The following is a 56,210-nucleotide window of genomic DNA, read 5'->3' as shown; positions in this document are numbered from 1 at the left end:
ACGCTGCTCGATCTGGTGGCACTGGCGACGGTGGCCGATGTGGCCCCGCTCACGGGCTGCAACCGGGCGCTGGTACGTCAGGGTCTGAAAATCATGGCGCGGCGCGAGCGGCCCGGCCTCGTGGCGCTGTCGGATGTGGCGCGGCTCGACCGCGCGCCCGCCGCCTATCATCTGGGATTCGTGCTTGGCCCGCGGATCAATGCGGGCGGACGGATCGGCGCGGCCGATCTGGGCGCGCGCCTGCTGTCGACAACAGACCCGCATGAGGCGCAATCCATCGCGGACCGGCTCGACCAGCTCAACACCGAGCGCCGAGAGGTCGAGAACGCCGTACGCGAGGCCGCGCTGAGCCAGGCCGAGGAGCGCGGGCTGAACGCGCCGCTGGTCTGGGCCGCGGGTGCGGGCTGGCATCCCGGCGTCGTGGGCATCGTGGCCGCGCGGCTGAAAGAGGCGACGAACCGCCCCTCGGTCGTGATTGGCGTGGATGACGGGATCGGCAAGGGGTCCGCGCGCTCGGTCGCGGGTGTCGATATCGGGGCCGCGATCCAGCGCGTCGCCGCTGAGGGACTGCTGCTGAAGGGCGGCGGGCACAAGATGGCCGCGGGCCTCACTGTCGAGGAAGACAAGCTGGAGCCCGCGATGGCGCGCCTGTCGGAGCTTCTGGCCAAACAGGGCGCGGGCGAAATCGGACCGCGCGACCTGCGCCTCGACGGGATGCTGATGCCGGGCGCGGCGACGCCGCAGCTGATCGAAGATCTGGACCGTGCAGGCCCCTTTGGTCAGGGCGCCCCCGCCCCGCGTTTCGCCTTCGCCGATATGGAAGTCGTGGGCACGCGCCGGATCGGGGAAAGCCACCTTCGTTTCAATTTCGGCGACGGTATGGGCGGTCGGATCGAGGCAATCTGCTTCGGCGCATTCGACGGCCCGCTCGGCCCCGCGCTGAGCCAGCCGGGCGCGCAGCGCTTCCACCTCGCCGGGCGGCTGGAGATCAACACATGGGGTGGGCGCAACAAGGTGCAGCTGCGCCTTGAAGACGCCGCAGAAGCGTAACCGCCACCCCGCCGTCGTACGCAGAAAAGGACTGTAATTCCAAGGCTTCCAGCCTGCCGTAACGGAGGGGCAAAAACTTTCCGAAAATCCGCAATTACCCTCTTGCGAGTCACGGTTCTCTGGCCTAAACACCGCTCCACCTTAGGCAGGTATGCCCGGAAGGTTCAGAGTGGTCCGTTCGTCTATCGGTTAGGACGCCAGGTTTTCAACCTGGAAAGAGGGGTTCGATTCCCCTACGGACTGCCACTTCCGAGCCCTGACTGAGCGTTGTGCGGTCCGTTCGTCTATCGGTTAGGACGCCAGGTTTTCAACCTGGAAAGAGGGGTTCGATTCCCCTACGGACTGCCACTACTCCCCTGATTTCAAAGCGATTTCATCACGCACCGTCTGGTCGCGTCTGTTTGCGTTTGCCGCCTCGTACGGTTCTGCGCGCGCCGATCCCGCATGAAAAAAGCGGCCCGTTTCGGGGCCGCTTTCTCGTTTCCCATTCCGAGGCCTCACGCGCCGTAGGGCACCCAGATGTTCTTCACCTGCGTCGCGCGGTCGAGGAACAGGCGCCCCTGCCCCGCACGGGCTCCCCAGTCGCGTGCGTCATCGGCTTCGACCCAGGTCTGCTTGAGGTTTCCGGCGCTCTGCGCCTCGACCATCCGGCAGCCCTCGGCATTGCCGAAATACCACATCGCATCGATCCCATCATGGGCGGCCAGCGTCTTCGCCAGCTCGTCGCGCGGGCCGGTGACGATGTTGACCACGCCACCCGGCACGTCGGACGTGTCGAGCACCTGATAGAGGTCGGTCGCGGCCAGCGGATGCGCCTGGCTCGGGACCAGCACCACGCGGTTGCCCATCGCAATCGCGGGCAGCACCAGCGAGATCGCCCCCAGAAGCGGCTGCGCAGTGGGGGCCACCAGCCCCATCACCCCGATCGGCTCGTTCATTGCGAGCGTCACGAATTCCGACTTCGTCGCATGGACCGCGCCGTCGAACTTGTCGGCTTGGGCGGCATACCAGAAGCAGCGCGCGACCGCCGTCTCGACCTCGGCCTCGGCGGCTTTGCGCGAGGCGCCGAAGCTTTCCAGACGGGCCGCGAATTCCGCGCCGCGCGCCGAGAGGTTCTCGCCGATGTAATAGAGCACCTGCGCCCGGTTATGGCCCGTGGCCTTGCCCCAGCCCTTGGCCTTATGCGCGGCCTCGACCGCGTTGCGGATGTCCTTGCGGTTGCCGAGCCCTGCGAGCCCCACGACCGCTTTGCCGCCCTTCACCTGATAGCTGTAGCCGCTATCGGGCCGCGCCTGCTTGCCGCCGACATAGAGCTTCGCGGTGCGGTCGATCTCGCCGCCCTTGATCGTGTCTGCGGGGCCGGTCTCCAGCTCGGCGGGGGTCGTTCCCTTACCTTTGCCGGTCGCCGCCGCGGGGTTGCGCAGATAGGCACGCATGCCTTCGCGCCCGCCCTCGCGGCCGAAGCCGCTCTCGCGATAGCCGCCGAAGCCCGCGCCCGCGTCGAAGATGTTCGTAGAGTTGATCCAGACGATCCCGGCCTTCACCTGCCCCGCGATGTCGAGGCACAGGTTCACGTTCTCCGACCAGATGCTGGCCGCCAGCCCGTAGCGCGTGTTGTTGGCCAGCGCGACCGCATCGGACGGCGTGCGGAAAGTGGTGAGCGTGACCACGGGGCCGAAGATTTCCTCGGTCGCGAGAACGCTTGCGGGTTCGACATCCGTCACCAGCGTCGGCGGGAAGTAGCAGCCCTGCGGGGCGGAGCCTTGGGTCAGTGTCGCGCCCTCGCTTGCGCCCTTCTCTACCAGTTCGCGAATACGCGCGAGCTGCGAGGGATGCACGATCGCGCCGATATCGGTGCTCTTGTCCATCGGATCGCCGGTGCGCAGGGTCTTCATCCGGGCGCGCAGCAGCGTCTCGAACCGCTCGGCCACCGCCTCGGCCACGAGGATGCGCGAGCCTGCGCAGCAGACCTGCCCCTGATTGAACCAGATCGCATCCACCACGCCTTCGACGGCGGCGTCCAGATCGGCATCCTCGAAGACGACGAAGGGGGATTTGCCGCCCAGTTCCAGCGTCAGCGCCTTGCCCGAGCCGGCGGTGCGTTCGCGCAGGATGCGGCCCACATCGGTCGAGCCGGTGAAGGCCAGCTTGTCGATCCCCTCATGGCCGACGATCGCGGCTCCGGTTTCGCCGTCGCCGGTGACGATGTTGATCACGCCTTTCGGGATGCCGCATTCCTGTGCGATCTCGGCAAAGGCCAGCGCGGTCAGCGGCGTATATTCGGCGGGCTTCAGCACCACCGTGTTACCTGCGGCCAGTGCCGGCGCGACCTTCCACGACAGCATCAGAAGCGGGAAGTTCCACGGGATGATCTGGCCGCAAACGCCCTGCGCGGTGTGACCCGGCAGCTCGTCCTCCAAGATCTCGGCCCAGCCCGCATGGTGGTAGAAGTGGCGCGCGACCAGCGGGATGTCGATGTCGCGGCTCTCGCGGATCGGCTTGCCGCTGTCGAGAGACTCCAGCACCGCCAGAAGGCGCGAATGCTGCTGGATGTGGCGCGCCAAAGCGTAGAGGTGCTTCGCGCGTTGATGGCCCGACAGCTTCGCCCAACCGCTTTGCGCGTTGCGCGCGGCGGAAACAGCGGCATCCACGTCCGACGCCGTGCCTTGCGTAACGCGCGCCAGCACGGTGTCGCTCGCCGGGTCGCGGACCTCGAACAGATCGCCCGGCTTGGTCATCGCGCCGTCGATGAAATGGCCGAAGCCGCCCTCATGCTTGGCGAGCCACTTGCGCGCCTGGCTGTCGTCTTCGGGGGCCACGCCATACTCCATGGTTTCGAGGATGTTCTGAATGCTCATTTTGTCTCTCCTCAGGCCAGCGCGTGACGGCTGCTATCGGCGTAACGGCCGGTGACGTAATGCTCCAGCTGGCGCTCGATATCGCCCAGCATCGAGCTTGCGCCGAAGCGGAACAGGTCGGGGTTGAGCCAGTCGCGGCCCAGCTCTTCTTTCATCAGGATCTGCCAGGCCAGCGCCTCTTTCGCCTGCTTCATCCCGCCTGCGGGCTTGAAGCCGATGCGGTGGCCGGTCGCCATCCCGTAATCGCGCAGCGCACGCAGCATGGTCAGGCTGACGGGCAGCGTCGCGTTGACGCTTTCCTTGCCGGTCGAGGTCTTGATGAAATCGGCCCCCGCCTGCATCGCCACCATCGAGGCCGAATAGACGTTGTTCAGCGTCTCCAGCTCGCCAGTGGCCAGGATCGCCTTCATATGGGCGTCGCCGCAGGCTTCGCGCATCGCCGCGATCTCGTCATGCAGGCCCTGCCAGTTCCGGGTCAGCGCCAGTTCGCGGTTGATCACGATATCGATCTCGGCCGCGCCCTGCGCCACCGCCCAGCGGATTTCCTCGAGCCGCAGATGCAGCGGCATCAGACCCGCCGGGAAGCCCGTCGCGACCGAGGCCACGGGGATATTCGACCCTTCCAACGCCTTGACCGCATGGGGCACCATCGTCGGGTAGACGCAGACCGCGCCCACCGTCAGCTCGCCCGCGCTCAGGCCCAGCCCCGCCTCGATATGCGAGGCCAAGGGCTTGCGCGCCTTCGCGCAGAGCCGTTTCACCCGGCCCTCGGTATCGTCGCCCGCAAGCGTCGTCAGATCGACGCAGCGCACCGCGTTGACCAGCCACGCTGCCTGATGCGCCTTCTTCACGCTGCGCCGGGTCGTCAGCGTCGCGCAGCGGCGCTCGGCGGCGGCGCGGTTGACGCGGTGGCCTTCGAACATGCCCACATCGAGCGCCATGCCGGGGTTGCGCGCATGCTCCCCTGCGACCGCAGCAGTGGGCACCAAGGCCCCTTCCGCGCGCGTCTCGGTCTTCATTTCGGTCTTCATTGCGTGTCTCCTAAATCGGGACTCGTCACAGCCTCGCCGCCACGTCCGGAATAATTCCCGGGCGTGCGCGATCGGGACAAGATCAGCATAAGTCAGCCGAGCCCATGCTCGGAAAGAAAGTCGTCGAATTCGGCGGGCGTCGCGTAGCTTGTTTGCGTGCCGCGACGGGTGATCGACAATGCGGCATAGCGCGCGGCGCGGGTCAGGGCCGCGGTGGGCTCCATCCCTTGGCCGAGGAAATGCGCGAAACTGCCGATGAAAGCGTCGCCCGCGCCGGTGGTATCCACCGGACTGACGGAGACCGGGGCGATCTCTTCGACGGTGTCCGCGGTGATCCGGCGCGCGCCGCGCCCCCCGAGCGTCACGACGACATTGTGGATGCCGCGTTCGATCAGGCTGCGCGCAGCCGCGATCACCTCGTCATCGGTGCCGGTGGGCAGACCCGAAAGCATCGCCAGCTCGCTCTCGTTCGGGCAGAACCAGTCGAGCCCGTCGAGCCGCGCGATATCCAGATCGGGATGCGCAGGCGCGGGGTTGAGGATCGTCGTCACGCCTTCGCGCGCCCCGAAGGCCACGGTGTGATAGACAGTCTCCAGATCGACCTCGAGCTGCATCAGGATCGCGGAGGCTGCGCGCAACGTCTCGGCCGCCGCATCGACATCCGAAGGGGCCAGCGCCGCATTCGCGCCTTTCACGATCAGGATCGCGTTTTCGCCATCGCGTTCGACGAAGATCGGCGCCACGCCCGAGGCGGAGCCTTCGACGGTGCGCACATGGGTCGTGTCGATCCCGTTTTTCTCCAGATTGGCGCGGACCTGCGGGCCGAACCCGTCATCGCCCACGCAGGTGACCATCGCCACATCCGAGCCCAGACGCGCGGCGGCCACCGCCTGGTTCGCGCCTTTGCCCCCGAACCCCATCGCGAAATCGGGGGCCTCCAAGGTTTCGCCGCGTCCCGGCATCCGGTCGATATATGTCACCAGATCCATCATGTTCGAGCCGACGACGGCAATCTTCTCAGGCATTCTCTTTCTCCGTCAGTTCGGAAATTTTCGCGCCGAGCGCGGTGGTCTCGGCCTTGTCAGTATAGCCGAAGCGCGTCGCGAAATGCGCGGTCTCTCCGGCTGCGAGGCTGCGGACATTCCCCTTCGCCTTCTCCGCCGTGTAGCCCTCGGGCTCGCAGGTGGACGGCAGCGCGAAGGCCGCGACCGAGGCATCCTCGCCGTTCAGGATCCAGCGCGCGAGGTGGTCGAATTGATCGGGCCGCCAGCTCATCGAGAAACCGTCGCCCGCGGGCCGCTCCAGAAGCGCGTGGCTCTCGCCCGACGCATCGGCTGCGGGGCGCTCGATATAGAGAACCTGCTCGGGGTTCCATTTCTCGGGCGCGTCCAGCATGGCGCTGTCTTCGGGCGCTTCGGCCAGCCGTTCGATGAAATCGGTATAGGCTCTCGTCGGCTGGACATGGGCGGGCACGTCGCGGCGGACGCGGGTGCGGTCGGGCGTGAAGGGGGCCGCCTGATGGATGCGCCCGTCTTCGACGAAGGCGAAGTTCACATGGCACATATACATCAGGTCCATCGGCAAAGCGGAGCGGTTCTCGACCGTCATCGCCATCTCGATCAGCGTGTTCTCCCGCACCGTGAGCGAGGGCATCGCGCGGTAATGCGGGCCGAAGCCGCGGATATAATCGACGTGACCGCCAAGGCGCAGGAACGCGCCCTGCCCGTCTTCGCCGATCTCCAGATGGGCCGCATCCATCGTGGCGCAGGCCATCTCACCATGCAGCGGATGGTCATCCTGCGGACCGGGGCAGCCATTGCGGAGCAAGCCGCTGTGATAGGCGAGGCAGCCATAGGTTTCGACGATCACCTGCGCGGGGCGCGGCTCGGCAAAAGCGCTATCCATCGTCAGGCGCACGCCGTCGAACACCGCATCCCAGAGCATCTGGCCCATGTAAGGCAGCATCTCGACCCGGCCGCGCGGGGTGTCCACGCCGATCATCTCGATGCCAAGCGCGGTGCGCCAGCCGGTGACGGTGAACCTGTCGGTCTTGGCGAGCACGCTCGGGGCCAGCCCGAACCGCTCACGCGGGAGAGGAATGATCACGCTCATCTTACGCTCCTTTCCGGCGGCGCCAGGAATTGAGGGCGATGACCCCGATCAGGAAGGCGCCCCAGACGAAATCGATCAGGTGGTTCGAGACCCGCATCATCTGGAAGCCCGAGGACAACAGCGTCAGCGAGATCAGTGCAAGGGCCACGCCCAGCACATTGCCGCGACCGCCTGCCGGGTTGGTCCCCCCCAGCACCGCGATCAGCACCGCCTGCAGCAGGTAAGACGCGCCGTAATCCGACTTCGCCGCGTTGGTCCGCGCCGACAGCAGGATACCCGCCATCGCGGCCAGCATCCCCGTCAGCATGTAGGAATAGAGGATCATCTGGCCGCGCTTCACCCCCGCATAGACCGCCGCTTTCGGGTTGGTCCCGATCAGCTTGAGCCGCAGCCCGAAGGAGGTCCGCGCGAGCAGCAGCGACAGTGCGATGCAGACCAGCACGAAGATCACCAGCGGCACCGGGATGCCCACCAGTTTGCCGTTGCCGATCGCGTTCCACCCCGGCGGGAAGCCGACGATCGCAGGCCCTCCCGTCAGCACGAGGCACATCCCGATGAAGACCTGGCCGGTACCCAGCGTCGCAAGGATCGGCGTAATCTTCAGCACCGAAATCAGGAAGCCGTTCAGCAGCCCCGCCAGCAGCCCCACGATCAGGGCCGCGCTCACGCCCAGCGTCACCGGGCCGAGGCCCAATGCTCCCGAGCCGCCATCGCCCGCCATCGCGCCGAACAGCGTGCCCGCAGTGATGCCCGCAAGGTTCGCGACGCCCACGATCGAGAGGTCGATCCCCCCGGTCAGCATCGCGATCATCATCGCGATCGACAGGATACCGAGCTCCGGCATGAAGAAGGCCATCGACTCGAAGTTGTAAGACGACAGGAACATCGAAGGCCGCAGCGCCGTCATCGCGATCAGCACCAGCACACAGGATACGGCCAGCATGACATTGGTCTGTGCCGCCTCGCCCTTGAGCCAGCCGCGCAGGCCGGGCCGGGAGGTGGCGTTGGTCTTGGTCTCGCTCATCATCATCTCCCCTGCCTCACACCAAAGCCCGGCGGTCGCGCAGCGCCGTCACGGTCACAGCCGCAACCAGCATCGCGCCCACGACGACCCGCTGCCATGTCGTATCGATCCCCATCAGGATCAGCGAATTCTGGATCATCACGAGGATGAACACGCCCAGCACGGTGCCCAGCACCGTGCCGCGCCCGCCGAAGATCGACGCGCCGCCCAGCACGACAGCCGCGATCACGTCGAGCTCCAGCCCCACGAAGTCGCGCGGATTGGCGAGCCAGATCATCGAGCTGTGCAACAGCCCCGCAAAGCCCGCCAGAGCACCTGCCGTGACATAGACGAAGATCATCGTCTTGCCGGTCGAGAAGCCCACGCGTTTCGCCGCTTCCGGGTCCGCGCCATAGGCATAGACCGACCGCCCGATCATCGTGTGCTTCAGCACCAGATGCAGCGCGACGGCGAGGCCCAGATAGATCACGATCATCGCGGTCAGCCCGTAGGTCGAGCCGTTCGCACGCTCGAGCACGAAGAGATCGGTCTTGCCGAAATTCACCAATGCCTCGGGCATCTTGTTGATGTTCACGTTCGAGGTGCCGACGAGGCCAAGGACCAGCCCGCGCACCACGGACGCGGTGCCGAGTGTCACGATCAGAGGGATCATCTTGAACTTGTGGATGATGCCCGCATTCATCAGGCCCAGAAGCCCGCCGATTATGATCGCCGAGGCGAAGGGCAGCACCAGCCCGTTATAGTCGAGCGCCACCATCGAGCGGACCACGAGATACATCCCCGCGACCGCGAAGGCGGTGAAAGACACGTCGATCCCGCCCGAGATCATCACCAGCAGCACGCCCAAGGCCATGATGCCGATGACGACGTTTTCCTTGAGCAGGCTGAACAGGTTGGACATTTGCCAGAAGGCCGGGTTCACCAACCCGATGAAGATCATCGCGACCGCAAGGATCGCCAGAATGATCGCGTCGGAGCTGCGCAGGAATCTCATGCGGGCTCTCCTTGTTTTTCATTGGACAGCGCCGCGTCGAGCGCCTCTTCGGTCAGCGCGTCGCCCGCGAGTTCTCCGGTGATGCGGCCCTCGGTCATGCACAGCACGCGGTTGCAGTTCGCGGCCAGCTCCGGCAAGTCGTCCGAGATCATCAGAACCGCCAGATCGTTGTTGCGGGTCAGGTCCTGAATGATGCCGTGGATCTGCTCTTTCGAGCCGACATCGACGCCCACGGTCGGGCCGTTCAGGATCAGCACCCGCGCATCGGTCATCAGCCAGCGCCCGATCATCACGCGCTGCGCGTTCCCGCCCGACAGCGTGCCCACCGGCACGTCGATCCCCGGCGCGGAAATCGCCATCTCGCCGAACATCTTGTGGGTCTCCTCCCCCGCCTTCTCGGCATCGAGCCACAGATGCGGCGCGAAGCGGCTCAGCGAGGAGACGATGGCGTTGTCGCGGATCGAGCGGGTCAGGAAGAGCCCCTCCGACAGGCGATCCTCGGGCACATAGGCGATGCCCGCCGCGATCGCTTCGGGGACGTTCTTCGGCATCACGGGTTTGCCGTCGACCAGCATCTCGCCGGACATATCGCTGCGCAGACCGAAGATCGCCTGCGCGATGGCCTTGCGGCCTGCGCCGATCAGGCCGGACATGCCGACGATCTCGCCCGGCATCAGCGTCAGGTTGATGTCCTGCGCCTTGTCGCCGACGGTCACGTTGCGCAGCTCCAGCCGCGGTTCACGCCCGCTGACATCGGGGGCTTGGAAATGCCCCTGATGCAGGTCGCGCCCGGTCATCGCCCGGGTGATCGAGCGTTCGTCATAGTCCGAGATCGGGCCCTCGGTGACCTTCTTGCCATTGCGGAAGACGGTGAGACGCTCGGAGATTTCCAGCATCTCGCGCATCTTGTGGCTGACGAACAGCGTGGCGATGCCGTCGGCCTGCAAATCCCGCACGATGCGGAAGAGGCGCTCGACTTCGCGCCCCGTGAGCGTCGTCGTGGGTTCGTCCATGATGATCAGCCGGGCGTCGGCGAGCATCGCACGCGCAATCGCCACGATCTGGCGGCCTGCGGCGGGCAGCGTCTCAACGGTCGCATCGAGATCGAGCGTCACATCGAGCCGCGCCAGCACGTCACGCGCCATCTTGCGCGCCCGGGTCCAGTCGATCCGGGTCTTGCCTTCGCGCAGGAAAGTATTGAGCGCGAGGTTCTCGACCACGGTCAGCGTCGGGAACAGCGAGAAATCCTGGTAGATGACCTGCACGCCATGGGCGATCGAGGTCGCGGGGTCGAGCTTGCCGACCGGTTTGCCGTCGATCAGGATCTCGCCCTCGTCGGGCTGATAGACGCCCGAGACGATCTTGATGAGAGTGGATTTGCCCGAGCCGTTTTCGCCGGCGAGGCAGTGGATGCGGGCAGCGTCGAGCGTCAGCGACACGTCATCGAGCGCGCGCACGCCGCCGAAGCGCTTTGAGATGTTGCGCAGCTCGATCAGGGGAGCGGTGGCCATGGGGGTCTCCTCGCAGGCAGGTCGGCAACGGGTGGCGCGACCGCGCGCGCCACCCGAGCTTGAGAACCGTCAGGGATCAGAAGTCGTATTGATCCATGTTGTCCTTGGTCACGCCGACCCAGCCGGCCCCGTAGAGCACTTTCGCGTCCGCGCTATCGGCTTCCTTGAGATCGGTATAGCCTTCGAGACCGAGGTTGGTGCCCGCCTTGATGTCGGCATGGTCCTTGCCCGCATCACGCGCTTTCAGCTCGGCCAGTGCGATCATGTTCATCGCGTAGCCTGCAACCGCCGGGTCCCAGAACTGGATGTAGCTGATATCGCCCTGCGAGATGTACTGCCCCGCGACCGACGGAAGACCGGTGCCCGCGAAGTGCAGCTTGCCCTGCAGACCGCCTTCCGCGATCAGACGACCAGCGCCCGCCGAGGTCGGCATCGGACCACCCACGACACCGGAGATGTCGGGATGCGCGGTCAGCGCCTCTTTCAGCTTGTTGTAGTCGGTGTTGGCGTCGTCATAGGTCTCGAGACGATCGGTCGCGAGCGACATGTCCGGATAGGCTTCCTTCTGACGCTCGATTGCGCCGTCGATCCACTCGTTTTGCGACTTCGAGGTCAGCGAGCCGACGGTGGCGACGTATTTGCCCTTCTCGCCCATCTGCTTGGCGAGGTGATCCATCAGCTCCGCGCCATATGCTTTGTTGTCGAAGGCTTCGATGTCGTAATCGACATTCTTGATGTTCGAGGCTTCGTGGCTGACCACGACGATGCCGCGATCGCGGGCCTTCTTGAGCACCGGCTCGACCGCTTCCACCGAGAACGGCACGACGGCGATGGCGTCCACGCCCTGCGCGATCAGGTTCTCGATCAGCTGCACCTGCGCTGCCGCATCCGCCTGCGAGGGGCCGACCATCCAGGTGTCGCTGCCGGTATCGTCGCCGAACTGCTTCACGCCGTCACGCATCCGGTCGAACCACGCGATGCCGTCCACCTTCACAACGGTCGCGATGTGATAGGTCTTGTCGGAGCTGAGCATTTCCTTGTCGACATTGCTCGTGTCGACAACCTGCTGCGCCAGTGCCGGAGTGGCCATGGCGACCGCGAATGCAGCGGCCGGAATGAATCCGAGCTTCATGATAATTCTCCCTTCAAGCGGACCTCCTCGTCCGCGTTTCCCGGTTAAGGCGCATGCCGAAACCGGCCCTCCAAGTAATGTTACGATCGCAACATAACTCGGGACCATCTAGGGGATGAAGGGAAGTGTCAACTACATCTTAAGCTGCGCTGCAGCGAGAAGTCCGGCCTCGGTGACGACGCCGGAAACCTCGTCGAGAGACGCGAAAACGACGGGCTTGCGCTGGCCAATCTTGCTGGCATCCATGACAACAAAACACTGTTTTGAAAGCTCTATCGCCGCACGTTTCAAGGGGACTTCATAGTCGTGCGAACAGCTGAGCGCCCCGTCGGAATCGAGCCCGCCCGCGGACAGGAACGCCACATCAATGTTCAAAGGCGCCAATCGGTCGTGCGGATTTCCGGCATGACAGGAGCGCGTACTCGACTTGATTTCACCGCCCAGAAACTCGACCGGGACGCTGCTGCGCCCCTGCAAGATCTCCGCCGTGGTCAGACAATGGGTGATGATTCGCCGCGCTTTGCCCTGCGCCAGAAGCCGCGCGAGATGGGGCAGCGTGGTGCCGGTATCTAGGAACACGACAGCGCCCTCAGGCACCAGATCCAGCGCATGACCCGCCGCCGCGCGCTTGGCGTCGATCGCGCGGTTCATCTGCGCGTCGAAGTCGTAATGCTCGGTCGTACGTGTGGTGACGATATAGCCGCCCCGGCAGGCAAACCCCGCTTCGGGCTGCGCCGCATCGCGCCGCAGGGTCATCTCGGTCACGCCCATCTGCTCGGACAGGTCGCGCAAACGCAGGGCGGGCGAGACATCGAGCAAGGCAGTTATCTGGTCGATCCGCTCTTGTTGGCGGCTGGGTCTGGTCACGATTTGGCTTTCAAGATTTGGGTTTCGAAACGCATTCTATAATCCGCAGAGTGTCCGAAACCGGACCTGCGAAAGCAAGCACTGCGTTCCAAACCGCACTGCGCCGCAGCGTCACACCTTGTCAGCGAACCCCGTCACTCGGCCGCCTTGGCCATGCTCTCGCGCACGGATCGCGCTGTCGATTGAAGCGTCAGGAACGCCTCGAACCGCGCCGCGTGCAAACGCTCCACCGCGCCGCCTGCGGGCGCAAACCGGGACGCGACCTGCGACATCGCGCCCATCGCGCCTTGCAGATCGTCAAACCCCTCCGCCGCGACCGCGCCAAGCATCGCAGCCCCCAGCAGCACCGGTTCCTCGCAGCGCGTGACCACGGCGTCGCGCCCCGTTGCATCCGCGATGATCTGGCGGGTGACGGGATGCGCCCCTGCCCCGCCCGAGATCGAAATCTCCGAGATCGGCGCGCCATGTTCGGCCTGCACCTCGATGATCTGGCGCAGCCCGTAGGCCAGCCCGCACACCCCCGCAACGTAGAGCGCCACGAGCGTGTCCAGCCCGGTCTCCATCCCCTGCCCCACGATCACCGCGCGCGCGTCCGGATCGGCAAAGGGCGCGCGGTTGCCGAGGAATTCCGGCACCACGTGCAGCGCCTCGGCAAGTGTTGCCACCTCCGAGGGCGAACCCGCCGCCTCGAGCGCGAGATCGGCGAGGAATTCCGGCACGGATTTGCCCGCGGCCTCTGCCCGGTCACGCGCCTCGACAGCGGCCGGATGCAGTTGCACGAGCTGCGCGATCGCCGCCCCGGCGCCCGACTGCCCACCCTCATTGAGCCACATCCCCGGGAGCATCGCCGAGAAATACGGCCCCCAAACGCCCGGCACGAAGGCAGGCTCGCGCGTCGAGGTCATGGTGCAGGACGAAGTGCCGAACACATAGCCCAGACATTGCGCCGGATCGCCCGACCCGCCCTGCGCCGCGACGGTGCCGATCCCACCGGCATGGGCGTCGATCAGACCGGCGGCGACCGGCGTTCCGGGCGTCAGGCCCATCTGCGCGGCGGCGTCCCCGGTCAGCCCTGCCCCGAGCGGCGTGCCCGGATCGACGATGCGCGCGCCGATCCGCGCGAAACCGTCCTCGGCCAGATCGCCAAGGCCGATCGCGTGGAAATAGTCCGGATCCCAGCGGCCCTCATGGGCGAGATAGGTCCATTTGCAGGTGACCGTGCAGGCGGAGCGCTCCAGCGCGCCGCTCGCCTTCCATGTCAGGAAATCGGCAAGGTCGAAGAACTGCACGGCCTGCGCGTAGATCTCGGGGCGCTCCTCGCGCAGCCACATCAGTTTCGGCGTCTGCATCTCCGGCGATATCCGGCCGCCCACATAGCGCAGCACGTCGTGATCGCCCGCATTGATCCGCGCCGCCTGATCGCGGGCGCGGTGATCCATCCAGACGATGACGTCGCGCTCGGGTGCATCAGGATCGCCCACGGGCAAACCGCCCTCCGGACCGATCACGGCGAGCGAACAGGTCGCGTCGAACCCGATCCCCGCGACATCGCGCGGGTCTGCCCCCGAGGCCGCCAACGCCCCTTTCACCGCATCGCAGACCGCCTGCCAGATCTGGGCGCTCGACTGCTCGACATGGCCATGATCGTCCTGCCACATCTCCAACGGGTGCTTGCCGACGCCGAGAAGCGTGCCCTCCCGATCGAAAATCCCGGCGCGCGCCGAACCGGTTCCGACATCGACACCGACGAATAACTTGCTCACGTTGATCCTCCCCAGACGCGCATCTTGCCCAATCCTTAACGACATCGGGCGCGAACTGCCAACCCGGGGGCGCGGCAGACGATTCTCGGCATGGGGGCCAGTCCGCCGCTGAAACCCGGCTACCGGGGCCGAAAGCCGTTCCGCTGCGAATAAAAACGCGGTTGTGCCCTTCAGCACCGCAACAGACCGCGCGTCCAACCTGCCCTCCGGAACGGGACGCAAATCTCGCGAACCACGCCGATACCGGAACATTTTCCTTCCGCGCAATAGGAACAGCGACCCGCATAAGCTTGCCATCACGAAAATCCTGAACAATTTGGGACAAAATCCCTAACCAGCGAGGTTACCCATGACCCGTCTCGCACGTATTTCCGCAGCCGTCGCAACCGGCGCTGCTCTTTTCGCCGCCAGTGCCGCGATGGCCAGCGATCTCGGCCCGCTCGTCACCCCGAGCGAGCTGAACGCCGAGATCGACACCGTCGATCCGGTGCTGCTCGACATTCGCACCGGCAGCTACGAAAAAGGCCATATCGATGGGGCCGTCTATGCGCCCTATTCGCTGTTCCGTGGCCCGGACAACAATCCCGGCCAAGTTCCGCCGATCGCGAAACTGCAGGCGTCCTTCGAGCAGATCGGGCTCGAGCCCGACCGCCCCATCGTGATCATCGCGCAGGGCGATACCGATACTGACTTCGGCGCTGCCGCGCGCGTCTACTGGACGCTGAAAAGCACTGGCTTCACCGATCTGTCGATCCTGAACGGTGGCACGACCGCCTGGGCCAATGCGGGCCTGCCGATGTCGGACGTGACCGAGAACCTGATGCCCACCGATCTCGATCTGACGTGGAATGACCGCTGGACGGCGGAGACGCCCGCCGTGAGCGATGTCGTCAACGGCAAGGGCAAGGCTGTGCTCGTCGATGCGCGTCCGCCCGCCTTCTTCGAGGGCAAGAAAGCGCACTCCGCCGCTTCGCGTCCCGGCACCCTGCCCGGCGCGGAGAACCTGCCCTACACCAAGTTCTTCCGCTCGGGCGCGACGGTCATCGACGCGAAAACCGATGCGGCCGCTCTGAAAGAGCAGCTGGGCATCAAGGACGGCGAAGAGGTCGTGTCCTTCTGCAATACCGGGCACTGGGCCGCGACCGACTGGTTCGCCATGTCCGAACTCGCAGGCATCGAGAACGTGAAGCTCTATCCCGGGTCGATGGTGGAATACTCCCAGACCGACGGTGAGATGGCGAACACGCCCGGCCTGTTGCGCAACCTGCTGAACCAGCTCACCGGAGGCTGATGATGAATACTGCCATTCTTGAACGGCAGGCAGCGTCGGGCGGAATCGCCCGGCGCAGTGCTTTGATCCTCGCGGCCCTTGCAGCAGTCGCAGCTCTCGCGCTGTTCGGCGGCGCGCGCTACGGCTTCATGCTGGCGATCGGGCTGGGCTTCGGCATCGCGCTGGAAGGGCTGCGCTTCGGCTTTGCGGGCCCGTGGCGCGCGATGATCGTGCGGCGTGAGCCTGCGGGCATTCTCGCGCAGCTTCTGGCCATCGCACTGGTGTCCATCGTCGCGATCCCGGCGATCTCGAGCCATCCGGGCGAGCTCACCGGCGCGCAGGCCCCGATCGGCTTTGCCATGGTCGGCGGCGCGTTCGTCTTCGGCGCGGCGATGCAGGTGGTGATGGGCTGCGGCTCGGGCACGCTTGTGAACGCAGGCTCGGGCAACCCGATCGGGCTGCTCGCGCTCCCGTTCTTCGCAATCGGCAGCTTCTTCGGCGCCTATGGGCTGATCTGGTGGACCAATCTCGGCGCGCTGCCGATCCTGACCCTGCGCGGCACGAGCGGACTTGCCGTGACGCTGGTCCTGCTGGCACTGGTCGCAGCCACCGTTTTCTTCCTCGGCAAGCGCGGATCGCGGAGCCTGCCGCGGCGCTACGTCATTGCGGCCCTCGTCCTCGCAGCCCTCGCCATCGCGAACCTACTGGTCGCGGGGCAGCCTTGGGGCGTGGTCTACGGGCTGGGCCTCTGGGTCGCCAAGGGCGTGAACGGAATGGGCTTCGACCTGACGCAATCGGCCTTCTACGCGGCCCCCGGCTCGATCACCCGCGTGAAGGAGAGCCTGCTGACCGACTACACCTCGCTCACCGATATCGGCCTGATCGCGGGCGCGTTCGGCGTCGCCGCATGGCGTCAGGGCGGCCTGTCGCAGAAATTGCCGAGCTATCCGGCCCGCGCCTGGGCCGCGACAATCATCGCAGGCTTCCTGCTGGGCTATTCCTCGCGACTGGCCTTCGGCTGCAACGTCGGCGCCTTCTTCTCGGGCATCTCGACGGGCAGCCTGCATGGCTGGGTCTGGTTCGCCGCCGCCTTCGCGGGCGCCTATCTGGGCATCTGGCTACGGCCCCGCCTTGGACTGGAGGCACGCGCATGACCCGGAAAGCGACTGCCTTCACCGCCCTCGCGGGGCTGCTTCTTCTGATCGGCGCCGATCTGATCGGGGCGCCGCTCAATCCTTACCAAGCCCCTCCGGCCTTTGCCTTCGGATCCGGTCAGGTCGCAAGCGGCGGGTTCTGCGGAGCCTTGCCGAACTGATCTCCCAAAATCCTTGCGATCTGGGACACCGGCCCGCTTCCCTCGGGCCGGTGTTCTCTTGCCCGGCCTTGGAACCTCGCGCGCGGACCGCTAGAGATCGCCAGACGCGCGGTCCGCGCGCAGGGAGCCCCATCATGACCAGACATCCGATGTTCGGGATATTCCTCGCGCTGTTCGGCGCGCTGGCAATCTCGCCCGACACGCTGCTGATGCGCTGGTCGGAGATGAGCGGCGCGCAGATGGTGATGTGGCGCGGCTTGCTGATGGGCGGCGCGATGTGGCTGACCTCCATCACCCTGCGCAGACGCCACCTGAAGCGGGACCTGCAGGCGCTCGCCAGCGGCGCGGGTCTCGTGCTGGTCGCCTGTCACTTCTCGAACATGACGCTGTTTGCCGTGGGGATCGCCGCCGCCCCGGTGTCGATCGTGCTGTTCAGCGTCTCGACCGTGCCGGTCTTCGCAGCGCTGCTGTCCCGGCTGCTCCTGCGTGAGAGCACCCATTGGTCGACATGGCTCGCCATCGCCGCTGTTCTCAGCGGGATCGGGCTGGCCGTCTTCGGCCCTGCCCCGGCGAGCGTGGGCGGCAATCCGATCTACGGCGCGCTTGCGGGGCTCGGGGTCGCGTTGAGCCTGTCGACGACCTTCGTCACGATCCGGCGCAATCCGCATTTGCCGATCCTGCTCGCCGTCGGCTCCGGGGCCGGGCTGGCCGGACTTTCAGCACTGCTCTGGACGGGAGGCGCAGCCGTGACGGGCGGTCAGATCTGGGCAATCGCGATGGCGGGCGGCGTGGTGCTGCCGATCTCGTTCATGTCGCTGTCGTTTGCCTCGCGCTACACCTCGGCCTCGAATGTCAGCCTGCTGATGCTGCTCGAGACGATCCTCGGGCCGATCTGGGTCTGGTGGGGAACGGGTGAGGCTCCGAGCCGCGCGATGCTGATCGGCGGGGCAATCGTGATCGGGAGCTTGGCGCTCTATCTCTGGCACGCCGGCCATCGGCAGAGCGTTCTCCGGCGCAGCCAATCCGCCGCGCCGGAGCATCTCTAGAAACGCTTACTTCCGGGCAGCCGACTTGGCGGCCGGTTTCGCGGGCTTCGCGGATTTGGCGGTTTTCTCCGCGTCGGACGGCATCTCGATATTGATCTCGAGGCTCGAGATATCGTCGTTGCGCTCCATCCGGATATCGACGCCATCCTCTTCGATCTGCATGTATTTGCGGATCACCGCGAGGATGTCGCGTTGCAGATCGGGAAGGTAGTCGGCCTGCGCCGACCCGCTTCCGCGTTCATGCGCGAGCAGGATCTGCAAACGGTCCTTGGCCGTTTGCGCCGATTTCGCGCGGCGGGGTTTGAGCGAGAAACCGAACAGGCTCATGCGGACCGCCCGAAGAGACGACCGATGAAGCCGGGACGCTTCTCGCCCGGAATACGCATCGGAATGTCCTCGCCCAGCAGCCGCGAGACCGCGTCGTCATAGGCAGCCGAAGCGCTGGACGGCTCGTCGAGCACGACCGGCATACCGGTGTTCGACGCGCGCAGAACGGCGGTGCTTTCGGGCACGATACCGATCAGCGGGACCGCCAGAAGCTCCAGCACGTCCTCGACCGTCATCATCTCGCCCTTGTCGATGCGCGACTGGTCGTGACGGGTCAGCAGCACCTGCGCCTTGACCGGCTCGCCATCGCTTTCGGCCCGACGGGTCTTCGAGGACAGAAGACCGAGCACCCGGTCGCTGTCGCGCACCGAGGACACTTCGGGGTTGGTCACGACGACCGCCTCATCGGCGAAGAACATCGCCAGCTGTGCGCCGCGCTCGATCCCGGCGGGGCTGTCGCAGATGATGTAGTCGAATTCCTGACGCAGCTCGTCGAGCACCTTCTCGACGCCCTCTTGCGTCAGTGCATCCTTATCGCGGGTCTGCGAAGTCGGAAGGATCGAGAGCGTCTCGACCCGCTTGTCCTTGATCAGCGCCTGCTTGAGCCGCGCATCGCCCTGAATGACGTTGATGAAGTCGAACACCACGCGGCGCTCGCAGCCCATGATCATGTCGAGGTTGCGCAGGCCCACGTCGAAATCGATCACGACGGTCTTATGGCCGCGCTTGGCGAGACCGGCAGAGATTGCGGCGGCGGACGTGGTCTTGCCCACGCCCCCCTTGCCCGAGGTGATCACGATCACCTTGCCGAGCGGCGAATCGTCCTTGAGTTGCGTCATTCGAACGCCTCCACACAGAGTTTGTCATCGTCGAGGAAAACCTGCACGGGCTTGCGACGAAGCTCCGCGGGGATGGTTTCGCTCGTTTTGTAAAGGCCCGCGATCGCGAGCAATTCGGCGTCGAGCTGGCGGCAGAAGATACGCGCGCTCTCATCGCCATGTGCGCCGGCCATCGCCCGTCCACGCAGCGTGCCGTAGACGTGGATGTTGCCCGCCGCGACCAATTCCGCGCCCGAGGCGACCGATCCGACCACCGTGAGATCGCCATGTTCGGCCACGATCATCTGGCCCGAACGCACCGGCGTCTGCACGACCTTGTTGCGCGGAACAGGCGGGGCCGCCCGCTTCGCCGCGGGCTGCGGCTTTTGCGGCTTTTGCGGCTTCGGCTCGGGCATCGCGGTCTCGCGACCGACCTTGATCGGGATAATTCCGTAGCCTTTTACGGCGTTTAGCTGCGCCTCGGTGGCGTTTTGCGCCCCGAAGATCTGCAGGTCGCGCGCGAAAAGGTTGTCGATCATGTCGCGCACATCGGCCGGTTTCGAGAACTCCGGCACCTGCGCGAAATCGAGCACCATCGGCGCTCCGGCCAACAGATGCGGCGTCTTCGCGAGCTGCGCATCCAGCGCGGCATAGAACACGTCATCAGGCGCGTCTGTCTCGAGCCGTAGCGCGATGGCGGTCAGGAACAGACCGCGGAACTGGAAAGGTTGAACCGAGACCGGCGCAGGCTTCTGCCCGGTCGGAGATAGGGTATCTGACACGAGGGTAGCTCGCTTCTGCTCAGGAGTCGGGGTGCATCGTGCACCCACGTTGTTTTTCTTTGTTGTGTCGGATCACGCACTGCAAACGCCAGCACAAAATCGCGATGGCCTCTCTACTCGGCTAAATCCTGCCGTCAACCGGAAGTAGACGAAGTTTTCGTGTTCAGGCGCAGAGGCAGGCCGGGATCGCGGATTGACCTAGCGTCGTCAGCCGGTATCGCCGCGCCGGATCACTCGAGCATCGCCGTCGCGAGCTGGCTGTCGAGAAGCTCCTCGGGCAGCAGGATGTAGATGTCTTCCGGCGGGGTCGTCAGCGAATAGATCATCACGCCGGGATCGACGCCCATGTCGATCAAATATTCCATGGTCCGCCCCTGCCCGCGCTGGATTTCCTCGACCGCGAAATAGGCGGGCATGTAGAGGTTCTCGTCGTAATAGTGCTGGTGCATGCCGACATATCCGTCGGGCGACACACGACGCTCCTGACCGGCTGCGAGGACATATGGACAGGCCGACATGCAGGCCATGCCGGGCAGGATAACGGTGTTCATCTCGGCCTCGCGCAGCACGCGGCCAATCGCCAGCGCCTCGGTCACCTCCCCGCCGGGGCTGCTGAGTGCGATCGTCGCCGGGGCCTCCTCGGGCGCGTCGCCTTCGGTGAGCCCCGCGAGATAGGTTTCCAGCCGATCCGCATCGCCCGGCGCGATGGCGCCGTTCAGCAGCAGCACCGAGCCAATACCCTCGACCTCTTCGCGCTCGAAGGTCAGCCGGTCGGGATAGTTCGACGGCAATTCGATCCCCGGCGGCAGCGCAGGCGCATCGCGGCGTGGCGTCGGGCGTGCGGGATCGAAGCGGCGGCGCTGATCGCCCGGCGCGACCGGCTCGGTCATCTCCGGCACGGCGAAGGGCGGCTGCGGGCGATAGCGCCCCAGCCAGTCGCCCGCGATCATCACCACGGCGATGCCGACCTGCACCAGCAGGACGACGCGCAGCCATCGGCGCACGTCGAACCGGTCAAAGCGCGGAAGCGACAGGCGCATCGCTCAGCTCTCCGCAGGGCGCGGCGGCGGATCCGCAGGCGCAGGCGGATCGACCTTCTCGGACACCCGCTTGAGCATCTCGGCATCCGCGCCGCCCATCGTCTGCTCGACATCGCGCATCGCGTTCAGCGCAGCTTTCAGGTCTGCCAGCGTCAGCGTCTCCTCGATCGGCAGCCCGTCGCGGCCAGATCGGATCGCGGCCTGCGTCACCGCCAGCACGAAGACCAGCACGGCGGGCAGCAGGTCGATCGCGATCGCCCCGGCCCAGGAAGGCACGAAACTGCCCGCATAGCGGATCACCGCCTCGGCGCTGGTGATCGGGTTATAGGCGGTCTGGATCGGCGGATCGCGGGCCAGAACTTCGTCGGCTGCGCGCTCGAGCGTGCGCCCCCGCTGATCGAGCGCTTCCAGCACCGAGTCGATGGTCGAGCTTTGCGCATCGCGGACATTCGTCGTGCGCCCGTCTAGTTCAGGCAGCACCACGGACGCCGGCAAATCCTGCGCCGCTCGCGCCACCAGCGGCGCGACAGACAGCTGATCAAGCCGCGCGATCACACCCGCCAGTCGCACGCTTTGCTCGGCGAATTCGACCGAGCGTTTCTCCACCGGACCGGGCGCCACGATCAGCGCGCGCATCCGCCCGAGAATCTGGTTGCCGGTCTCGAAGGAGTCGTCGATTAGTGGCTGCTGCGCGCGGATCTGCTCTTCGAGATTGGCCAGTTCCTCGGTCTTCTGGGTCAACACGCGGAACACCGCGCCCCGCCCTGCAGTGCCCGACAGCTGGCCCGATTGCTCCTGATCCGCCAGCGCCTCGAAGGCGGCACGCGCACGTTCGACCTCGCGGCCCAGCGCCTGCGCCGAGAGCGCAATGTCATGGGCCTGCTCCAGCGCGGACTGGTAGTCGCGCACCGTGGTGTCCAGATGCTGCTCCACCGCCGCAGAGCCCGCCAGCGCCGCCGCATTGAGCCAGCTCGACATGGCGACGATGGCGAGCGAGCCGACGATGGTCGACACCGTCAGCCCGACAAAGCCGCTGGCCGTGCGCATCGCGGGCAGAAGCCGCAGCATGTAGCTCCAGAAGACGAAAATCCCGACCGAGACGGCGATGGAATAGGCCAGCGCCGCGAAGAAGCTCATCGCGCCGTTATCCTCGAGGATCGAGGACACGCCGAGATAGGTATAGATCCCCGAGGCGATCGCCAGCACGCCCAGCGCCGCAGGTGTGATCGTGTCGAGCCAGGCCAGATGGCCCTCCAACTCCTTCGCGGTGCGCAGGCCCTTGGTCTCGGCCGCGCTCAGTCTTTTGGTGGGTTCGGTCATCTGGGGCTCGCCCTTCTCGAAATTGGGATCGGGAATTGATCACAATTGGGGCACGGCGCGGTGAATTTTAAGGGTTTGGAAAGAATAGTTTACTTCAGCCTGCGCCTGCGCGCGCCCGCTTGCGGCGGTTTCGCGCGTGATCTGCGCCCGAATTGGTGAGGCCACCCGGGGGACTCCGGGTGGCCTCGTCTTGACGAACCGGCCACAACCGGCGCCCCACTTACATCGCCGGCAGGATCGTCAAGTCACGGATGTCGCCGCCGGCCCCTTCGACCATGCCCTTGCCCATCGCCTCGCCACTCTCGAGGTCGACGGTGTAGAGCATGTTCCCGGTGGCGAGCCACGCCGTGTTTTTCATGTCTTCGGTGGTCTGGATGTCGAACGCATAGCCCTCGCCCGGCATGTCGATGCCGAACTTGCCGATGGCGGCGAGCGTGCCGTCATTGGGCGAGGTCTGCTGGATCAGCGCGACGATGGTGGAATCCACGTCATACATCGCGGTGCTGTCGGGCATCCCGTAGCTGTTGGCATAGGCAGCGGCAGCGATCGCCGGGGCCTCGCCCGCATGCATGTCCTTTTCCTCATAAGCGAGGCTGCCATCGACGGTCACTTCGCCGGTTTCTACGTTCACGCGGTGATTGGTGGTGCCCGACATGAAGCGCAGCTTGTCGGCCTTCGGGTTGAAGTCGACGATCACCGGCCCGTCCACGGGCAACATCTTGTCCATCTGCGAGACTTTCGTCGCGGCACCGCTTTCCATGTCGATCGTGTAGAGCGCCTGATCGGCATCCACCGCGACCAACGTCTTGTTCGACGGGCGCAGATCGATCCCGTGCAGCTTCGCGGTGCCGGTGACATCCATCGTGCCGGTGACTTCGAGCGTGTCGGTATCGAACATCACGAGCGTCTTGTCGCCCACGAGGCCGATGGCCGAGGCCGCCAAGGCGCCGCTTGCGCCCATTGCGGTGACGAGAGCGGTCGAGAGGGTCAGTTTCAGCATGGTAATTCCTTTCGTTTCCCTGTTCGCGGCAAGCGCCTTTCGCGCCGTCCATGCCCCCTAGACCCGGCCAGATGCGGATCGGATGCAGGAAATCGAAATTTTTTCTGCGAAACCGTGCGATGTCCCAGCGACAGCAGGCGAGACACCGGCCCCGCAACAACGGGGCCGGTGTGAGAAATCAGACGTAAGCGCCTGCCGAATAGGTCAGATCATAGCTGTGGCTGTAGATCTCGAAGACGATGCCGAACGGGTCTTCGACATAGACCATGCGGTAGGGCTTGGTACCGGGGAAGTATTCCCGGATCGGCATCCGCTGCCGCCCGCCGGCGTCGACGATGCGCTGGGTCAGCCCTTCTACATCCGGGTCCTGCACGGCGAAATGGAAGGTGCCGTGGCGCTTGTGTTCGAGCTTGTCCTCGGGCGCGTAATTACCGGGGAACTCGAAGATTTCGATACCGATCCCATCCGCGGTCGACAGATGCGCGATCCGCAGCGAGCCCCAACCGGGCCCGAAGACATCGGTGCACATCACGCCAATGGCGCTGTCGTCCTCGACGGCCTCGGAGGGCTCCATCACGACGTAGAACCCGAGAACCTCGGAATAGAACGTCACGGCCGCCTCGAGGTCGGGGACCGACAGGCCGATATGGGAGAAGGTGCGCGGGGTAGTTGCCATCTCAAGGCTCCTTTCAGGTTGCGATGACAGCGATATGGATTGTCATACCCCTCATGTGAAATTATCATATTTCATATAAACAATAACGATCTGTTATCCCTTATGCTGAACGCAACTTGGCTCGAAACCTTCACCGCGCTATGCGAGGCCGGGCATTTCACCCGCGCCGCCGAGCGGTTGCACATGACCCAGCCGGGCGTGAGCCAGCACCTCAAGAAGCTGGAGGCCCAAGTCGGACAGAAGCTGATCACGTGGCAGGGCAAGAGCTTCACGCCGACCCCGGCGGGCGAGGCGGTTTTCGCGCTCGGCCTGTCGCGGCGGGCCGAAGAGAAACGCCTGCGCGACGCGATCGAGACCGATGACCGGGATGCGGGGCCGGTGTATATCGCCTGCTCAGGCAGTTTCGCGATGCTGCTCTACCCGATCCTGCTGGAGTGGATGCAAAGCGCGCCCGCGCTGAGCGTCCATCTGCAGGCCGCACCACAGGCGGATATTCTGGCGGGACTGCTGGAGGGGCGGTTCGACCTCGGTGTGCTCGGCACGGACCCGGATCACGCACGCCTTGAAGCCCAGCATATAGGGCGGGAGGAGCTGTGCCTCCTGCTGCCTGCCGGGGCCGCGCCGCCCGCCACCTTTGCCGATCTCGACGCGCACGGCTTCATCGCCCATCCCGACGGCTTCGCCTATGCCGACGACCTGCTGAAGCTGAACTTCCCCGAGGACTATCCCGGCGCCGACCGGCTGCGCCTGCGCGGTTCGGTCAACCAGATCGGCCAGATCCCCGCCCCGGTTGCCCGGGGGATCGGCTACACTCTCCTGCCGCGCAGTGGGGTCGAGGCCTTTGCAGACAAGGCGCAGCTCTCTGTCGTCCCTCTACCGAAGCGTCGCTGGCACGAACTGTGGCTGGCCTCCCGGCGCGGTCGCAGCGCCCCGGCGCGGGTGCTCCATACGCAAGAGATGATCGCCGAAGCCGCGCGGCAACTGCGCTGAGCGCCACGCTTTTCGACCGAAATCCGAGATTATTTTCATCCAATCGACTGTTTCGCGGGTCTAGAGCTTGGAAATGGGAGAAAATCGTGAAGAACTTGGTCCGGGAGCGACCGCCGCGCGGCAGGCGGAACATGGGAGCGTTTATGACGAAAGCGGAAAGCTGCCCCGTTGCGCAGGCGCTGCACGATTGCGCCGAGGGCGATGCGGGCGCGCTTGAGCGGCTGGTGGCGCTGGAAGGCGGGCGCATGCTGGGCGTGGCCAAGCGCATTCTGGGCCGCACCGATCTGGCCGAAGAGGCCTTGCAGGAGGCGCTGGTGCGCATCTGGCGCAAGGCCGGGCAATTCAGTGGCAATCCCGGCTCGGCCAAGGGCTGGGTCTATACCGTCCTGCGCAGTCGCTGCCTGAACATTCTGCGCGACGGCAAACGGCTGAGCCTGCTCTCGCCCGAGGAATTGGGGGCGTTGCAGGATGCGCGCGAACAGAGCGTGCCCGAAGAAGGCTGGCAGATGCTCGCAGGCTCCAGCCGCCTGCGCGACTGCCTCGAGGCGCTCGACCCGGCCAGCCGCCATTCGATCCTGCTCGCCCATGTCGGCGGGTTCAGCCATGGCGAGATCGCCGCGCGCCAGTCGGTGCCGCTGGGCACGGCGAAAAGCTGGATCCGGCGCGGATTGGCCAGCCTGAGGGAGTGCCTGTCATGAGCCTGAACCGGACCGATCTCAACGCCATCGCAGATGATTACGTCCTTGGTCTTCTGAGCGAAACTGAGGCCGAGTTGCTCGAGGAACTGCTGGCGCGCGACCCTGCGCTGGAGGCCCGCGTGGCGGCGCTGCGCGACGGGTTGCTCCCGCTCGATCTCTCCGCGCCCAAGGCCGACCTGCCGGATGATTTCATGGATCGCCTGCGCGAACGCATCGCGGCGGAACCTGCACGCGAAGACGCGGCCCCACGGGGGGTGACGATCACGCCGGTCACACCGCAAGCCGACAACCTGCCGCAAGCCCCGCGCGCGAAGTGGCGCTGGTTGATCGCGGCGGGGATCATCGGCCTCGCGGTGGGTCTGGGCACCGGCACGTTGCGCCCGACGCCAGAGCCGCGCGTGGTCGCCGTTCTCATGAACGCATCCGGCGAGCCGCAGGCCGTGATCGAGGATTACGGCAATCGCGACGCCAAGATCCGCTTCGTGGCGGATGTGACGCTGCCTTCGGGCAAAACGATCCAAGCCTGGACCCTCCCTTCGCCAGAGACGGGCCCGGTGTCGCTCGGCACGCTCGACAGGGTGGCGCCTGCGGTGTTGACCGGCCCTTCCCTGCCCGAACCTGCGCCGCAGCAGCTCTACGAGATCACGCTGGAACCCGCGGGCGGCTCGCCCACAGGACGCCCGACCGGCCCGATCCTTGGCAAAGGCTTCGCCCATATCCAGAGCTGATCCGGCCCTGCCCGTGCGGGAGGGTCTCCCGCACGGGCTTGACCTTGCCTATATTCGGCTGAAATGAACAGGGCGCGGCGCACGCGCCCCATTCGCCCGACCCAGACAGGCCCGAGAGAGGACCCCCCTGATGAAATTTCGCTTCCCGATTGTCATCATCGACGAGGATTTTCGCTCCGAGAATACCTCCGGTCTCGGCATCCGGGCACTCGCGCAAGCCATCGAGGCCGACGGGTTCGAAGTGCTCGGCGTCACCAGCTACGGCGACCTGTCGCAATTCGCCCAACAGCAAAGCCGCGCCTCGGCCTTCGTGCTGGCGATCGACGACGAGGAATTCTCCTCCGGCCCCGAACTGGACCCGGCCGTCGAAAAGCTGCGCGCCTTCATCGAGGAAGTGCGCTGGAAAAACGCCGATGTGCCGATCTTCCTGCATGGCGAGACCAAGACCTCGCGCCACCTGCCCAACGATATCCTGCGCGAGTTGCACGGCTTCATCCACATGTTCGAGGATACGCCGGAATTCGTCGCCAAGCACATCATCCGCGAGGCGAAGAGCTATCTCGAGAGCATCCAGCCGCCCTTCTTCAAGCAGTTGCTCGACTATGCCGAGGACGGCTCCTACTCGTGGCACTGCCCGGGCCATTCGGGCGGCGTCGCCTTCCTGAAATCGCCGATCGGCCAGATGTATCACCAGTTCTACGGTGAAAACATGCTGCGCGCCGATGTCTGCAACGCGGTGGAGGAGCTGGGCCAGCTGCTCGATCATAACGGCGCGATCGGCGCCTCCGAGCGCAATGCCGCGCGGATCTTCAATTCCGATCACTGCTTCTTCGTGACCAACGGCACCTCGACCTCGAACAAGATGGTCTGGCACCACACGGTCGCGCCGGGCGACGTGGTTGTGGTCGACCGAAACTGTCACAAGTCGATCCTGCACGCGATCATCATGACTGGCGCGATCCCGGTCTTCCTGAAGCCCACGCGCAACCATTGGGGCATCATCGGCCCGATCCAGCGCTCGGAATTCGAGCCCGAGGCGATCCGCGCCAAGATGAAGGCGAACCCGCTACTGGCCGATTACGACACCGACAATGTCCAGCCCCGGATCATGACGCTGACGCAGTCGACCTATGACGGGGTTCTCTACAATACCGAGGTGATCAAGTCGCTTCTGGACGGCTGGGTCGACAACCTGCATTTCGACGAGGCGTGGATCCCCCATGCCGCCTTCCATCCGTTCTACGGCCAGTATCACGCGATGGGCCGCAAGCGCGAGCGCACGACCAAGTCGATCACCTATGCGACGCAATCGGTGCACAAGCTGCTCGCCGGGATTTCGCAGGCGAGCCATGTGCTCGTGCAGGACAGCAAGGAAGAGAAGCTCGACCGGCATCTCTTCAACGAGAGCTACCTGATGCACACCTCGACCAGCCCGCAATATTCGATCATCGCAAGCTGCGACGTGGCGGCGGCGATGATGGAACCGCCGGGCGGCACCGCGCTGGTAGAGGAAAGCATCGTCGAAGCGCTCGATTTCCGCCGCGCGATGGTGAAGGTCGAAGAGGAATATGGCCCCGAGGATTGGTGGTTCCAGGTCTGGGGCCCGACCGATTTCCGCGCCGATGGCGACGGGATGGCCGCGACCCGCGACTGGGTTCTCAAGAAGACCGATGCCGAGGGCGTCGAAACCACCGGCTCGGATAGCTGGCACGGCTTTGGCGACATGGCGCCGGGCTTCAACATGCTCGACCCGATCAAGGCCACGATCATCACCCCCGGCCTCGATATCGAGGGGCGTTTCGACGACAGCGGCATCCCCGCCTCGATCGTGTCGAAATACCTCGCCGAGCATGGCGTCGTGGTCGAGAAGACCGGGCTTTACAGCTTCTTCATCCTGTTCACGATCGGCATCACCAAGGGCCGCTGGAACACGCTGCTGGCGGCGCTGCAGCAGTTCAAGGACCATTACGACAAGAACCAGCCGCTGTGGCGCGTGATGCCGGAATTCTCGGCGAAGTTCCCGCGCTACGAGCGCATGGGGCTGAAGGATCTCAGCCAGCACGTCCATTCGCTTTACGCGAAATACGACGTCGCGCGGCTCTCGACCGAGATCTACCTGACCGACCATCACCCCGAGATGACCCCGTCGGAGGCCTTCTCGCATATCGCGCGGCGCAAGACCGAGCGCGTCTCCATCGACGAGCTGGAGGGCCGGATCACGACGAGCCTCGTGACCCCCTACCCGCCGGGCATTCCGCTGCTGATCCCGGGTGAGGTCTTCAACGCGAAGATCGTGGATTACCTGCGCTTCAACCGGGAATTCGCCCGCGAATGCCCCGGCTTCGAGACCGATATCCACGGGCTCGTGACGGAGACGGGCGAGGACGGCCAGACGTATTACTTCGCGGATTGCGTGGCGCGCTAAGGCGGACCCGATCAAGCTTCGAGGCTCAATGTCAGGGCGCGGCTCGGTTTATCCCGACCGCGCCCTAACTCATTCCTCAGACGGATCGGTTTCGGGAGAAAAGCAGCATGAGCGACAGGCCCAAAGGCACGATGATGGCCGTGGTCACGACCGGAACGGGCGGCTACGAGCGGCTCGACTATCGCGAGGTCGCGATGCCCGAACCGGAGCCCGGCAAGGTGCTGCTGCAGGTGCTCGCGGCAGGCATCAACAACACCGACATCAACACGCGGCTGGGCTGGTATTCTTCTGACGTCAAATCCGGCACGCAGGAGTCGCGCGAAGACGCCGAGCATGCCGATGGCAGCTGGAGCGGGGCCACGCCCTTCCCGCTCATCCAGGGCACCGATTGCTGCGGTCGGGTCGTCGCGGTGGGCGACGATGGCGACGAGGCCCTGATCGGCACCCGCGTTCTGGTACGCTCCTGCATGCGCGAGCGCGATTTCTCCTCGATGGACACGGTCTGGCTCGGCTCCAATTTCGACGGGGCCTTCGCGCAATATGTGAAAGTGCCCGCAGGCGAGGTCTTCGCCATCGACAGCGACTGGAGCGACGCCGAACTCGCCACCCTGCCCTGCGCCTATGGCACGGCGGAGAACATGATCCACCGCGCGGGCGTCACCGCGGGCGAGCGCGTGCTGGTTCCGGGCGCTTCGGGCGGCGTGGGCTCGGCGTTGATCCAGTTGCTCAAACGGCGCGGCGCGGAAGTCGTTGCCATTACCAGCGCCGCCAAGCGCGAGATCGTGCTGGAGATCGGCGCGGATCAGGTGCTCTGCCGCGAGGACGATCCCGTGGCGGCGATCGGCGAGAACAGCGTCGACGTGGTGATCGACAACGTCGCCGGGCCGGGTTTCGGCACGATGCTGAAGCTGCTCCGGCGCGGCGGGCGCTATGCCTCGTCGGGCGCGATTGCCGGGCCGGTCGTGGAGCTGGACATGCGCGACATGTATCTCAAGGACATCACGCTGATCGGCTGCACCGCATGGGACGCGCCGATCTTCGGCAACCTGATCTCCTATGTCGAGAAGGGCGAAATCCGCCCGTTGCTCGCCGCCACCTACCCGCTCGATCAGATCGCCGAGGCGCAGAAGGTATTTCAGGAAAAACGCCACGCCGGGAAAATCGTGCTGATCCCGGCGCGTTGACCTGCGCGGCTTACGCCGAAGGCATAGGACTACGCGGTTCGGTCTCGCGCACCAGCCGAGACCGAACCGAAATCATCGATCAGACCGCAGGTTTGCGGTGCAGCGTGCCCTGCTCATAGGCATAGGCGCATTGGATCAAGGCGTGCTCGCTCCACTGCTGGCCGAGGAAGATCAGCTCGAACGGCGCGCCGGAGGCGTAGTAGCCCGCGGGCACGGTGACGCCCGGAATGCCCGCGATGTTCAGCTCCCCGACGGTGGTCTCGAGGATCGCGTCACCCGAATGGAGGCCCGGCAATTCGCAGAGCATCTGCGGGTAAACGAGCGCGTCGAGTTGATGGCGCGCGAAGACTTCCTCCATCAGCAGCAGATAGGTCCGCTTCAGGGCCGTGAACGCGGGCAGCGCGGGCGGCGTAGTCGGGGATTTCACCGCCTCGACGAAATCGGGCAGCTCGTTGAGGAAGCCGAGGATCGCGCCCTTCGCGAGCACGTTTTCCTCCTTCGTGGCCTCGACGAACTCCTCCCAGGTCTTGATCGCCGCATTCGGGCCCAGCCGCTCGAGATATTTCGTCATGTCATAGGGGATGGATTCCAGCCCGCGCCCGTCGAAGAAGGGCGTGCCCGGCGTGATCTCGCGATAGCTTGCGAAATCGGTGCCCGCGAAGGGGTCGTCGACCAGAACCGCGCCGAGGTCTTCAAGCTCGCTCTTCGCGCGATCGTAAAGATCCGACGCCTCGTGGGAGAGTTCGTTCTTCCGCCAGCCCGGCCCGTAAAGCCCGAGCCGCTTGCCCTTCAGGCTGTCCTTCGACAGGCCCGAGGCGTAGCCGCCTTCGGGGATCTTGTCGACGCAAGCCAGCGTCTTGGGGTCTTCGGTGGTGAACCCCGCCAGGACATCGAGGCCGAGGGCGGCATCAGTCACAGTGCGCGCGATCGGCCCGACCACGTCGCGATTGCCCGAGAGCGGCACGACACCGGCATTCGGCACCAGCCCGATGGTCGGCTTGATACCCACCAGCCCCTGCGCCGAGGCCGGGTTCTGGATCGAGCCGCCGGTTTCCTCGGCGAGCCCCATGACGCACATATGGGTGGCGACCGCCGCTGCCGTGCCTGCGCTCGACCCGCCCGGGGCGCGGTCCTCGATCGCGGGGTTGATCGTGGGACCGGCCCAGCTGTCATTGGCATGCGTTCCGGTCCAGCTGAGGATCGGCACGTTGGTCTTGCCGAGGATGACCGCATCGGCCGCACGCATCCGGGCCACCACGGGGCTATCGCGTTCGGGCATCAGATCGACGCCGCCCGTCCCGGAATAGAGCAGCCGCCAGCCCGCCGTGGTGGGGATGCCCGCCATGTCCATCGGATCCTTCACGACGATCGGCACCCCGGCCAGCGGCCCGAGCGCCTCGCCCGCAGCGCGCCGCCGGTCGATGTCGCGGGCGGTCTCGAGGGCTGCGTCATTCTCGAAGATGATCGCGTTGTATTTGCCGTTCAGCGCCTTGACCTGAGCGATGCAGGCTTCGGTCAGCGCCTCTGCGGTGAACGCCCCCGAGGCCAGCCCCTCCTGAACGGCGGCGACGGTGAGCGTTCCGAGATCGGGCAGATCGGGTTTCGTTTGAGCGGACATGAGAGACTCCTTTTCCGTTTGGCGGGCATGGTGCCGCCATCGCCCGAGCCGGAGCCGGGCGGGGTGGATCGAAAGTGACGAAGCTCGACCCGTGACGCGAACCGATGAGGCTGCAGAGACGGTCGAAGCCGGGAAGAAAAAGGTCGCCCCCACCCAAGAAGCTGCCCTCCAAGGCAGAGGCGACAGGTTAAAGACCGCGCAACAAGGGATAGGGGCGCGGCCCTAAGCTCATTCGGCGATGCCGACGATCGACTTCAGGACCGAGGCCCCGACCGTGTATTTCGGGTCGACCATGTTGCCGAGACGCACGCGCCCGCATTGGGTCAGCAGCATGTAGGCGTCGATCTCGTCGAAGCCGAAATCGGCGGCCATCCAGCGGATCAGCTCGCGGTAAGCGCCGCGCGCGGCGTCTTCCATCGGACGTGCCGAGCCGACCGTCATGTAGAACTCTTCGTTCTCCAGACGCGGCGTGCTGATCGTCCAGTTCTTGATCAGGTCGATGCGCACGGTGGTGACGGTCGGGTGCTCGACCGCGACGCCGCAAAGCTCGCCGTCGCCCTGGGCTGCGTGGCAATCCCCGAGGAACAGATAGCCGCCCTCGGTCTGCACCGGCAGATAGACGACCGCGCCCGGCGCGACATCGGGAAGGTCCATGTTGCCGCCGTAATAATCCGGCACCAGCGAGGAGATCGCCTCGGCAATCGGCGCCGTGCCGATCGTGCCGATGAAGGGCTCGTAAGGCAGGCTGATCTTGTCGTTCCACTTCGTGCCTTCCTCGACGGTGATGTCGAGCTTGCGCACCACCTCGGGCAGCGGCGCGGTCAAGAGCGCAGTCTCGAAGGTGGGAACCAGACCGCCGAATTCGGGCATGATCACCGTGGTGCCCCGCGGCTGCGGCCCGCGCGGCACGATGCTCTCGATATAGACCGCGATCGTGTCGCCCTTCTCGGCGCCGTTCACGTAGATCGGGCCGTTTTGCGGGTTCAGGAAGGGAAAGTTCAGGATCTCGGTCGGCTTGTCGGTCTCCGACTTGATCGCGCCTTCGAACGCGTCATGGGTCTCGGCGCTGACGACGGTGCCCGGATCGACGGTCAGGACCGGCTCGATCCCGGCGGTGTAGATGTAGGGATAGCTTCCCTGCTCTTCCTCGGTGATCGTGCGTTTTTCGAGGGTCTGACCTTTCGCCACGCCCTTGCGCGCCATGATGGATTCTTCAAACCAGCTCATAAGTTGCTCCTTTTACTTGCAAATTCCATGATTGTTCCGGGGAGATCAGACCGACAGGTATCGTCGGATCGTGTCGCGGTCCTGCAGCATCTCGCGGTCGAGCTCGGCGACGATCCGGCCCTTGTCCATGACGTAGCAGCGCTGCGCCATCGCCCGGATCATGTCGACATTCTGCTCCACGAAGACGACGGTCACGCCGGTCTTGCGGTTCAACTCGACCATGATGCGCGCGATGTCCTGCACGATGTTCGGCTGGATCCCCTCGGAGGGCTCGTCGAGCAGGATCATTGACGGATCGCCCATCAGCACGCGCCCGATGGCGAGCTGCTGCTGCTGACCGCCCGACATCGTGCCCGCGCGCTGATCGGCGCGCTCCTTGAGGATCGGGAAATAGCGGAAGATCTCGTCGACCTTGCCGGGGGTGGACTTGCCCGCGATGCTTTCGCCGACGAGCAGGTTTTCGAGCACGGTCATGCGCGGGAAGACATCGCGGCCCTGCGGCACATAGCCGATGCCCTTGCGCGCCCGTTTATGCGCGGAGAGCAGATCGATCGACGCGCCGTCGAGGTTGATCGACCCCTTGTCGGTCGACAACAGCCCGATCAGCGTTTTCATCAGGGTCGATTTGCCGACCCCGTTGCGCCCAATCACGGCGACGATCTCGCCCTCGCGGACCTGAAAATCGACGCCCTGCAGCACCGGCTTGCCGCCGTAGCCCGCATTGAGTTCGATCACGTCGAGAAGGACTTCCTTACGCATCGACTTCTCCCAGATAAATGGCGGCGACACGTTCATCGGCGGTGATCTCGTCGATGGTGCCCTGCGCGAAAATCTTGCCGAAATGGAGCACGGTGACCTGGTGGGCGATCTGGCGCACGAAGGCCATGTCGTGCTCCACCGCCAGCAGGGTCATGCCCTCGCGGTTCAGTTCCTGAAGCATCTCGCCGGTGGCGAAAGTCTCGTCGGGCGTCATCCCGGCGGTCGGCTCGTCCAGCAGCAGCAGACGCGGTTTCAGCGCCACCGCCATGCCGATCTCCAGCCACTGCTTCTGACCGTGGCTGAGATTGCCCGCGAGCTGCTTGCGGTCCTGCGAGAGTTTCAGGAACTCCAGCAGCCGGTCGATCTCCTCTTGCAGGATCTCGGGCGCGACATGGTGCTGAAGCGCGATCGTCAGGTTCTGCTGAACGCTCAGTTCCTTGAAGATGCCGGGCACCTGAAACTTCACGCTGATCCCCTTGCGGATGCGCTCGAACGGCTTCGCGCGGGTGATCTCCTCGCCGTCATAGAGGATCGCGCCGCTATCGGGCAGATGCTCGCCCAGGATCAGCTTGAAGAAGGTGCTCTTGCCCGCCCCGTTGGGACCAATCAGGCAGTGCATCTCGCCAGGCTGAAGCGCGAAATCGACATTGCCCGTGACGTGGAGCCCGCCGAAATGCTTGTTGAGCTGGCGTGTTTCGAGAATGGCCATCACCGCTCTCCTTCCAGTTTGGATTTCCGGCGCATGAAGGGCGAGATCAGCGCGATGACGATGCCACGCGGGGCGATCAGCACGGTGATCACCAGCAGCGTTCCCATCACGATCAGCGCATATTGGCTGCCGTAGATCGTGAGCGACTGGAACACCATCAGCACCGCGAGCGTGCCGATGATCGTGGTCGTGAGGTCCGTGCGTCCGCCGACCGCGACCCAGACGATGGGCAGCGAGGCCGCCGTCATCCCCATCGAGGCGGGCGTGATGTAGTTGCCCCAAGAGGTGTAGAGCACTCCCGACAGCCCGGCGAGCGCGGAGCCGATGACGAAGGTCGCCAGCTGATACTTGCGCACGTCATAACCCAGCATCTCGGCGCGCATCGGGTTCTCGCGGATCGCCACGATGACATTGCCGAAGCGCGAATTCACGAGGATGCGCAGGCCCAGATAGCAGACCAGCAGCAGCGCCAGCGTGACGTAATAGAGGGTCACGTCCGGATAGAGCACGATATTGCCGCCCGGCCACGGGATCGTCAGCGAGGGCATCGCGCCCATGCCGTTGAAGCCGTTCAGACGCGCCTTGCCGATCGCCCATTCGGGCCCCGCCGTCTGCGCCATGAAGCGCTCGAGCACCAGCGTCACCGACAGCGTCACGATGCCGAGGAACACGCCGCTGATGCGCCCGAAGAACAGGAAGTAGCCAAGGATCGCCGCGAAGAGCGCGCTCAGGCCAACCGCCAGCACCAGCGAGAGCAGCGTCAGGCCGTAGGCGTCGCCGAGGTTGATCGTCAGGACCCCGTAGGCGTAGCCCGCGACCCCGAAGAAGGCGGTCTGGCCGAAGCTGAGCGCCCCGCCATAGCCCCAGATCAGGCTCAGCCCCATCGCCATGAAGAGCCAGTTGAAGAAGTAGACGTTATTGCCGACGTCGTAGCTGTCCGCAAAGGCCGGATAGGCGCAGGCGGCGAGCAGGACGACAGTGAAGCCCGACCAGAATTTCGGTCCCTTGCCGAGGGTTTGCGGCCCCTCGATGAGCTTCAGAATGGAAGTGAAACGGGATGCGCTGCTCACGTCAGGCCCTTTCTTTCAGGATCTTGCCGCTGATGCCGCGCGGCAGGATGCGGATCACGATGATGACGGCGATGAGCATGCCGATCTGACCGGCAAGCTGGCCCTGCCAGGAGGTCAGCGATGCTTTGATGAAGCCAAGCACGACCGCGGCAGGCGCCGTCCCGAGGAAGATGTCTGCGCCGCCCACGACGACGGTCACGAAAGCCTCGACCATGAAGGCGGCCCCCATCGTCGGCACGAGCGTCATCGTCGGCGCGTAAAGCCCACCGGCAAGCCCCGCGAGCGCCGCGCCCAGACCGAAGGTCAGGCTGTAGATCAGGTTGGTGTTGACCCCGAGCGCCTCGGCCACATGCGGCACCTGGATCGTGGCGCGGGCAAGGATGCCGAAGCGCGTCTTGGTGAACATCAGCCACAAGGCGGCCAGCGTCGCGAGCGCCATCACCACGAGCACGATGCGATAGATCGAATAGGAATAGTCGCCGACGGTGAAGCTGCCGAAGGGCGTGCCGCTGCCGGCCATCGTCGTGCCCAGCACGATCAGCGTGCCTTGGGTGACGATCATCGAGATCCCCCAAGTGGCCACGATCGTATCGAGGGGACGTTTGTAGAGCGGGCGGATCACCACGACCTCGACGATCATCCCGGCGATACCGGCGGCCAGAGAACCCAGCGCGATCGCGATCGGAAGGGGCACGCCCATATGGGTGGCGCTCGTCGAGACATAGGCGCCGCAGAGGATGAACTCGCCATGCGCGAGGTTGATCACGCCCATCATGCCGAAGATCACCGCGAGGCCGCAGGCGCTGAGCACGAGGAAGGCGAACGCGTCTCCGAACTGATAGAAGAAGCTGAAGAGAGAGTAGAGGAACTCCATAGACCGTCCCTTTCTTGGTGGCCGTCGTTCAGGGAAATCCGGGCAAGAAAATCCGGGAGGGGACGGATGCGGAGCCAAGGGGCCCCGCATCCGCGATGCGTCGGATTACTCCGTCGGCAGGTGCGACGGGGTGTACTGGTCGCTCGGATCGTTCTGGGTCAGATCGCAGCCGACATCGCCCAGCCAGTAGGGCTTGATGTCATCCCATTTCTTCGGGAACTCGATCGAGTGATCTTCGAGCACATGGGCCAGATAGATCGTGTGCGAGGTGTGCTGGCTTTTCGGATCGATGCACATCTCGCCCTCGGGCGCGTCGTAGCACAGGTTGCCATCGGCGAGCGTGGCGCGGACGTCTTCCAGAGCGGTGGAGCCGCCGGCTTTCTCGACCATCTCCTTGTAGAGATAGACCGCCGCGTAGGAGTTCTCGGCTTCCTGGTTGATGTAGGGCTCATCGGGGAACATCGCGTGGAACTTCTCGACGAAGGCCTTGCTTTCCGGCGTGTCGATTTCCTCGACATAGTTCACCGTCGCATACATGTCCTTCAGGCTTGGGGGCGTGAAGCGCTTATGCTCGTAGCCCTGACCCACGTTCACGGACGACGCCATCGGCAGGTCGACATTCGCCGAACCGGCCTGCTCGTAATAGGACGACTGCGCCGTGCCCACCAGCAGCGTCACCACGAAGTCGGGCTTGGCGGCCTGAATGTTCTGGATGGTCTGCGAGAACTGCGACACGCCGAGCGGGATGAACTCTTCGCCCACCATCTCGCCGCCATTGTCCTTGACGATGTTGCGCACCCATTCGGCCGAGATCTGACCGAAGTTGTAGTCGGCGGCGATGGTGTAGACGTTCTTGCCGTACTTCTCCATCATGTAGGGGATCAGCGTGGAGAACTGCTGCTCCGGCACCGCGCCGGTGACGATCATGTTCGCGTCGCAGACGCCGCCTTCATACTGGTTGTTGTAGAAGGCCAGCCCGTCGAACTGGTTGACGATCGGGCGATAGGCTTCACGCGAGGCCGAGGAGAAGCCCGCGAAGACCACGTCCACCTTGTCGCGCTGCAGCACGCGGCGCATGAATTCCTGATAGCGCGTGTTGTCCGACTGGGTGTCGTAGGTCACCAGCTCGATCGGACGACCGGCGATGCCGCCCGCGTCGTTGATTTCCTTGGTGGCCAGCTGGATGCCATGCACCTTGCCGATGGTCGCGAGGGCGAAGTCCCCCGACTGGTCTTCGAGCACACCGATTTTGATCGGCTCGGCGTCCTGAGCCATCACGGGCCCTGCAAAAGACAATAGGGTAGCGAGCACCGAAGCGGTGCTGATCAGTTTCCTGGTCATTTTCAACTCCTTGTTGAGGTTTTTCCGGGTGCCTTGCTGGGCTAGCGCGCCTGACACCTCTTTTTCGTTTCACCGCGATCGAGATCGCTGTCCGGGTTTGCCAGCATCAGGGACTCGCAGTGGTCCTCGACGCTGACGCGCGCGCGCATGCTCTCCTTTCTCAGAAGGTCATATGCGGCATCTTCGTTAAGCCCGCGCTGGCGCATGAGCGCAGCGACAGCCTTGATGACGTAAATCCGTTTGCGGCGGCGTTCGCCCATATCGTCGAGGCTCGCCTTGAGGCCGTCGATTTGCTCGAACGCGTTCACGCCCAGATAGAGAGCGGAATAGACGGCGCCGCTATGGATCGGTTTTTGCAGGAAGGACGCGGCCCCGAGCTGGAGCATCGCCTTGAGACGGCTCGGCGCTTCCGTGCCTACCAGCCCCACCGTCGGACACGGCGCATGCTGGGGCGACAGATTGTAACTCTCGGGCCAGGCCTGCGGCAGGTTCAGGTCGCCGTCGATGATGACGAGGTCGGCCTCCGGGCTCAGGTCTTCGGGCAGTTCGAAAACCTGGCGCGGCGAGACGGGACGGGTATCCGGCTCCAGCCCCAGCCGACGCAATGTCGTTTCGAGAATGCCCAGCGAGCGGCCCTCGGTGGTAAAGATGACGGCCCTGCGGCCGCGGAAGTTTTGCGCGATCCGGGGTGTCTTCATTGAACCACCCTCACGTTCCTGCGCCGCTCCGCCGGCTCGAAGGTCGTCGTTGAGGACACGAGATACGGGTCGGCCGCGATGGGTTCGGGCGCTTCGAGCAGGATGTCGAACTCGAAATCCGCGCGCGACAGCCCGATGCGGGGCGTGAGCGCGGCATGGTAGGTTTCAGGGTCGATCGTGACCCGGCCTTGCGGCGCATCGAAAACCTGACCTGCAGCCGCTTCGAGAACCGCCCCCACCGACGCGGTGCCCGCATCGGCGATGGATTTCGCGAGCATATGAATGGCGACATAAGCGGCTTCGGCTTCGGCGGAAACGACAGGTCCCTCGGGGAAGGCTTTGCCATAGGCCTCGACGAAGCGCTTGTTGCGCTCACCCGCGAGGGACGAGAAATAGACGCTGGAACTGATCTGTCCATCCGCCCCGACCGGGCCGATCGCGCGAAGCTCGGGCTCCGAGAGGTTACAGCTCGCGATCGGGAAGCGTGTGGTCTGCTCGATGCCGCGCGCCTCGCAGGTCTCCCGGAAGGCGCGGAAGAACGCGTAAGAGGACTCGCCGATCAGCGCGTTGAACACGAAGTCAGGCTTGGTCTCGAGGATCTCCTCGATGATGGCGGCCATATCGGTCTCGCCGACCGGCAGATACCGCTCCGCCACCACTTCGCCGCGGCGCCGCTGAAGTTCCTCGCGCATCACCCGGTTGCTTTCCCAGCCCCAGATATAGTTCGAGCCGATGCAATAGGCGCGACGACCGAAGCGGGCACAGAGGAAATCGATGAGCGGCGACATGTGATGGTTCGGCGCCGCACCGGTGTAGATGACGTTGGTCGAGCTCTCGAAGCCTTCGTAATGGGTCGGATACCACAGCAGCCCGTCATGCTTCTCGAAGAGCGGGATCACTTCCTTGCGGCTCGACGAGGTGTAGCAGCCGCAGATATGGCGGATGCCGCGATCGAACATGCTCTGAACCGCCGGCGCGTATTTATGCAGATCACTCTCGGGGTCGATATGGACGGGATGGAACGTGACCGCCGCGCTCGGATCCGCATTGATCTCGTCGCAGGCAAGCTGCGCGCCGTTGAGCTGCGTATGCGCGACTCTACCGTATGCGCCGGTGGTCGAGAAAAGCAGGCCGATCTGTAGGTCGAGACGAGTCATTTTCGATCTTCCAACGACAAAAACCCCCAGAAGCAGAAACTGCTTTGGAGGCGGAATTGCCGACATATCTGAGGGTTCAACGCGCCATGACGAGCACATTTGCTCGGCGCTTACCTCAAGCTAGGGAATCGATCACGAAGGTGTCAATAGACATGTTACTTCGCCGTGGCCGCCCCCCTCTCATGCCCACATATGCACGTTATTGAAGCTGTTCCGAAAGCAGACTGCCCGCAAATTGAGCGCAACCCGGATGCAAAAGGGGCTCGCCTTCCCTGAAGCTGTGATGTCCGGAGAATGAGCCGTCCCCCTTAGGGCGGAGGCTTTGCCGACGTGCGACGGGATCGCTCTTGGGCATGGAAGCGATGCGCTGGCGGAGGAGGTGGGATTCGAACCCACGGTAGGCTTTCACCTACGTCGGTTTTCAAGACCGGTGCATTAAACCACTCTGCCACTCCTCCGACCGGCTTCGCTTAGACCGCTTCACGCGATTCTGAAAGTCTTGCGCGCCGTTTTCCGCGCGTGGGCGTTGGGGCAGCTTTTCACGGGCTCTGCAAATCGCTAGGATCGCGCGTAACGCATGGCGCAAGCGGTGCAGACGCGCAGGCAAGAGGCGGGCAAACCGCGCGAAAAGGGGCACAGGATGACTGAGCAGGATAAGATGACGCGCAAGCGGGTGACGGGCTTTGCCCTGATGCTGGGCGCGGGGATCGCGCTGGCAGGCTGTCAGGAAAGCGGTGGCTCCCCGTTCGGGATGTTCAAGAAGAAGCCAGCGGACGAGACCGCAAGCCCCGGCGACGCCGAAACCGTCACCGAAAACGGCCAGAAGATGATCGAGCGCGACGTCGAAGCGCCGCAGGTCTTCTCGGTCGACGAAAAGGGCCTCTGGGACGGGCGTCCCTCGCTGGGCGGCGTCTGGGTCGCGCATCCGAACGTGAAAGACCCCGAGCGGGTGATCATCCGCAACCCGTCGAACGGCAAATTCGTGATCGGGGCGCTGTTCAAGCGCGAGACCGACAATCCCGGGCCGAAACTGCAGGTCAGCTCGGATGCGGCCGATGCGCTGGGGCTGCTGGCGGGCGCGCCGACCGAGCTCTCCGTCGTGGCGCTGCGCCGCGAGACGGTTCCGGTCAAGGAAGACAAGCCCGCGCCGCTCGTCGACAAGCCGGTGATCGCGGCCCCTGAAGAGGTGGAGCAGAAGTCGCTCGACGAGGTGACATCGACCGCGGCGGCCGGCATCGCCAAGGCCCAAGGCACGCCGAAGCCCGCAGCGAAACCAGTCAAGCCCGCAATCGGTGCGGCCCCTGCCCCGGCGCCCGCCCCCGCAGCCCCGTTAGCTGCAGCAACTCCGCAGCCGAGCACGCCGAAAATGAGCACCGGCGCAGGCTATATCCAGATCGGCATCTTCTCCGTCGAGGCGAATGCGAAACGCGCCCAGAGCCAGATGGCCAAGGCGGGCGTCATCGCCGAGATCAAGAAGGAACAGAGCCACTCCAAGACCTTCTGGCGCGTGATCGCGGGCCCTGCGCCCACGAAATCCGACCTCGACGCGCTCAAGACCAAAATTCACGGACTGGGCTATCCTGACGCCTACCCCGTCTCGAAATAGGACTACGCAGAAGATATGACCTTCATTCGCCTGATCGCCGCCACGCTTGCAGCCTGCCTGTTCGCCCTGCCCGCCGCCGCCTTCGACACCAAGGCCCATGCGGCTTGGGTCTATGACCTCTCGACCAAGACCGTCCTGATGGCGAAGAACGCGGATATCCCGCTGCCTCCGGCGTCCATGTCGAAGCTGATGACGCTCGATCTGCTATTCGAGGCGCTGGAAGACGGCCGGGTCACGATGGACACGACCTTCCCGGTCTCGGAGCACGCGCAGTCGATGGGCGGCTCGACGATGTTCCTCAATACGACCGACCGCCCCACCGTGCGCGATCTGATCCAGGGCATCATCATCAACTCGGGCAACGACGCCTGCGTCGTGGTGGCCGAGGGGCTGGCGGGCTCGGAGTCCTCCTTCGCCGACCTGATGACCGAGCGCGCGCATGAGCTGGGCATGAAGAACTCGATGTTCGCCAACTCGAACGGCTGGCCCGACCCCGGCCAGCGCATGTCGGTCCATGATCTCGGCATCGTCGCGAGCCGGATCATCACCCATTTCCCGCAATATTATCACTTCTTCAGCGAGACCCACTTCAACTACAAGGATCGCGCCCCGGCCAATGCCGAGAACCGCAATCCTCTGCTCGACATTCGCGCCGCCGACTGGAAGGCCGATGGCATGAAGACCGGCCACACGCAGGAAGCGGGCTACGGCCTCGTGGGCTCCGCCGTGATGGGCGAGCGCCGCATCGTCTTCGTGCTGGCAGGCATGCCTTCCGAGCAGTCGCGCCGGTCGGAAGGCGAAGCGGTCGCGAACTGGGCCTTCCGTCAGTTCGTGATGAAGGACGTGGCGAAGGCAGGCACCCAGCTTGCCGAGGCGCCGGTCTGGCTGGGCGGCAAATCCACCGTCGGCCTTGCCCCGAAAACCGATCTGTCGCTGCTGGTCCCCGCAGGCGCGAAGGACAAGGTGACCGCCGAGGCCGTGTTCAAAGGCCCGCTGCAAGCTCCGATCAAGCAAGGTCAGGAAGTCGGCAAGCTGGTGATCACCGTGCCGGGCCTCGACAATGCCAACGAAGTGCCGCTCGTCGCCACCGAGGACGTCAAGAAAGGTGGCTTTGTCGTGCGCGTGAAAGCGGCGCTGGCGCGGCTGTCGGGCAAGGCGTTCGAGGCCGCGATGGAACGAGTGAACAGCTAAGCGCGCATGTTCATCAGCTTCGAGGGGATCGACGGATCGGGTAAATCCACACAGGCGCGGATGCTGGCCGAAACCCTGCGGGAAGCGGGGCGCGAGGTCATTCTAACGCGCGAACCCGGCGGCTCCCCGGGGGCCGAGGAAATCCGTCGTCTGGTGCTTGAGGGCGATCCGGACCGCTGGTCCGCAGAGACCGAGATCCTTCTGTTCACCGCCGCGCGCCGCGACCATCTGGAGCGCGTGATCGAACCGGCTCTTGCGGCTGGCAAGGTGGTGATCTGCGACCGTTTCGCGGATTCGACCCGGATGTATCAGGGCCTCTCGCGCGGCGATCTGCGCGCGGTGGTCGATCAGCTCCACGCCCTGATGATCGGGCGCGAACCGGACCTGACCGTGCTGATCGACATCGACCCGGCTGTGGGGCTGTCGCGCGCCAAGGGGCGGCAGGGCACCGAGGAGCGGTTCGAGGATTTCGGCGTCGGGCTGCAGGAAAAGATGCGCGCGGGGTTCCTGTCCTTAGCCGAGGAATTCGCACCCCGCTTCCGGGTAATCGACGGCACGCGCGAAGCCGATACGATTGCCGCCGATGTGCTGAGCGCCGTGCAGGCGGAACTGCAGAGCTAAGGGCAGCGCAAGACCCTCGGGTGGGCGCTTCGCTACGTTGGTGGCTTGGCGTTTTATCTCGAAAGCCCGGGAAAACCCGCGTGCCCGCGATGCCATTGCCAATGCGCCCTCCCGGTGGGAGGGTCGGGCGCGGCCCGGGGCTGGTCGCCCCGCGCCAACCGCCTTACGCAAAAACCCCGCTGGAAACCGCCCGCGCGCGCAACTAGAGTGCCGCCATGAGCCTCGCCGACCTTCCTGATCCGACCCTTGCGCCCGGTGCGCGACACCCGCGCGACACGCTGCGTCTCGTCGGTCAGACGCGGGCCGAGGAGGACTTCCTCGACGCGTTCAACATGGGACGGCTGCATCACGGCTGGCTGCTGACCGGGCCGCGCGGTGTGGGCAAGGCGACGCTCGCTTGGCGGATCACCCGCTTCCTGATGACCCAGCCGGAGGACGACGGGCCCGGCCTCTTCGGTGAACCGGAACAGCCCACTAGCCTCGATCCCGATCCGAACCACCCGGCGCTCAGCCGTATCCATGCCGGATCGGAGCCGGGCATTTTCGTGCTCAAGCGCGGCGCGAACGCCACCGAATCCGCGCTGTCGCAGGACATTCGCGTCGACGAGGTGCGCAAGCTGCGCTCCTTCCTGCATCTGTCTGCTGCCGAGGGCGGGCGGCGCGTTGTGATCATCGATGCCGCCGACGAGATGAATACCCAAGCGGCCAACGCGGTGCTGAAACTGCTCGAAGAGCCGCCGCCGCGCGTGACCTTCCTGCTGATCGCGCATCAGCCCGCGCGGCTCTTGCCGACGATCCGCTCGCGGTGTCGCGAATTGCGGCTGGGTACGCTCACGCCCGATCAGATGGAAGCCGCCATTGCCGCCGCCGAAGAGGAAGGCGAGCCGCCGGATCTCGACCACCACGCACTGGCCGCGCTGTCGGGCGGCTCCGTCGGCGCCGCGATCCGCCTGATCAATCAGGACGGCATGACGACCTATGCCAAGCTCGTCGATCTGATGGGCACCCTGCCCCGGCTCGACCGTCTGGGCGCGCTGGCGCTGGCCGAAAGCTGTGTCGGCAAGGCGAACGAGAACCGCTTCATCCTCGTCCTGAACCTGATCGACCTCTTCCTTTCGCGCGCCGCGCGCGCGGGCGTGATGGGCCCGGCGCATCCCGAAGCCGCGCCCGGCGAGGCACAGCTTCTCGCACGATTGTCGCCTGACGATCAGGCAGCGATGAAATGGGCTGCTCTCCATCAGAGCATGGGCGCGCGGGCAGCCCACGGCCGGGCGGTCAACCTTGACCCTGCCGCGCTCGTGATGGATATCGTCTTGGAGATCACAGCCGCCGCCTCCTGATGCGGCGCGAAAGGAGCCGATTTTGACCCTCCCGCCCGAGATCACAGACAGCCATTGCCATCTCGATTTCCCCGATTTCGACGGTGAGCGCGATGATATCATCGCACGCGCGAACGCCGCCGGAGTGACGCGGATGGTGACGATCTGCACCAAGCTGAAGAACGAGCCCTCCGTGCGTGCCATCGCCGAGGCGCATCGCGGCGTCTTCTACGCCGCGGGCACCCACCCGATGAGCGTCGCCGAAGAACCGATGGCCACTGTGGACGAGCTGGTAGCACTGGCCAAACACCCGAAATTCGTCGGCATCGGCGAGACCGGGCTCGACTATCACTACACCGCCGAGAGCGCCGAGGTGCAGAAAACCTCGTTGCGCCTGCATATCGAGGCCGCGCAGGAAACCGGCCTGCCGCTGATCATCCATTCGCGCGACGCCGATGAGGACATGGAAGCGATCCTGACCGAGGGTATGAAGGCCAAGCCCTATTCTTGCGTCATGCATTGCTATTCGTCGGGGCCGCGCCTCGCGCAGGTCTCGGTCGATCTGGGCTTCTATCTGTCGATGTCGGGCATCGCGACCTTCCCGAAAAGCCAGGAAGTGCGCGACATCTTCGCCGCTGCGCCGCTCGACCGGATCCTCGTCGAAACCGACAGCCCCTATCTCGCGCCGCCGCCCTATCGCGGCAAGCGTAACGAGCCCGCCTACACGGCGCACACCGCCAAGGTCGGCGCCGAAGTCTTCGGCCTGCCGCTCGAGGAATTCGCCGCAGCGACGCAGGCCAATTTCGACCGCCTGTTCTGGAAAGCCGCCGAGCATGGCGAGCGCGGGAGCATCGCTGCATGAGTCGGATGCGCTTCACGATCCTCGGCTGCGGCTCCTCGGGGGGCGTGCCGCGCATCGGCAACAATTGGGGCGACTGCGACCCGGCGAATCCGAAGAACCACCGGCTGCGCTGTTCGATGCTGGTCGAGCGGGTCGCCCAGTCGGGCACCACGCGGGTGCTGATCGACACCACGCCCGACATGCGCCAGCAGCTGCTGACCGCAGGCGTGGGCGAGCTGGATGCGGTGGTCTACACCCATAGCCATGCCGATCACGTCCACGGGCTCGACGATTTGCGCCAGATCGTCTTCAACATGCGCACCCGCCTGCCCGTCTGGGCCGATGCCGATACCGAGGCCGCGCTTCTGGACCGTTTCGCCTATGCCTTCGTCCAGCCCTCGGACAGCAATTACAAACCGATCTGCGAGCTGAAATCGATCCATCGCGAGCGGCCCTTCCAGATCACTGGCGCGGGCGGCTCGATCGAGTTTCAGCCCTTCCGCGTCGAGCATGGCAATATCGACGCGCTCGGCTTCCGGATCGGCGGGCTGGCCTATCTGCCGGACGTCTCGGACATTCCCGAAGAGGCATGGGCCTATCTCGAAGGCCTCGATTGCTGGGTGCTCGACGCGCTGCGCCGCACGCCGCACCCCACCCACGCGCATCTGGCCCGCGCGCTGGAATGGATCGAGCGTGCGCAGCCCGCAAGCGCGGTGCTCACCAACATGCATATCGACCTCGACCACGACACGGTCGCCGAGGAAACGCCGGATCACATTCGCCCTGCCCATGACGGGATGGTTCTGGATTTCGGTCTCTGATGAGCGTTCTGATCGACGTCATACTGCCGGTCTTTCTGGTGATCGGCTTCGGCTACGTCGTGGCTTGGCGCGGGTTGTTCTCCGAAGGCGCGATCGACGGGTTGATGCGGTTCGCGCAGAACTTCGCGGTGCCGGTGCTGCTGGCGCGCTCGATCGCCAATCTGGACCTGACGCAGAGCTATAACTGGGCGATGATGGCGTCCTTCTACGCGGGCGCGCTGATCTCTTTCGCGATCGGGATCACCGGTGCGCGCGCGATGGGGCGCAATGGCCCTGAGAGCGTCGCCATCGGCTTCGCCTGCCTGTTCTCGAATTCGCTGCTGCTGGGCGTCCCGATCACCGAGCGCGCCTATGGCACCGATGCGCTGTCGGGCAACTTCGCGATCATCTCGGTGCATTCGCCCTTCCTCTACACGATCGGCATCCTCGCGATGGAGATGGTGCGCTCGTCGGGCACCGGCACGTCGCTCGGGCGCGTCGGGCTCAACGCGCTGATCGGCGTGCTGCGGACCCCGCTGGTGATCGGCATCCTGACGGGCTTCGCGATCAAGATCCTCACCACGCTGACGGGCCAGCCCCTGCCCCATCCGCTGATGGAAGCGATGAACATGATGGCGCGCGCAGCGCTGCCTGCGGCCCTGTTCGGGCTGGGTGGCGTGCTCTATCGCTATCGCCCTGAAGGCGACGCGAAAGCGATCGCGATGGTCACGGGCCTGTCGCTGATGCTACATCCGGCGATCACCTATGGGCTCGCGCATTTCGCCTTCAAGGTGGACACGTCCGCGCTGCGTTCCGCCACGCTGACGGCGGCGATGGCGCCGGGGGTCAACGCCTATCTCTTCGCGAATATCTACGGGGTAGCGCGCAGAGTCGCGGCCTCGGCCGTGCTGATCGCGACGGCGCTGTCGATTCTGACGATCTGGGGCTGGCTCGCGATCCTGCCGTGAGGTTTAGGGGCTCTGCCCCCCGTCGCCGGAGGGCGACAAAACAAGGAAAAAAAGGGGCTCTGCCCCTCTGGCCTGCGGCCATTCACCCCGGGATATTTAGGGCAATTGGAAGAAGGGCAGCTTACGCCTTGCGGACACGGATCACCACGTCGACGCGGGTGATCTCGGCGCCTTCGGGCGCCTGCGGGATTGAGGCGAGCTTCAACTCCTCGGCCGGGGCATCCGACAAGCGGTTGTCGTCTTCCCAGAAGAAGTGCGGGTGATCGTCCATGCGCGTGTCGAAATAGCTGCGCGCGCCATCCACCGTTATCTCATGCATCAGCCCCGCGTCGCAGAACGCCTTGAGCGTGTTGTAGACGGTGGCGAGCGAGACCTTCTCGCCCGCATCGCAGGCGGCCGCGTAAAGGCTTTCGGCCGTGACATGACGATTTTCCCCATCGCCCACGAGCAATGTGGCCAGCGCCAGTCGCTGACGGGTGGGGCGCAGCCCGCCACGGCTCAGCCAGTCCTGCCCGCGGCGCTGTTCGGTCGAATTCGTCACAGCCATGTCATGTCTCCTCGGTACCTATATGAGACTTTTCCACTCAGGTTTCAATGCAACCGCGCAGAGGCGCGGCCTGTCACCGTCGCCCTTGCGCCACGCGGCCGCGCGGTGATAGAGGGATGCAAAAGCACGCCAAAACTGGGAAGGAGCGCCGATGGCTGGGTTTCCGACGAGCTTCGGGAAAGAAGATCTTCTGAAATGCGCACGTGGGGAGCTGTTTGGCCCCGGAAATGCGCAGCTTCCGGCGCCGCCGATGCTGATGATGGATCGCATCACCGACATCTCGGGCGATGGCGGCAAGCACGGCAAGGGCCATGTGGTCGCCGAGTTCGACATCACCCCCGACCTGTGGTTCTTCGAATGCCATTTCCCCGGCAATCCGATCATGCCGGGCTGCCTCGGCCTCGACGGGTTGTGGCAGCTGACCGGCTTCAATCTGGGCTGGCGTGGCTGGCAGGGTCGCGGCTATGCGCTCGGCGTGGGCGAGGTTAAGCTCACCGGCATGGTCCGCCCGGATCGCAAAATGCTGACCTACAAGGTCGATTTCACCAAGGCCGTTCAGACGCGTCGCCTGACAATGGGTGTCGCCGACGGGATCGTCGAGGCCGACGGTGACGTGATCTACGAGGTCAAGGACATGAAGGTCGCACTCTCCGAGAGCTGACCCCCATAGACAGACAAGACAGGAGGCCCGCATGCGCCGCGTCGTCATCACCGGTTTGGGCATCGTCTCGCCCATCGGCAACAATGCCGAAGAAGTCACCGCCAGCCTGAAGGCCGGCAAATCCGGCATCGTATTCGCCGAGGATTACGCCGAGCGCGGCTTCCGCAGCCAGGTCAAAGGCCAGCCGAAGATCACGCTCGAGGACCATATCGACAAGCGCAACCTGCGCTTCATGGGTCCGGGCGCGGCCTATAACTTCATCGCGATGGAGCAGGCTCTGGCCGATAGCGGTCTCGAAGAGAGCGACATCTCGAACCCGCGCAGCGGCCTGATCATGGGCTCGGGCGGTCCGTCCACCTCGAACTTCTTCGAGGCGCATCGCATCGTCATGGAGAAGGGCTCGCCCAAGCGGATGGGGCCGTTCATGGTCACCCGCTGCATGAGCTCGACGAACTCGGCCTGTCTGGCCACGCCGTTCAAGATCAAGGGCGTGAACTACTCGATCACCTCGGCCTGCTCGACCTCGGCGCATTGCATCGGCAACGGCAGCGAGCTGATCCAGATGGGCAAGCAGGACATCGTCTTCGCCGGCGGCGGCGAGGAGTTGGACTGGACGCTGAGCTGTCTGTTCGACGCGATGGGCGCGATGTCGTCGAAATATAACGACACGCCCGAGCTGGCCTCGCGCGCCTTCGACGCGACCCGCGACGGGTTCGTCATCGCGGGCGGCGGCGGTGTCGTCGTGCTGGAGGAACTCGAGCACGCCAAGGCGCGCGGCGCGAAAATCTACGCGGAAGTCACCGGCTACGGCGCGACCTCGGACGGCCACGACATGGTGGCGCCGTCGGGCGAAGGCGGCGAGCGGTCGATGAAGCTCGCGGTCGGCACCCTGCCCGAAGGCCGCAAGATTTCCTACATCAACGCGCATGGCACCTCGACCCCCGCAGGCGACGTGACCGAAGTGCAGGCCGTGCGCCGCGTCTTCGGCGAGGAAAACGTGCCGAAAATCTCCTCGACCAAATCGCTCACCGGGCACTCGCTCGGCGCGACCGGCGTGCATGAGGCGATCTATTCGCTGCTGATGATGGAAAACAATTTCATCACGGCCTCGGCCAACATCACCGAGCTCGACCCGGAGATCAAACCGGAAGAGATCGCGATGGAGCGGATCGACAATGTCGAGTTCGACTCGGTCCTGTCGAACAGCTTCGGCTTCGGCGGCACCAACGCGTCGCTCGTGATGAGCAAGTATAAAGACTAACGGCAAGAACGAACGGCGACAGAAACGGCGGCAGGGACGGGAATGGCGGAACTGATGAAGGGTAAGCGCGGCCTCGTGATGGGGGTCGCCAACGAGCGCTCAATCGCTTGGGGGATCGCGAAGGCACTGGCCGAACAAGGCGCGGAGCTTGCGTTCTCCTATCAGGGCGAGGCCTTCGGCAAGCGGGTCGAACCGCTGGCCGAGAGCGTGGGCTCCAGCTTCCTGCTGGATGTGGACGTGAATGACGACGCCTCGATGGACGCCGCCTTCGCCAAGCTGAAAGAGGAATGGGGCTCGATCGATTTCGTCGTTCACGCCATCGCCTATTCCGACAAGTCCGAGCTTGCGGGCCGGTTCATCAACACCACCCGCGAAAACTTCAAGAACTCGCTCACGATCTCCTGCTACAGCTTCATCGACGTGGCCAAGCGCGCCTCGGAACTGATGAACGAAGGCGGCTCGATGATCACGCTGACCTATATGGGATCGCAGCGCGTGACGCCCTATTACAACGTGATGGGCGTGGCGAAAGCGGCGCTGGAATCGGCGGTGCGCTATCTGGCGGCCGATCTGGGCCCCGACGGCATCCGCGTGAACGCGATCTCGCCCGGCCCGATGAAGACGCTGGCAGGCGCTGCGATCGGCGGCGCGCGCAAGACCTTCCGCCACACCGAGCACAATTCGCCCCTGCGCTATAACGCGACGCTGGAAGCGATCGGCGGCACGGCTGTCTACCTGCTCTCGGACTATGGCGCTTGCACCTCGGGCGAGATCATCTCGGTCGATAGCGGCTATCACGTCATGGGCATGCCCGCGGCGGAGAACCTGTAAGCTCAGCCAATCGCAAGCAGGGCGCGCGCCGGCCCGTGGGGTGGCGCGGTCCTCGCTCTGTGCGGCAGCGCTTTATCCACGCCACATACCTCGAACATGGCTGCGTTTCGCGTGGTTGGCCAAGGCGCCAGCCCGCAGGGACGGGCCGGCGCGCGCCCTGCGGCTTAGCCGCGTTCCGGGCGCGGTCTCGTGTCTGAAGTGGACGTCCATCCCTTCCCCCATCCCCTGCCCCGCGCTAGGCTGCCCCGAACACGCAGGGAGGTGCGCATGGCACTCGATTTCTCCATCGGCATCGTCGGCTCAGGGATGCTCGGCGCAGCGATCGCCGAGGCGCTCTGGCGTGCGGAGCCGAAATCGCTACTGATGGCCAACCGCTCAGGCGCGCGGCCTGACATTGACGGCTTCCCGCCGGAGAACGTCCTGACCGATCCGCAGGCGCTGGCGGAGGCTTGCGACGTGGTGATCCTCTGCGTGCCGCCCGCCGCTGCCCGGGACCTCAGGATCGATGCGAAAGACAAGCTGGTGATCTCCGTTATGGCAGGCGTGCCGCTGACCGACCTCACCCGCATCAGCGCCAGCCCCCGCGTGATCCGCGCCATGTCGAGCCCGGCGGCAGCAAAGGGCCTCGCCTACAGCCCATGGTTCGCGAGCGATGCCGTGACCCAACAAGACCGCGCCCGCGCACGGGCCCTGTTTGAGGCCTGCGGGCAGACGGACGAACTCACAGACGAGGCCCAGATCGACCTCTTCACCGCGATGACCGGCCCGGTGCCGGGCTTCGTCGCGGCCTGCGCAGCCGCGATGGCGCGTCATGCCGAGGATCAGGGCGTCCGGCCCGAGATCGCCGATCGCGCCGTGCGCCAGCTATTCCTCTCGGCCGGGCAGATGATGGCCGAGGGCCCGACGCCTCAGACCCATGTGCAGGAGATGATCGACTACGCGGGCACGACGGCCAAGGGCCTCACCACGCTGCGCGACAACGGCTTTGCCGAGCGTCTGGCCGAAGGGCTCGCCGCCGCGACGCAAGCCTCGCGCGACATCTACTGACCCTTGCACCCGGCCCCGCCGACGCTAGGCTGTGGCCCGGGAGGAAATATCATGTCCATTCAGCTTTGCGTCTTCGACGCCTACGGCACGCTATTCGACGTCGACGCCGCCGCGCGAAATCTGGCCGCCGAAGAGCCGCGCCTGACCGAAATCTGGCCGCGCCTTGCTGCCGATTGGCGGCGCAAGCAGCTCGAATATAGCTGGCTGCGCGAGGTGATGGGCGATTACGTCGATTTCTGGCAACTGACCCGCGACGGGCTCGATTGGGCGATGGCCGCACAGGATCTCGACGATCCCGACCTGGCCGAGCGGCTGATGGCGCTTTACCGCGAGTTGCCCGCCTTCCCCGAAGTGCCCGAGATGCTCGATGCGCTGCACCATCGCGGTGTCGGGCGTGCGATCCTGTCGAACGGCGCGCCCGACATGCTCGGGGCTGCGGTTCATGCGGCGGGCGTGGGGCATCTGCTCGACGAGGTTCTCTCGATCCACGAGATCGGCCACTACAAGCCCCGCGCCGCCGTCTACGACATGATCGCGCAGAAGATGGGCGTCGATCCGGAGCATACCTGTTTCGTCTCGTCGAACGGCTGGGACGCGGCGGGCGCGGCCAAGGCGGGCTTCCACGTCCTTTGGGTCAACCGCGCAAACGCTCCGGTCGAGCGCCTGCCCTACAAACCCGCGGCGATCCTGACGGACCTGCGCGCGGTGCCGGACCACCTCTGAGAAGCGCTCACTCGTCCATCTCGCGCAGCGCGCGCCGCAGCCGCATCGTCTGCGCCTGAAACCCTTCCGCATCCGTGTATTCCACGAAATCGCGGTAGCGCAGATGCGGCCCCTTCACCCGATGCGCGTGCTTGATCGGGCACCAATATTGCTCGGTCCGCGCGGCGATCTCGTAGGCATAGCTCAGAAGTCCGTTGCAATAGCCGCAATAGACGCAGTTCAGCTTCTGCAACGTGTTGAGATAGGCCAGATGCTGACGGTCGACCACGATATGATCGGAGCGCTTTACCTTGGCGATGCGGTAGATCGGAAAACAGATCGCCTGATAGAGGCTCACGAAAAGGTCGAGCAGCACGAAGGGCACGATCAGCGAATAGATCACCGGGGCGGTCAGAATGACCATCGGGCGCGCATAGGACAGGAAGCGCAACAGCCCCACCCGCGCCTGCCGATGCGCATCGCGAACGCCCGCCTCGAACACCACCCGGTTATGGTCGAGCCGGAACGCCATCGCCTCGCGCCTGCGCTCCCATTCCGCTTCGATTTCGTCTTCGAGCGCACTCAGTCTTTCGTGTAATCTTTCCAGCGTGTCAGCCATGGCGATCTCCCTCTAACGCACTATGATCGCTGACAGGTCAGCAATCCAGAGAGGAGCGGCGTAATGGAATTCTTTACCGCGGATGATGGCGCGAAGATCGCCTATCGCGACAGTGGCAGCGGCGTGCCGGTCTTGGCCCTGTCCGGGCTGACGCGAAACACCCGCGACTTCGACTACGTCGCGCCGCATCTCAAGGACGTGCGGCTGATCTGCATGGACTATCGCGGCCGCGGCGAGAGCGACTGGACCGGCGAAGACACCTATACCGTGCCGCGCGAAGCGGCGGATGCGCTGCAGCTGCTCGATCATCTGGGAATCGAGAAGGCCGCGATCCTCGGCACGTCGCGCGGCGGGCTCGTGGGGATGTATCTCGCGCTGACCGCGAAAGAGCGCATGACCGGGCTCGCGCTGAACGATGTCGGACCTGTCCTCGACGAGAAAGGGCTGAACAAGATCTTCGACTATATCGGGCGCAACCCGGCCGCGAAGAGCTATGCGGAAATGGCTGAAAAGCTGCCCGAGGCGATGATCGGTTTCGACAAGGTGCCGCCCAATCGCTGGGCGATGGAGGTGCGCCACCACTACGTCGAGACCGATGACGGGCTGAAGATCAATTACGACCCGGCCCTGCGCGATGCCTTCCTCGGCGCCTTCAAGGGCGGCGTGGAGCCCGCCTGGCCGCTCTTCGAGGCCACCGAAGGGCTGCCGATCGTCCTGACCCACGGCGCGAATTCCGATCTGCTGACCGACGCCACTGTGGACGAGATGCAGCGCCGCCGCCCGGACATGATCTATGCGCGCGTCGCCGACCGCGCCCATATCCCCTTCCTCGACGAACCCGAGTCGCTTGCGGCCCTCGAAGCGTGGGTCGAACGGATCAAAGGGTGAGCGAGGCCCGTGTCACCCTCATCGCCAGCGCGATCACGCTGATCACGGGCGCGCTCTGGGGGCTTTACTGGCTCCCGGTGCGCGCGTTGGACGGACATGGTTTGGCGGGCGCCTGGGGCACGGTTGCGATCACCCTGGTCGCCTGCTTGGCCCTTGCGCCCATCGCCTGGACCAAGCGCTACGAACTCGCTGCCGCCACGCCAGCCGCGCTGATCTCGGTCGCGCTCGGCGGGGCGGCCTTCGCGCTCTATTCAATCGGCTTTCTCTATGGCCGCGTCGCGCTGGTGATCCTGCTGTGGTTCCTCACCCCGGTCTGGTCGGTGCTGATCGGGCGGTTCGTGCTGGGCTGGCCGGTCTCGCGGCTGCGACTGGCCGCGATCTTCATCGGCCTCGCGGGGCTCGGCCTGATGCTGGGCGCAAGCGGTGGCCTGCCTTTACCCAGCAGCTTGGGCGAATGGATGACGCTTGTAGGCGGCGTGATCTGGTCGGTCGCGACCACGGGGATGCGCACCAGATCGACGCTCTCGCCCGGCCCAGCTACCTTCGTCTTCGCGCTCGGCGCGGCCCTCACCGCACTCTGCCTCGCGCCGTTCCTTGCGCCGCTCCCCGCTGAGGGCGTCGATTGGCCCGCGTCGGTTGGACTGATCGGTGCCGCCGGAATCTTCTGGTGGGGCGCTGCGACTGCGGCGCTGATGTGGGCGACGGTGCGGCTCGAACCAGCACGGATCGGGATCTTGCTGATGAGCGAGGTGCTCGTCGGCGCGGTCTCCGCCGCGCTGATCGCGGGCGAACGGCTTGCGGCGCTGGAAATCGCAGGCGGCGCGCTGGTGCTGGGCGCAGGGCTGCTGGAGGTCTGGCCTGCGCGCCCCAAGCAACGCTCCGCCTGACCAACCCAATCTGCAAACGAAAAAGGCGCCCCGCAGGGCGCCTTTTCTATAAGATCGCAGCGAGGATCAGTCCTTCGCGCGCTCCACATAGGTGGTGTCTTCGGTGTTGATCACGATGCGCGTGCCCACGCCGATATGCGGCGGCACCATCACGCGGATCCCGCCGGTGCAGATCGAGGGCTTGTAACTCGACGAGGCGGTCTGCCCCTTCACGACCGGCTCGGTCTCTTCGACCTCGACGGTGACTTTCTGCGGCAGGTCGATCGCGATCGCGTTCTCCTGGAAGGTCTTGAGGTGGACGCGGATACCGTCGCGCAGGAACACCTTCGCGTCGCCGATCACATCATCCTGCACCGCGAGCTGCTCATAGGTCTCGGGGTCCATGAAGTGATAGCCTTCGCCATCCTCGTAGAGGAAATCGTACTCGCGCTCTTCGACATGGGCGCGCTCGACCTGCTCGGTCGTGCGCCAACGCTCGGACACCTTGGTGCCGTCCGAGATGCGGCGCATATCGACCTGCGTGACAGGCGTGCCCTTGCCGGGATGGATGTTCTGCGCGGTGATCACGACGTAGAGCTTGTCGTCGATTTCAAGCACGTTGCCCTTGCGGACAGAGGAAGCGATGACTTTCGCCATGAAAGGACCCCTTTGAATTCGGATAAAACAGGCTCTGGCGCCCGGATTGCAGAGCGCCTAAACCATTTGCGCCCCGATTTCCAGCCTGAAAGGCCTGTCATGCCCCCGTTCTGGACGCCCGAGCGCCACGCCGACCGCCGCCCTGCCCTCCTCGCGCGCAACCGCATTCAGGCGGCGATCCGCGGCTGGCTGGCGGCAGAGGATTTCGTCGAGGTCGACCCCTGTGCCTTGCAGGTCTCCCCCGGCAACGAGGCGCATCTGCACGCCTTCGCCACCGAGATGATCGGCAACGATGGCGAGGCGCGGCGGATGTATCTGCACACCTCGCCCGAATTCGCGATGAAGAAGCTGTTGGCCGCGGGCGAGCCGCGCATCGCCGCGTTCGCCCATGTCTGGCGCAACCGCGAGGCGGGCAAGCGCCATTCGCCCGAATTCACCATGCTGGAATGGTATCGCGCAGGCGAAGACTATACCGCGCTGATGGGCGATTCCGCGGCGATGCTGCGGCTGGCGGCCGAGGCCGCGGGATCGACGGTGCTGCGCTATGGCACCGCCGAATGCGACCCCTTCGCCGAACCCGAGCGGCTGTCGGTCGCGGACGCCTTCCAGCGCCATGCCGGGATCGATCTGCTCGCCACCTGCGACGGGGCCAAGACCGACGCGGAAGCCCTGCGCGCGCAATGCGAAGCGATCGGCTTTGCGGTAGCTGATGCGGATAGCTGGTCGGACATCGTCTCAAAACTGCTGGTCGCGAAGGTCGAGCCGCATCTGGGCCATGGCCGCGCGACGATTCTGGACCGCTATCCGCTGGCCGAGGCGGCGCTGGCCCGCCCTGCCCCGGATGACGGACGCGTCGCCGAACGGTTCGAGCTTTACGCCTGCGGGGTCGAACTCGCGAACGGCTTTGGCGAGCTGACCGATCCGGCCGAACAGCGCCGCCGTTTCGAGGGCGATATGGATCTGAAGGAAGAACTCTACGGCGAGCGTTACCCGATCGACGAAGATTTCCTCGCCGCGCTCGAGATCATGCCGGAAGCGTCGGGCATCGCGCTTGGCTTCGACCGGCTGGTGATGCTCGCGACCGGCGCGCCGAAGATCGAGGATGTGCTCTGGGTGCCGGTGGGCGGCGCGACGGGCTAAGCCTCAGCCCTTCCCGCCCTTCTTCTCGGCGGCATGATCGGCCAGCATCTTGAACGGCACCACCCGCAGGGCATCGCGATGGGTCGAGGCCAGCATCACCTCGGGCGCGCAGCCCTCCTGCACCGCCTGCAGGAAACGCGAGGCGCACAGGCACCATTGATCGCCCGGCTTCAGCCCCGGGAAGTCATATTCCGGGCGCGGCGTGCTCAGATCGTTGCCGAGATATTTCGA

General features: G+C 65.1%; 55 protein-coding genes and 3 tRNA genes (2 of these 58 only partly in view). 27 read left to right on the top strand and 31 right to left on the bottom strand.

What is annotated here, in order from left to right:
- The 3 genes from recJ to F8R15_RS12755 form a co-directional block, all read left to right on the top strand.
- Positions 1-1,050, top strand: partial view of a single-stranded-DNA-specific exonuclease RecJ gene (gene recJ, locus F8R15_RS12765; protein ID WP_152844823.1) — the 3' portion only. 693 nt of this gene lie to the left of the window's left edge; the window shows 1,050 of its 1,743 coding nt (coding positions 694-1,743); its start codon lies off the left edge, out of view; its stop codon occupies positions 1,048-1,050.
- Between the two features lie 171 nt (positions 1,051-1,221).
- A tRNA-Glu gene (locus F8R15_RS12760) sits at positions 1,222-1,296 on the top strand.
- A 27-nt stretch (positions 1,297-1,323) separates the two neighbouring features.
- Positions 1,324-1,398: transfer RNA gene (locus F8R15_RS12755), tRNA-Glu, on the top strand.
- 149 nt (positions 1,399-1,547) lie between these two features.
- Here F8R15_RS12755 and F8R15_RS12750 read toward each other — a convergent pair.
- The 10 genes from F8R15_RS12750 to F8R15_RS12705 form a co-directional block, all read right to left on the bottom strand.
- A complete protein-coding gene (locus tag F8R15_RS12750; protein ID WP_216644124.1) occupies positions 1,548-3,908 on the bottom strand; it encodes an aldehyde dehydrogenase family protein in 2,361 nt (786 codons plus the stop codon).
- Between the two features lie 11 nt (positions 3,909-3,919).
- Positions 3,920-4,849 carry a deoxyribose-phosphate aldolase gene (deoC, locus tag F8R15_RS12745; RefSeq protein ID WP_093477036.1) on the bottom strand — a complete coding sequence of 310 codons (930 nt, stop codon included), beginning with the start codon at positions 4,847-4,849 and terminating at the stop codon, positions 3,920-3,922.
- Positions 4,850-5,031: 182 nt separating this feature from the next.
- Complete coding sequence (gene rbsK / locus F8R15_RS12740; protein ID WP_078570156.1) at positions 5,032-5,964, bottom strand: ribokinase; 933 nt, start codon at positions 5,962-5,964, stop codon at positions 5,032-5,034.
- A complete protein-coding gene (locus F8R15_RS12735; protein ID WP_152844822.1) occupies positions 5,957-7,051 on the bottom strand; it encodes a DUF4432 family protein in 1,095 nt (364 codons plus the stop codon). Before F8R15_RS12735 ends, rbsK begins: the two co-directional genes overlap by 8 nt.
- 1 nt (position 7,052) lies before the next feature.
- Entirely contained in the window at positions 7,053-8,075 is a 1,023-nt protein-coding gene (locus tag F8R15_RS12730) for an ABC transporter permease (protein ID WP_078549734.1), read from the bottom strand.
- Between the two features lie 16 nt (positions 8,076-8,091).
- Positions 8,092-9,069: an ABC transporter permease gene (locus tag F8R15_RS12725; protein WP_078570154.1), complete on the bottom strand. Its 978-nt coding sequence runs from the start codon at positions 9,067-9,069 to the stop codon at positions 8,092-8,094.
- Positions 9,066-10,580, bottom strand: coding sequence for a sugar ABC transporter ATP-binding protein (locus F8R15_RS12720; RefSeq protein ID WP_152844821.1), 1,515 nt, complete (start codon positions 10,578-10,580; stop codon positions 9,066-9,068). Before F8R15_RS12720 ends, F8R15_RS12725 begins: the two co-directional genes overlap by 4 nt.
- 76 nt (positions 10,581-10,656) lie before the next feature.
- Entirely contained in the window at positions 10,657-11,712 is a 1,056-nt protein-coding gene (locus F8R15_RS12715) for an autoinducer 2 ABC transporter substrate-binding protein (protein ID WP_152844820.1), read from the bottom strand.
- A 132-nt stretch (positions 11,713-11,844) separates the two neighbouring features.
- Positions 11,845-12,579 carry a DeoR/GlpR family DNA-binding transcription regulator gene (locus tag F8R15_RS12710; RefSeq protein ID WP_078601676.1) on the bottom strand — a complete coding sequence of 245 codons (735 nt, stop codon included), beginning with the start codon at positions 12,577-12,579 and terminating at the stop codon, positions 11,845-11,847.
- Positions 12,580-12,713: 134 nt separating this feature from the next.
- Entirely contained in the window at positions 12,714-14,387 is a 1,674-nt protein-coding gene (locus F8R15_RS12705) for an FGGY-family carbohydrate kinase (protein WP_152844819.1), read from the bottom strand.
- A gap of 304 nt (positions 14,388-14,691) precedes the next feature.
- On the opposite strand from F8R15_RS12705, the gene F8R15_RS12700 reads away from it, so the two are divergent.
- From F8R15_RS12700 to F8R15_RS12690, 4 genes are all read left to right on the top strand, one after another.
- The gene (locus F8R15_RS12700; protein WP_152844818.1) at positions 14,692-15,633 is read left to right on the top strand and encodes a sulfurtransferase; all 942 of its coding nucleotides are present in this window, start codon (positions 14,692-14,694) and stop codon (positions 15,631-15,633) included.
- Positions 15,634-15,635: 2 nt separating this feature from the next.
- A complete protein-coding gene (locus F8R15_RS12695) occupies positions 15,636-16,766 on the top strand; it encodes a YeeE/YedE family protein (protein WP_253732570.1) in 1,131 nt (376 codons plus the stop codon).
- Positions 16,763-16,927 carry a hypothetical protein gene (locus F8R15_RS21470; RefSeq protein ID WP_168173966.1) on the top strand — a complete coding sequence of 55 codons (165 nt, stop codon included), beginning with the start codon at positions 16,763-16,765 and terminating at the stop codon, positions 16,925-16,927. The genes F8R15_RS12695 and F8R15_RS21470 overlap by 4 nt, the downstream gene beginning before the upstream one ends.
- 134 nt (positions 16,928-17,061) lie before the next feature.
- A complete protein-coding gene (locus F8R15_RS12690; RefSeq protein ID WP_152844816.1) occupies positions 17,062-17,973 on the top strand; it encodes a DMT family transporter in 912 nt (303 codons plus the stop codon).
- 6 nt (positions 17,974-17,979) lie between these two features.
- Here the strand turns inward: F8R15_RS12690 and minE are convergent, their stop codons facing one another.
- The 7 genes from minE to F8R15_RS12655 form a co-directional block, all read right to left on the bottom strand.
- Complete coding sequence (gene minE / locus F8R15_RS12685) at positions 17,980-18,300, bottom strand: cell division topological specificity factor MinE (protein ID WP_172976221.1); 321 nt, start codon at positions 18,298-18,300, stop codon at positions 17,980-17,982.
- Entirely contained in the window at positions 18,297-19,139 is an 843-nt protein-coding gene (minD, locus tag F8R15_RS12680; RefSeq protein ID WP_078520208.1) for a septum site-determining protein MinD, read from the bottom strand. Before minD ends, minE begins: the two co-directional genes overlap by 4 nt.
- Positions 19,136-19,900 carry a septum site-determining protein MinC gene (gene minC / locus F8R15_RS12675; RefSeq protein ID WP_078547897.1) on the bottom strand — a complete coding sequence of 255 codons (765 nt, stop codon included), beginning with the start codon at positions 19,898-19,900 and terminating at the stop codon, positions 19,136-19,138. The genes minD and minC overlap by 4 nt, the downstream gene beginning before the upstream one ends.
- 230 nt (positions 19,901-20,130) lie before the next feature.
- Positions 20,131-20,940, bottom strand: a complete 810-nt coding sequence (locus tag F8R15_RS12670; RefSeq protein WP_152844815.1) for a hypothetical protein — start codon at positions 20,938-20,940, stop codon at positions 20,131-20,133.
- 3 nt (positions 20,941-20,943) lie between these two features.
- Entirely contained in the window at positions 20,944-22,260 is a 1,317-nt protein-coding gene (locus F8R15_RS12665) for a hypothetical protein (RefSeq protein ID WP_152844814.1), read from the bottom strand.
- Between the two features lie 220 nt (positions 22,261-22,480).
- Positions 22,481-23,260, bottom strand: a complete 780-nt coding sequence (locus F8R15_RS12660) for a DUF4394 domain-containing protein (protein WP_108722384.1) — start codon at positions 23,258-23,260, stop codon at positions 22,481-22,483.
- A gap of 178 nt (positions 23,261-23,438) precedes the next feature.
- The gene (locus F8R15_RS12655) at positions 23,439-23,936 is read right to left on the bottom strand and encodes a lactoylglutathione lyase family protein (RefSeq protein WP_078601671.1); all 498 of its coding nucleotides are present in this window, start codon (positions 23,934-23,936) and stop codon (positions 23,439-23,441) included.
- Positions 23,937-24,038: 102 nt separating this feature from the next.
- Here F8R15_RS12655 and F8R15_RS12650 point away from each other — a divergent pair, with 102 nt between their 5' ends.
- The 5 genes from F8R15_RS12650 (at position 24,039) to F8R15_RS12630 (ending at position 29,961) form a co-directional block, all read left to right on the top strand.
- On the top strand, positions 24,039-24,926 hold the full coding sequence (locus F8R15_RS12650; RefSeq protein WP_152844813.1) for a LysR family transcriptional regulator: 888 nt from the start codon (positions 24,039-24,041) through the stop codon (positions 24,924-24,926).
- Positions 24,927-25,069: 143 nt separating this feature from the next.
- Complete coding sequence (locus tag F8R15_RS12645) at positions 25,070-25,624, top strand: sigma-70 family RNA polymerase sigma factor (protein WP_078520217.1); 555 nt, start codon at positions 25,070-25,072, stop codon at positions 25,622-25,624.
- Positions 25,621-26,352, top strand: coding sequence for an anti-sigma factor (locus tag F8R15_RS12640; protein ID WP_152844812.1), 732 nt, complete (start codon positions 25,621-25,623; stop codon positions 26,350-26,352). The genes F8R15_RS12645 and F8R15_RS12640 overlap by 4 nt, the downstream gene beginning before the upstream one ends.
- 130 nt (positions 26,353-26,482) lie before the next feature.
- Positions 26,483-28,777 (top strand): arginine/lysine/ornithine decarboxylase, encoded by a 2,295-nt coding sequence (locus F8R15_RS12635; RefSeq protein WP_078541789.1) that lies wholly within the window; start codon positions 26,483-26,485, stop codon positions 28,775-28,777.
- A 107-nt stretch (positions 28,778-28,884) separates the two neighbouring features.
- A complete protein-coding gene (locus tag F8R15_RS12630; protein WP_253732568.1) occupies positions 28,885-29,961 on the top strand; it encodes an alcohol dehydrogenase family protein in 1,077 nt (358 codons plus the stop codon).
- A gap of 79 nt (positions 29,962-30,040) precedes the next feature.
- Here the strand turns inward: F8R15_RS12630 and F8R15_RS12625 are convergent, their stop codons facing one another.
- The 10 genes from F8R15_RS12625 to F8R15_RS12580 form a co-directional block, all read right to left on the bottom strand.
- The gene (locus tag F8R15_RS12625) at positions 30,041-31,579 is read right to left on the bottom strand and encodes an amidase (protein ID WP_152844811.1); all 1,539 of its coding nucleotides are present in this window, start codon (positions 31,577-31,579) and stop codon (positions 30,041-30,043) included.
- Positions 31,580-31,807: 228 nt separating this feature from the next.
- Positions 31,808-32,806 (bottom strand): acetamidase/formamidase family protein, encoded by a 999-nt coding sequence (locus tag F8R15_RS12620; RefSeq protein WP_078570139.1) that lies wholly within the window; start codon positions 32,804-32,806, stop codon positions 31,808-31,810.
- A gap of 45 nt (positions 32,807-32,851) precedes the next feature.
- On the bottom strand, positions 32,852-33,565 hold the full coding sequence (locus F8R15_RS12615; RefSeq protein WP_152844810.1) for an ABC transporter ATP-binding protein: 714 nt from the start codon (positions 33,563-33,565) through the stop codon (positions 32,852-32,854).
- Complete coding sequence (locus tag F8R15_RS12610; RefSeq protein ID WP_078520224.1) at positions 33,558-34,274, bottom strand: ABC transporter ATP-binding protein; 717 nt, start codon at positions 34,272-34,274, stop codon at positions 33,558-33,560. Before F8R15_RS12610 ends, F8R15_RS12615 begins: the two co-directional genes overlap by 8 nt.
- A complete protein-coding gene (locus F8R15_RS12605; protein ID WP_368731048.1) occupies positions 34,274-35,344 on the bottom strand; it encodes an ABC transporter permease in 1,071 nt (356 codons plus the stop codon). Before F8R15_RS12605 ends, F8R15_RS12610 begins: the two co-directional genes overlap by 1 nt.
- Before the next feature lies 1 nt (position 35,345).
- Positions 35,346-36,218 (bottom strand): branched-chain amino acid ABC transporter permease, encoded by an 873-nt coding sequence (locus F8R15_RS12600; protein WP_078520226.1) that lies wholly within the window; start codon positions 36,216-36,218, stop codon positions 35,346-35,348.
- Between the two features lie 105 nt (positions 36,219-36,323).
- Positions 36,324-37,559, bottom strand: coding sequence for an urea ABC transporter substrate-binding protein (locus F8R15_RS12595; RefSeq protein ID WP_078520575.1), 1,236 nt, complete (start codon positions 37,557-37,559; stop codon positions 36,324-36,326).
- Positions 37,560-37,600: 41 nt separating this feature from the next.
- Entirely contained in the window at positions 37,601-38,257 is a 657-nt protein-coding gene (locus F8R15_RS12590; RefSeq protein WP_078541795.1) for an ANTAR domain-containing response regulator, read from the bottom strand.
- A complete protein-coding gene (locus F8R15_RS12585; RefSeq protein ID WP_152844809.1) occupies positions 38,254-39,414 on the bottom strand; it encodes a transporter substrate-binding domain-containing protein in 1,161 nt (386 codons plus the stop codon). Before F8R15_RS12585 ends, F8R15_RS12590 begins: the two co-directional genes overlap by 4 nt.
- Before the next feature lie 368 nt (positions 39,415-39,782).
- Positions 39,783-39,872, bottom strand: a tRNA-Ser gene (locus F8R15_RS12580).
- A gap of 182 nt (positions 39,873-40,054) precedes the next feature.
- On the opposite strand from F8R15_RS12580, the gene F8R15_RS12575 reads away from it, so the two are divergent.
- The 7 genes from F8R15_RS12575 (at position 40,055) to F8R15_RS12545 (ending at position 46,760) form a co-directional block, all read left to right on the top strand.
- Entirely contained in the window at positions 40,055-41,020 is a 966-nt protein-coding gene (locus F8R15_RS12575; RefSeq protein WP_253732566.1) for an SPOR domain-containing protein, read from the top strand.
- A gap of 15 nt (positions 41,021-41,035) precedes the next feature.
- The gene (locus F8R15_RS12570) at positions 41,036-42,211 is read left to right on the top strand and encodes a D-alanyl-D-alanine carboxypeptidase family protein (protein ID WP_152844808.1); all 1,176 of its coding nucleotides are present in this window, start codon (positions 41,036-41,038) and stop codon (positions 42,209-42,211) included.
- A 6-nt stretch (positions 42,212-42,217) separates the two neighbouring features.
- Positions 42,218-42,832 (top strand): dTMP kinase, encoded by a 615-nt coding sequence (gene tmk / locus F8R15_RS12565; RefSeq protein ID WP_152844807.1) that lies wholly within the window; start codon positions 42,218-42,220, stop codon positions 42,830-42,832.
- 215 nt (positions 42,833-43,047) lie between these two features.
- The gene (locus tag F8R15_RS12560; protein WP_152844806.1) at positions 43,048-44,172 is read left to right on the top strand and encodes a DNA polymerase III subunit delta'; all 1,125 of its coding nucleotides are present in this window, start codon (positions 43,048-43,050) and stop codon (positions 44,170-44,172) included.
- Between the two features lie 22 nt (positions 44,173-44,194).
- Positions 44,195-45,013, top strand: coding sequence for a TatD family hydrolase (locus F8R15_RS12555; RefSeq protein ID WP_152844805.1), 819 nt, complete (start codon positions 44,195-44,197; stop codon positions 45,011-45,013).
- Positions 45,010-45,813, top strand: coding sequence for an MBL fold metallo-hydrolase (locus tag F8R15_RS12550; RefSeq protein ID WP_078541825.1), 804 nt, complete (start codon positions 45,010-45,012; stop codon positions 45,811-45,813). Before F8R15_RS12555 ends, F8R15_RS12550 begins: the two co-directional genes overlap by 4 nt.
- Positions 45,813-46,760 carry an AEC family transporter gene (locus F8R15_RS12545; RefSeq protein WP_152844804.1) on the top strand — a complete coding sequence of 316 codons (948 nt, stop codon included), beginning with the start codon at positions 45,813-45,815 and terminating at the stop codon, positions 46,758-46,760. The genes F8R15_RS12550 and F8R15_RS12545 overlap by 1 nt, the downstream gene beginning before the upstream one ends.
- Before the next feature lie 121 nt (positions 46,761-46,881).
- On the opposite strand, the gene irrA is transcribed toward F8R15_RS12545, so the two are convergent.
- Positions 46,882-47,307: an iron response transcriptional regulator IrrA gene (irrA, locus tag F8R15_RS12540; RefSeq protein WP_078520235.1), complete on the bottom strand. Its 426-nt coding sequence runs from the start codon at positions 47,305-47,307 to the stop codon at positions 46,882-46,884.
- Positions 47,308-47,458: 151 nt separating this feature from the next.
- Between irrA and fabA the strand changes: the two genes are divergently transcribed.
- The 5 genes from fabA (at position 47,459) to F8R15_RS12515 (ending at position 51,830) form a co-directional block, all read left to right on the top strand.
- Positions 47,459-47,968: a bifunctional 3-hydroxydecanoyl-ACP dehydratase/trans-2-decenoyl-ACP isomerase gene (gene fabA / locus F8R15_RS12535; RefSeq protein WP_075776914.1), complete on the top strand. Its 510-nt coding sequence runs from the start codon at positions 47,459-47,461 to the stop codon at positions 47,966-47,968.
- Positions 47,969-47,999: 31 nt separating this feature from the next.
- A complete protein-coding gene (fabB, locus tag F8R15_RS12530; protein ID WP_152844803.1) occupies positions 48,000-49,229 on the top strand; it encodes a beta-ketoacyl-ACP synthase I in 1,230 nt (409 codons plus the stop codon).
- A 42-nt stretch (positions 49,230-49,271) separates the two neighbouring features.
- Positions 49,272-50,060 carry an enoyl-ACP reductase gene (locus F8R15_RS12525; RefSeq protein WP_152844802.1) on the top strand — a complete coding sequence of 263 codons (789 nt, stop codon included), beginning with the start codon at positions 49,272-49,274 and terminating at the stop codon, positions 50,058-50,060.
- 267 nt (positions 50,061-50,327) lie between these two features.
- Positions 50,328-51,107, top strand: coding sequence for a pyrroline-5-carboxylate reductase (locus tag F8R15_RS12520; protein ID WP_152844801.1), 780 nt, complete (start codon positions 50,328-50,330; stop codon positions 51,105-51,107).
- A gap of 51 nt (positions 51,108-51,158) precedes the next feature.
- Entirely contained in the window at positions 51,159-51,830 is a 672-nt protein-coding gene (locus tag F8R15_RS12515) for a haloacid dehalogenase type II (RefSeq protein ID WP_152844800.1), read from the top strand.
- Between the two features lie 7 nt (positions 51,831-51,837).
- Here the strand turns inward: F8R15_RS12515 and F8R15_RS12510 are convergent, their stop codons facing one another.
- Entirely contained in the window at positions 51,838-52,428 is a 591-nt protein-coding gene (locus F8R15_RS12510; RefSeq protein WP_078604528.1) for a hypothetical protein, read from the bottom strand.
- Between the two features lie 63 nt (positions 52,429-52,491).
- Here F8R15_RS12510 and F8R15_RS12505 point away from each other — a divergent pair, with 63 nt between their 5' ends.
- Both F8R15_RS12505 and F8R15_RS12500 read left to right on the top strand, forming a co-directional pair.
- The gene (locus tag F8R15_RS12505; RefSeq protein WP_152844799.1) at positions 52,492-53,316 is read left to right on the top strand and encodes an alpha/beta fold hydrolase; all 825 of its coding nucleotides are present in this window, start codon (positions 52,492-52,494) and stop codon (positions 53,314-53,316) included.
- Positions 53,313-54,203 (top strand): DMT family transporter, encoded by an 891-nt coding sequence (locus F8R15_RS12500; protein ID WP_368731047.1) that lies wholly within the window; start codon positions 53,313-53,315, stop codon positions 54,201-54,203. The genes F8R15_RS12505 and F8R15_RS12500 overlap by 4 nt, the downstream gene beginning before the upstream one ends.
- A 66-nt stretch (positions 54,204-54,269) precedes the next feature.
- Here F8R15_RS12500 and efp read toward each other — a convergent pair whose 3' ends face one another.
- Positions 54,270-54,839 carry an elongation factor P gene (gene efp / locus F8R15_RS12495; protein WP_078520244.1) on the bottom strand — a complete coding sequence of 190 codons (570 nt, stop codon included), beginning with the start codon at positions 54,837-54,839 and terminating at the stop codon, positions 54,270-54,272.
- A 99-nt stretch (positions 54,840-54,938) separates the two neighbouring features.
- Here efp and epmA point away from each other — a divergent pair, with 99 nt between their 5' ends.
- Entirely contained in the window at positions 54,939-55,979 is a 1,041-nt protein-coding gene (gene epmA / locus F8R15_RS12490; RefSeq protein ID WP_152844798.1) for an EF-P lysine aminoacylase EpmA, read from the top strand.
- 3 nt (positions 55,980-55,982) lie between these two features.
- On the opposite strand, the gene F8R15_RS12485 is transcribed toward epmA, so the two are convergent.
- Positions 55,983-56,210, bottom strand: the 3' portion of a protein-coding gene (locus tag F8R15_RS12485) for a DUF2237 family protein (protein WP_152844797.1). 162 nt of this gene lie beyond the right edge of the window; 228 of the gene's 390 nt are visible here — the last part of the coding sequence; the start codon falls outside the window, past its right edge; the stop codon is at positions 55,983-55,985.

Origin of the sequence: Thioclava sp. JE_KL1, assembly GCF_009296265.1 — a bacterium.
Taxonomy (GTDB): Bacteria; Pseudomonadota; Alphaproteobacteria; order Rhodobacterales; family Rhodobacteraceae; genus Thioclava.
Note: the sequence above shows the minus strand (reverse complement) of the source record. Positions and strands in the feature narration are given on the sequence as shown.

Excerpts from the sequence above, each read along its gene's own strand:
- F8R15_RS12750 (WP_216644124.1), bottom strand. The coding sequence starts at position 3,908 with ATGAGCATTCAGAACATCCTCGAAACCATGGAGTATGGCGTGGCCCCC.
- deoC (WP_093477036.1), bottom strand. The coding sequence starts at position 4,849 with ATGGCGCTCGATGTGGGCATGTTCGAAGGCCACCGCGTCAACCGCGCC.
- rbsK (WP_078570156.1), bottom strand. The coding sequence starts at position 5,964 with ATGCCTGAGAAGATTGCCGTCGTCGGCTCGAACATGATGGATCTGGTG.
- F8R15_RS12735 (WP_152844822.1), bottom strand. The coding sequence starts at position 7,051 with ATGAGCGTGATCATTCCTCTCCCGCGTGAGCGGTTCGGGCTGGCCCCG.
- F8R15_RS12730 (WP_078549734.1), bottom strand. The coding sequence starts at position 8,075 with ATGAGCGAGACCAAGACCAACGCCACCTCCCGGCCCGGCCTGCGCGGC.
- F8R15_RS12725 (WP_078570154.1), bottom strand. The coding sequence starts at position 9,069 with ATGAGATTCCTGCGCAGCTCCGACGCGATCATTCTGGCGATCCTTGCG.
- F8R15_RS12720 (WP_152844821.1), bottom strand. The coding sequence starts at position 10,580 with ATGGCCACCGCTCCCCTGATCGAGCTGCGCAACATCTCAAAGCGCTTC.
- F8R15_RS12715 (WP_152844820.1), bottom strand. The coding sequence starts at position 11,712 with ATGAAGCTCGGATTCATTCCGGCCGCTGCATTCGCGGTCGCCATGGCC.
- F8R15_RS12705 (WP_152844819.1), bottom strand. The coding sequence starts at position 14,387 with ATGTCGTTAAGGATTGGGCAAGATGCGCGTCTGGGGAGGATCAACGTG.
- F8R15_RS12700 (WP_152844818.1), top strand. The coding sequence starts at position 14,692 with ATGACCCGTCTCGCACGTATTTCCGCAGCCGTCGCAACCGGCGCTGCT.
- F8R15_RS12695 (WP_253732570.1), top strand. The coding sequence starts at position 15,636 with ATGAATACTGCCATTCTTGAACGGCAGGCAGCGTCGGGCGGAATCGCC.
- F8R15_RS21470 (WP_168173966.1), top strand. The coding sequence starts at position 16,763 with ATGACCCGGAAAGCGACTGCCTTCACCGCCCTCGCGGGGCTGCTTCTT.
- F8R15_RS12690 (WP_152844816.1), top strand. The coding sequence starts at position 17,062 with ATGACCAGACATCCGATGTTCGGGATATTCCTCGCGCTGTTCGGCGCG.
- minE (WP_172976221.1), bottom strand. The coding sequence starts at position 18,300 with ATGAGCCTGTTCGGTTTCTCGCTCAAACCCCGCCGCGCGAAATCGGCG.
- minD (WP_078520208.1), bottom strand. The coding sequence starts at position 19,139 with ATGACGCAACTCAAGGACGATTCGCCGCTCGGCAAGGTGATCGTGATC.
- F8R15_RS12670 (WP_152844815.1), bottom strand. The coding sequence starts at position 20,940 with ATGCGCCTGTCGCTTCCGCGCTTTGACCGGTTCGACGTGCGCCGATGG.
- F8R15_RS12665 (WP_152844814.1), bottom strand. The coding sequence starts at position 22,260 with ATGACCGAACCCACCAAAAGACTGAGCGCGGCCGAGACCAAGGGCCTG.
- F8R15_RS12660 (WP_108722384.1), bottom strand. The coding sequence starts at position 23,260 with ATGCTGAAACTGACCCTCTCGACCGCTCTCGTCACCGCAATGGGCGCA.
- F8R15_RS12655 (WP_078601671.1), bottom strand. The coding sequence starts at position 23,936 with ATGGCAACTACCCCGCGCACCTTCTCCCATATCGGCCTGTCGGTCCCC.
- F8R15_RS12650 (WP_152844813.1), top strand. The coding sequence starts at position 24,039 with ATGCTGAACGCAACTTGGCTCGAAACCTTCACCGCGCTATGCGAGGCC.
- F8R15_RS12645 (WP_078520217.1), top strand. The coding sequence starts at position 25,070 with ATGACGAAAGCGGAAAGCTGCCCCGTTGCGCAGGCGCTGCACGATTGC.
- F8R15_RS12640 (WP_152844812.1), top strand. The coding sequence starts at position 25,621 with ATGAGCCTGAACCGGACCGATCTCAACGCCATCGCAGATGATTACGTC.
- F8R15_RS12635 (WP_078541789.1), top strand. The coding sequence starts at position 26,483 with ATGAAATTTCGCTTCCCGATTGTCATCATCGACGAGGATTTTCGCTCC.
- F8R15_RS12630 (WP_253732568.1), top strand. The coding sequence starts at position 28,885 with ATGAGCGACAGGCCCAAAGGCACGATGATGGCCGTGGTCACGACCGGA.
- F8R15_RS12625 (WP_152844811.1), bottom strand. The coding sequence starts at position 31,579 with ATGTCCGCTCAAACGAAACCCGATCTGCCCGATCTCGGAACGCTCACC.
- F8R15_RS12620 (WP_078570139.1), bottom strand. The coding sequence starts at position 32,806 with ATGAGCTGGTTTGAAGAATCCATCATGGCGCGCAAGGGCGTGGCGAAA.
- F8R15_RS12615 (WP_152844810.1), bottom strand. The coding sequence starts at position 33,565 with ATGCGTAAGGAAGTCCTTCTCGACGTGATCGAACTCAATGCGGGCTAC.
- F8R15_RS12610 (WP_078520224.1), bottom strand. The coding sequence starts at position 34,274 with ATGGCCATTCTCGAAACACGCCAGCTCAACAAGCATTTCGGCGGGCTC.
- F8R15_RS12600 (WP_078520226.1), bottom strand. The coding sequence starts at position 36,218 with ATGGAGTTCCTCTACTCTCTCTTCAGCTTCTTCTATCAGTTCGGAGAC.
- F8R15_RS12595 (WP_078520575.1), bottom strand. The coding sequence starts at position 37,559 with ATGACCAGGAAACTGATCAGCACCGCTTCGGTGCTCGCTACCCTATTG.
- F8R15_RS12590 (WP_078541795.1), bottom strand. The coding sequence starts at position 38,257 with ATGAAGACACCCCGGATCGCGCAAAACTTCCGCGGCCGCAGGGCCGTC.
- F8R15_RS12585 (WP_152844809.1), bottom strand. The coding sequence starts at position 39,414 with ATGACTCGTCTCGACCTACAGATCGGCCTGCTTTTCTCGACCACCGGC.
- F8R15_RS12575 (WP_253732566.1), top strand. The coding sequence starts at position 40,055 with ATGACTGAGCAGGATAAGATGACGCGCAAGCGGGTGACGGGCTTTGCC.
- F8R15_RS12570 (WP_152844808.1), top strand. The coding sequence starts at position 41,036 with ATGACCTTCATTCGCCTGATCGCCGCCACGCTTGCAGCCTGCCTGTTC.
- tmk (WP_152844807.1), top strand. The coding sequence starts at position 42,218 with ATGTTCATCAGCTTCGAGGGGATCGACGGATCGGGTAAATCCACACAG.
- F8R15_RS12560 (WP_152844806.1), top strand. The coding sequence starts at position 43,048 with ATGAGCCTCGCCGACCTTCCTGATCCGACCCTTGCGCCCGGTGCGCGA.
- F8R15_RS12550 (WP_078541825.1), top strand. The coding sequence starts at position 45,010 with ATGAGTCGGATGCGCTTCACGATCCTCGGCTGCGGCTCCTCGGGGGGC.
- F8R15_RS12545 (WP_152844804.1), top strand. The coding sequence starts at position 45,813 with ATGAGCGTTCTGATCGACGTCATACTGCCGGTCTTTCTGGTGATCGGC.
- irrA (WP_078520235.1), bottom strand. The coding sequence starts at position 47,307 with ATGGCTGTGACGAATTCGACCGAACAGCGCCGCGGGCAGGACTGGCTG.
- fabA (WP_075776914.1), top strand. The coding sequence starts at position 47,459 with ATGGCTGGGTTTCCGACGAGCTTCGGGAAAGAAGATCTTCTGAAATGC.
- fabB (WP_152844803.1), top strand. The coding sequence starts at position 48,000 with ATGCGCCGCGTCGTCATCACCGGTTTGGGCATCGTCTCGCCCATCGGC.
- F8R15_RS12525 (WP_152844802.1), top strand. The coding sequence starts at position 49,272 with ATGGCGGAACTGATGAAGGGTAAGCGCGGCCTCGTGATGGGGGTCGCC.
- F8R15_RS12520 (WP_152844801.1), top strand. The coding sequence starts at position 50,328 with ATGGCACTCGATTTCTCCATCGGCATCGTCGGCTCAGGGATGCTCGGC.
- F8R15_RS12515 (WP_152844800.1), top strand. The coding sequence starts at position 51,159 with ATGTCCATTCAGCTTTGCGTCTTCGACGCCTACGGCACGCTATTCGAC.
- F8R15_RS12510 (WP_078604528.1), bottom strand. The coding sequence starts at position 52,428 with ATGGCTGACACGCTGGAAAGATTACACGAAAGACTGAGTGCGCTCGAA.
- F8R15_RS12505 (WP_152844799.1), top strand. The coding sequence starts at position 52,492 with ATGGAATTCTTTACCGCGGATGATGGCGCGAAGATCGCCTATCGCGAC.
- efp (WP_078520244.1), bottom strand. The coding sequence starts at position 54,839 with ATGGCGAAAGTCATCGCTTCCTCTGTCCGCAAGGGCAACGTGCTTGAA.
- epmA (WP_152844798.1), top strand. The coding sequence starts at position 54,939 with ATGCCCCCGTTCTGGACGCCCGAGCGCCACGCCGACCGCCGCCCTGCC.